Source organism: Flavobacterium agrisoli (assembly GCF_016522065.1).
Classification (GTDB): domain Bacteria; phylum Bacteroidota; class Bacteroidia; order Flavobacteriales; family Flavobacteriaceae; genus Flavobacterium; species Flavobacterium agrisoli.
This window is the reverse complement of sequence record NZ_JAEHFV010000001.1, coordinates 403,699-461,369: the sequence shown is the minus strand read 5'-3', so window position 1 is coordinate 461,369 and position 57,671 is coordinate 403,699. Positions and strand designations below refer to the sequence as shown.

The following is a 57,671-nucleotide window of genomic DNA, read 5'->3' as shown; positions in this document are numbered from 1 at the left end:
AAATACATGAAAAATAATCCTTCTTCTACTGCTGAGATTATTGGTTATGCTGATGAAATTGGTAATTCGGATTACAACCAACAATTATCTCAAAAAAGAGCAGAAGCTGTTAAAAGTGTAGTTACGCAAGCAGGAATTGATGCTTCTAGATTAACAGTTTCAGGTAATGGAGAAGATACATCAGTGAATAAAAATTCTGCTGAAGCTCGTCAAATAGTAAGAAGGGTTACCTTTAAAGTGAAAAACTAAATATATATATTCTTATATTTTGTATAAAACTGCTCCTTTTAGGGGCAGTTTTTTTATATACTAGTTTTAATTAATTGCTTTTTTTATTTTTTGGTAAAATAACATTTTTAATAACCTACCAAACTTACTTTAATCGATACATTTATATGTTATGAAGGTTAGCTATTTTACGTTAGAATTTTCTTTAATTTTATATAAAATAAAAATTTTAATTAATCAGTGTATAGTAAGTTTAAATACGTATATTTGCATTAAGTATTTTTACTTAGTTTTGAAAATACATAATCGTCATGATACAAGTTGACCAAGCATTACATATCATTCAGGAAAATAGCTTTAAAATGAGAGCTGTCAAACTTAAGGTGAATAAAGCCTTGGGTTTTGTGTTAGCTGAAACCGTTTTTTCGCCTATTAATATGCCTCCGTTTAGGCAATCGGCAATGGATGGTTATGCTTTTGTGCAAGGTGAAGATGAATATTATAAAGTAATAGGTGGTATTCAAGCGGGTAGTCACAGTGATCCACATTTGCAAGAAAACGAAGCGATACGTATTTTCACGGGTGCTTATGTACCGAATCATGCTGATACAGTGGTAATGCAGGAACATGTAAAAAGGGAAGAGGATTTAATAACAATTGAAAAAATGCCTCAAAAAGGTGCAAATATTCGTGCCAAAGGCGAGCAAGTAGAAAAAGGAGCACTTGTTTTAGAAAAAGATACCGTCTTAAGTCCAGCAGCTATTGGGTATTTGGCTTGTTTGGGAATAATAGATGTTTTAGTTTATCAGCAACCAAAAGTAGCTATTTTGGTTACAGGGAGCGAGTTAATTGAACCGGGAAAAAAACTAAAAAAAGGTAAGATTTTTGAAAGTAATTCCGTTATGTTGCAAGCCGCATTGATCAGTATTGGAATAAGAAAAACTAAAGTTTTCAGAGTAAAAGATAAATTGAAGTCAACTAAAAAAGCAATAAAAAAGCTTTTATCTAATTTTGACGTTATTTTAATTTCTGGCGGAATTTCGGTTGGTGACTATGATTTTGTTAAAGAGGCATTAGTGAAAAATGATGTCGAAGAATTGTTTTATAAAATCAATCAAAAACCTGGAAAACCTTTATTCTTCGGAAAAAAGGGAGAGAAATTAGTTTTTGCATTGCCGGGAAATCCAGCTTCTTCTTTAACTAGTTTTTACGTGTATGTTTTACCCGCCTTAAAAAAAAGAATGGGATTTGAAGAAATTCATCAAACTGAAATCCTTCGAAAGTCAAATGCTACAATTCAAAATCCTAACGGGAAAACATTATTTCTTAAAGGATTATATGATGGAACGCATGTGACTGTTTTAGAAAGTCAAAGTTCAGCCATGTTAAATACGTTTGCAATTGCAAATTGTTTAGTCGTTGTCCCTTACGATACTACTCAAATAAGAAAAAATCAGTTCGTTAGATTATTACCCTTAAATTAATACAAATGAAACCAATTACCGTATTTATATTATGTGGTGGAAAAAGCACTCGAATGCAAGCAGAAAAAGGGTTGGTATTATTTAGAGATAAACCTTTTATTGAGCATATTATAGCGGCTGTTTTGCCTATTTCTAAAAATATTGTTTTGGTGACTAATGGCACGGAATATGATTATTTACCTTATAAAAAAATTAATGATGTAGCAATAGATAAAGGGCCACTAGGGGGGATTTACACCGCTCTAAGGTTTACAGAAACCGAAAGTAATTTGATTTTAAGCTGCGATATTCCGTTGATTTCAACCGAATTATTAATGGATTTAATCCAAAAACATGATGAAGCGGCTGCAATAACAACATTGGCTTCTGAATCGAAAATGCATCCGTTAATAGGAATTTATTCTAAAAATGTAGTTTCTAAAGCGCAAGAAGCAATTAATGCCAATCAGTTAAAAGTGATGAATTTTGTGGTTTCTGTACCCCATCAAATAATTCGTTTTGATGAAAATCAAGAATATTTAGTCACAAACATTAATTCGATAGATGAATTGGAACAATTAACTAATAAATTAAGCTAATTATGAAAACAAGTAAAAAACCCGTTTTAACCGTTGTAGGAGCAGGGCCAGGTGATGTAGATTTGATAACGATTAAGGCTATAAAAGCATTAGAAAATGCGGATGTTGTTTTATATGATGCTTTAGTCAACGAAGAATTATTACAATACGCACCCCAAGCCGAAATAATTTTTGTTGGAAAACGTTTGGGTTGTCATGCCTATACCCAAGATCAAATTAATGAATTAATTGTGGTTATGGCGCAAAAATACGGACATGTGGTACGTTTAAAAGGAGGTGACCCATTTGTATTTGGAAGAGGTAGTGAAGAAATCGAATATGCTCAATCTTTTGGTTTGGAAACTGCTGTGGTTCCCGGAATTTCTTCGGCTTTAGGTGTGCCAGCCTCAAATGGAATAAGTTTAACACAACGCGGAATCTCAGAAAGTTTTTGGGTAATTACCGGAACAACATCGGCACATAAACTTTCAAAAGACGTATATTTAGCCTCTAAATCGGCAGCTACAGTGGTTATTTTGATGGGAATGCACAAACTAGAAGAAATAATTGCAATTTATCAAGAAAATAGAACTGATGATTTACCGGTAGCCATTATTCAAAACGGTACTAAAAATTCAGAACAAAAAGTAATTGGTACTGTAAATACGATTAGTAAATTAGTAGCCGAAAAAAATATAGCTTCGCCGGCAATTATTGTAATTGGAGAAGTAGTTAAACATTCTTCTAATTTCAATGCTTATTTTGAAGAAAGTTTTATAAAAGATGAATTTATCATTCAAAATTTAAATTTATAATAATGATTGAAGTTAAGTATTTTGGTGCCGTTGCTGAAAAAACAAAATGTGATAAAGAAACATTCGATTTTGAATCTATTTCTTTGTCCCAAATAGTGGCAGACTTACATCAAAAACATCAATTAGAATCTATTACATATAGTGTTGCTGTAAACCAAAAAATTGTGGCAGATTTAGAACAATATTTTTTGCAATCTAATGATACTATAGCGCTTTTACCACCTTTTGCTGGAGGTTAATCAAATAAAAATGAGTTCACGTTACAACAGACAAGTCATCTTACCACAAATTGGTACAACTGGTCAGGAAAAACTCCAAAATGCTAAAGTTCTTCTGATCGGTGCGGGTGGCTTAGGCGCAACCATTTTACCCTATTTAACTGCCGCAGGTATTGGAAAAATTGGTATTGTGGATGTCGATAAAATTGAAATTACCAATTTACAAAGACAGGTTATTTATACGACTGATGGCATTGGGAAAAGTAAAGTTCAGGAAGCGAAAAAGAGCATGAATGCGCTCAATAGCGATTGCGAAATTATTGCCTACGAAATGCTTTTTTCAGCCGAAAATGCTTTAGAATTGGTAGAAAAATATGATGTTATAATTGATGGAACCGATAATATTGCAACAAAATATTTAATTAATGATGCTTGTGTAGTGAAAAACAAACCTTTGGTCTATGGTTCCGTTTATCGATTTGAAGGGCAAGTAGCTGTTTTTAATTATCAAAATGGGCCAACTTACCGCTGTTTATATCCTAACGAAAACAGGAATTCGATGAATTGCGTTGAAGCAGGAGTATTGGGTGTTTCGGTTGGAATAATCGGTATGTTACAAGCTAATGAAGTTTTAAAAATACTTTTAGGAATTGGAGAAGTAATTACTGGTAGCGTTTTGATTTATAATTGTTTAAGTAACTTACAAGAAAAATTTTCGTTTGCAAAAAAAGAAGTATATATTCAATCTGAAGCAGAATTTAGAAACCATTTTAAAACTACAGAAGATAACAGTAGGACTATTGAAATTACTACTATAATGTCAAAAATATCTTCTAAAAACGTACTGTTTTTGGATGTCCGTAATTCGGATGAATTGCCTTTAGTTGAATTTGAAAATTGTATTCAAATTCCATTATCAGAGTTAGAAGAAAAACATAGTATTTTGGATAAATCAAAAGAAATAATTGTTTTTTGCCAATCTGGAATTCGAAGTAAAATGGCGGCAGAAATGCTTCAAAAAAGAAACTTTAAAAACATAATAAATTGTGAGTTTGGAGCACAAGCTTTGGTTACACTACTAAAAGAGAATAAAGTTAGTTCTCACTAAAAATAATAAAATGAGTAAAAATGTATTTGTTGACGGCCCAATAGCGCCAAGTTTTATAGCCGATTCGATTGCGAAACACCAAACGAAGCATACCATTGGGGCCCACAATATTTTTTTAGGTCAAGTTCGAGCAGATGTTATTCACGAAAATAGAGTGGTAGCCATTGAATATTCTGCTTACACTGACATGGCTAACGAGGCCTTGCATGCCATAAGAGAAAAGGCATTCAAAAAATTTGATCTTACTTGTATGCACATTTACCATAGCATCGGAAAAGTAAATGCGGGTGAAATTTGCTTGTTTGTTTTTGTTTCGGCTCCTCGAAGAAAACAAGTGTATGAAGCTACAGAGAACATCGTTAATTGGATAAAAACCGATGTGCCTATTTTTGGAAAAGAGCTTTTTGAAAACGATACTTTTACTTGGAAAAAAAATTCATAAATGGTTGATATAACCCACAAAATAAATACGTTAAGAAGTGCTACTGCAACTGCCACTGTAATTGTGAGTTCCCAAGACACAATAGATGCTATTCAGCAAAATTTAGTGCCAAAAGGTAATGTATTGGAAATGGCTAAAACAGCAGGTTTATTTGCGGTGAAGAATACCCATCTCGCAATTCCAGATTGCCATCCGTTGCCGATAGAGTTTACGGGTGTTGCTTATGAAATTGAAGTTTTGCATATTACCATTTTATTTACGGTAAAAACGGTTTATAAAACAGGAGTGGAGGTAGAGGCTATGCACGGTGCGTCAATAGTGGCATTAACTATGTACGATATGCTCAAACCAATTGATAAAAACATAGAAATTGGCTCGATTAAATTATTAGAAAAAAAAGGGGGTAAATCCTCTTATAAAAATAAATTTAGAAATACAATTCAAGCCGCAGTGTTTGTATGTTCAGACTCTATTTTTGCTGCTGAAAAAGAAGATCGTTCTGGCAAAATAATTGTTGAAAAATTAGAAAATTGCGAAGTTGAAACTTCCCATTACGAAGTAATACCAGATGAATTTGAGATTATTCAAGAGCGAGTTAAAACCTTTAGCAAAGAGAACCAATTGGTTATTTTTACGGGTGGAACTGGTCTTTCACCACGAGATGTCACGCCCGAAGCTCTTATTCCGCTTTTAGACGAACGTATTGCAGGAATTGAAGAAGCCATTCGCAATTATGGGCAACAGCGCATGCCTTATGCCATGTTATCTAGAACGGTTGCGGGCATAATAGGCAAAACAATTGTTTTAGGACTTCCGGGTTCAAGGAATGGAGCGAAAGAATCTATGGATGCAGTTTTTCCTCATATTCTGCATGCATTTCATATTTTAAAAGGAAAAAATCATGACAACCTCTAATACGGTTTTAACGGATAATTTTGGGCGCTTGCACAATTATTTGCGTATTTCTTTGATAGAAAAATGCAATTTAAGATGTACTTATTGCATGCCTGCCGAAGGAATTCCGTTATCGCCTAAAAAAGAGTTGATGACTGCTGATGAAATTTTTCAAATAGCACAAATTTTTGTAAATCATGGAGTTGATAAAATTAGACTAACAGGAGGTGAGCCTTTACTTAGAAAAGATTTTCCTGAAATTTGCTCCAAACTAGCCCAACTTAATACCAATTTATCTATTACCACAAACGGTATTTTAATTGATCGTTATTTTGATGTTTTGAAATCAGCTCAAATAGAGTCGGTTAATATTAGTTTGGATACTTTGATTGCTTCTAAATTTAATACCATTACGTTGAGAGATCAGTTTGATAAAGTAATGTCTAATTTACAACTTTTAATTGCTCACGATTTTAAAGTAAAAATCAATGTGGTTTTAATGCGTGGTTTTAATGAGAATGAAATAGTTGATTTTATCAAACTGACCCACCTTTTGCCGATTTCGATACGGTTTATAGAATTTATGCCTTTTGCCGGAAATCAATGGGATAAAAGTAAAATGGTTAACGAAATGGAAATTTTAGAACAAGCCACTTCTTATTTTGCTCCTGAAAAGGTTAGCAAACTTACCGATGAAAAAAACTTTACGGCACGCAAATTTCAAATAAAAGGTTTTACGGGTGATTTCGGAATTATTAGTTCGATAACCAATCCGTTTTGTGACGGATGTAATCGCATTCGATTAACGGCAAATGGGAAAATTAAAAATTGTCTTTTTTCGAATGAAGAAACGGATTTACTTACTTCTTTGAGAAATGGTGCCGATTTACCAGAATTAATTTCGAATTGTTTGCAAAAAAAATTCAAAACCCGTTCAGGCATGTCTACTTCCGAAAAAATGAATGATCCTAAATTACACTTTGACAACAGGAGTATGATTGCTATTGGCGGGTAATTTCAATGCTAATTGGTTCAATTTTTTTAAAACTGCTTTTGGGCGCTTCGCATAAAGAACAATGGTAATCGGCGGGTAAATATTCAAATTTTATACCTTTCGGAATTTCTTGACTTGGATCGCCGTATTCTGGGCTATAATGGGTTAAACATTCCGAACATTGGTACAATTCAACCGTAATTTTTTCGTTAGTTGTGGTCAATTTGGCATCTTCGTTATCCAAAGCATTTCCTAATTCTTCAAAATATTTTTTACTCAACTCAATCAAAATTGTAGGCAATTCAAGCTTATCAATATCTTGCGAGTGAATAATATAATTTCGTGTATTGGCATCAAAATTTTTTGCGTATAAAACATTAAATGTATCTCGAATTTTGATAGATTCTAAATCTTTTGGCAATAGATTTTTTTCAATTACAATGGATGTAAAATAATGACCTTCTCGGTTATAATCCGAAATTCCGAACGTCAGTCCGTATGTACTAATATCAAATTGATCTAATGTTCTAACCAAAAAAGTTTTTAAATTTAAAGCCCATTCTGTAGCAACTGGAAGGTGCCAATTTAATTCTAAAAGAGAATGACGTACATTAATTCCACGTTTCCCTAAGAATTTTTCCCACTCTAATTTTCGACTTTTCGGAATTCCTTTTACGATAAACGATTTCCAAGGAGTAATGCAAATTTTCCCAATTTTACAATCGAAACACAAATCGCACATTTCTTTCAAGAATTCCAAATCGTATAAATTATTTCTCCAATAAAGGCCTAACCAATATTGATCAATCCCAAACTTATTCATTCCTTCATAATACGGAAATGGATAAAAAGGAATTTGTAGTGTTTTTTTAATCGTTCGATTATTGGTGTCCAAATTTTCGCTTACTAAAGAAAAAAGCATATCAATACCATACGAATCTTCTTCAATAAGACGTTCAATTTCGTAATAAATAGTAGCCAAATCCCAACTATAAATAAGTGCAGGATACACTTCCATTCGTTGCCAGTTGGGTAATCGTATGTACAAATACCAATAATCTTCGTTTTCGGAAGCTATAAAATTGATATGACCTGTAAATAACGGAACTAGCTGCTGCAGCGGATCGGTTATATTGACTTTTAATTTAGGTTGTTCTTTGAATTGTTCGAGCACATACAAAAATTTGTTACCTGTAAGCCAGTTTGTATTTCTAAAAATATCAGTTGAAACATATGACGAAACAATGTTTTGACCCGAGTTTTCGTTGGGAACAATAAAATAGTTTTTTCCTAATTTTTCTTTTCCTTGCGGATTGAAATCTTTTGGAAAAATAATATCTTGTCTGGAACCAAACGAAATCGATTCTAAACCCTGTTCAGCGGCCATAGTAACTACTTCTTTTAATTCGCCTGGTGAAATGACACCTCCTTTTACAATGAGTCTTGTTAATTCCATGATGGTACAGTTTTGTATAACTTACTTTTTAAATGCACTTGGCTAATAATTCTTTTACCTCGGTTTTACAGCTTCCGCAGCCCAATCCAGCGCCTGTATTTTTGCACAAATCGGTGAAATTGGTTACGCCGCTTCGTATGGTTTCTTCAATATTTCCGCTTCCCACTTGACTGCAAGAACATACCAATTTGCCTATAACAGGTTTAGCATCAGATTTTCCTCGTAATAAACTATTTCGTTTATCGGCCAATTCGGTTTTGGTTTCAATCATGGTTTTAAACTCGGCAAATTCGTTTTTATCTCCCATCAAAATGGCACCAACCAGCAAATCATCTTTAACGATGCATTTTTTGTAATAATGTTGTTTTAAATCAGCAAAAACAATTTCTTCGTAAGAATCGTCGTTAGCCGGAATTTCGACTTGACCAATGCTACACAAGTTTATATCTTCTAATTTTAAGATGTTCATGAGTACCGAACCTTTATAAAAACTTCCGATATCTCCCGCTAAATAATTAGCCAAAATATCTGCTTGTTCTTCGGCGGCCGATGTAATTCCGAATAATTGTCCGTTAAATTCGGCAATTTCACCCAAGGCATAAATATTTGGGTTGGACGATTGCATGTATTGATTCACTTTTACACCGCGTCCGCAAACTAGTCCGGCTTCTTTGGCAATTTCAATGTTTGGAATTGTTCCAATACTGTAAACAATGGCGTTAGCGGTAAGAATACGGCCGCTTTTTAAAGCAATTTCAATTTCGTTTTGATTATCCGTTTCAAAAACAGTGCTAACTTCATTATCAAAATAAATTTGAATATCTCTAGATTGGACTTCTTCGGCTAATAACTTACTCGAAATACGATCTAATTGGCGTTCCATCAAGCGTGAAGCACGTTGTATGATGGTGATTTTTACCTTTTTATGTTTTAACGCTGCAGCCAATTCTAGCCCTAATAATCCGCCTCCAATAATAACAACATGTTGGTCTTGAGGAGCTAATTTTGTTGCATTTAAATAATTTTTTAAACGGTCGGCATCTTCTTTTTTGCGCATCGTAAATCGGCCAGGTAAATGCAATTGTGCATTTTCAGGTACAAAAGGTCGGCTTCCAGTGGCGAGTAAAAGAATGTCGTAGGTGTGCTTTTTATTGGTGCTATCCGTAATTATTTTTAGATTAGAATCTATTGCATTAATAACCACACCTGTGTGCATGGTGATGTTTAATTTATTCAACTCGGCACCATCTTTAACTTTTAAAAGTTGTTCCCAAGAAAACTCGCCCGTCATGTATTCAGGCAAAAGCACTCTGTTGTAAAAAGGATTGGTTTCGTTCGAAAAAACGATGATTTCATCCTGTGGATTCAGTTCTCTGTAATTTTGAATAAATCGAAAAGCCGCAGCTCCAGCTCCTACAATTGCAATTTTTTGTACCGGTTTTTTGTATTTTTTTACCGAAACAGAAGTGAATTTAAAATCGGGTTCTTTGGAAATCGGATCGATTAACGTATTGGTTAAATTGTTAGTTCGGTTTAAATCATTTTCGAGTTTTTTCCCCCAATGCATAGGCAAAAATACTACTTTCTCTCGAATAGCATCTGTGATTTTTGCTTTAACCCTAACATTTCCATTTTCACTGTTTACCTCTACAATATCACCATCTTGAATATTGTTTTTAAAAGCATCAATCGGATTTATTTCGAGTGTTGGAGTGGGAGTATGCGTCATTAAACGAGCTACTTTTCCCGTTTTTGTCATCGTATGCCATTGATCGCGCACCCTTCCGGTGGTTAAAATAAAAGGGAATTTATCATTGGGTTGCACCGATTTATTTTCGATGCTCGATGGCAAATTAAATATGGCTTTTTGAGAGGGTGTATAAAATTTTTTGTCGGTAAACAAACGAGGCGTTCCAGGATGTCCATAATCAGGAACAGGCCATTGAAAAGTACCTTCATTTTTTAAACGGCTATAATTTAGAAAGGAAATGTCAATATTGGTGTTTTTGGTTAGCGCGCAATGTTCGGCGTAAATTTCCTCGGCAGTATTAAAATTGAAACCATTAAAATTCATTTTTTTGGCAAAACGAATTAAAATTTCAATATCAGGTAAAGCTTCTCCAGGTGGATTTATACCTTTTGGTAAATATGAAATTCGGCGTTCGGAATTGGTCATTGTACCTTCTTTTTCTAACCATCCTGCAGCCGGAAGCAATAAATCGGCAAATTTGGCTGTATCGGCATTATGCGAAATATCTTGAACAACGACAAATTTTGCTTTTTTTAATGCATTTTCAACTTTTCTAGAATCGGGTAAACTCACTAATGGATTGGTACAAATAATCCAAACCGCTTTCATTTTTCCAGATTCTAAAGCTTCGAACATTTCGGTAGCCGTTAAACCTGGTTTTTCCGAAATAGTATCCACTCCCCAAAAATCTGCCACTTCTTGGCGGTGTTCTGGATTTGCTAGTTCTTTATGAGCTGCTAATAAACTAGCCATTCCGCCCACTTCACGTCCACCCATGGCATTTGGTTGTCCGGTTAAAGAAAAAGGGCCTGAACCCGGTTTTCCAACATGTCCTGTGAGCAACGAAATATTTAGCAACGCAGTATTTTTATCCACTCCTACAACACTTTGATTAAGTCCCATAGCCCAAAGGGTAATAAAACCTTTAGCTTTTCCAATTAAGTCAGCAGTAAGGTTAATATCTGCAATAGAAATTCCACATAATTTTGAAGCTTTTTCTAAAGAAGTGCTTAAAATTAAATCTTTATAGGCATTGAAATTTTCCGTATTATTTCGAACAAAATCATGGTCTACATATCCTTTTTCGATGATTTTTTTGGCGATGGCGTGATATAAAATCACATCCGATCCAGGAATAATTTGCAAATGTAAATCTGCCGCTGCCGCAGTATCGGTTCTGCGTGGGTCAATTACAATGACTTTTACTTTGGGATTTTTCTCTTTGTGTTGTTCTAAACGGCGATACAAAATAGGGTGACACCATGCAGGATTGGCACCTGTGATTAAAAAGGTATCCGCTAATTCAATATCTTCATAGGCAATAGGCACCGAATCTTCTCCGAAGGTTTTTTTATAACCCACTACCGCCGAACTCATACACAAACGAGAGTTAGTATCAATATTATTAGTTTTTAAAAAACCTTTAACTAACTTATTTACTAAATAATATTCTTCGGTCAAACATTGCCCTGAGATATAAAAACCAACGCTGTCTGGACCATATTTTTTTATTATGGATGAAAAAACTGCAGCAGCTCTATCCAAAGCATCATCCCAACTGACTTGTTCCAAAGGTTGGTTTTTACTCCATCGCATTTCGGGGTGCAAAATACGGTCGGAAGTATCGTTAACTACATAATGCAAATTTCTTCCTTTAGAACATAACATCCCACGATTAACGGGGTGGTCTTGGTCACCTCTAATACTTACACCATTTTGACTGTCTTTAGTTACGATAATTCCGCAACCAACACCACAATAGGAACACGTAGTTTTGATTTCAGTATTTTGCATTTGGTTAGTTTTTTAACGGTTTTTATATTCATTGTCTGAATTATCACATTCTAAAAACAAAAATACGTATTTTTTACGTATATATACTTATTTTTTGTTGTGATTTTTTAAAAAAAATACCCTCATAAAAAAGGGTATTTATAAATAAAACGACATTAATTCAATTCTAAGAAGTTGCTAGTTCTTCTTCTAGTATAATTTTTGTTGCTTTTTGCTGTTTAGGTTCTTTTTGTTTAGCCATTTTGGTAATCACGATATGCATCCAAATTAAGCAAATAACAGATAATACCAAGATTAAAATCCAAGAACTTGACCAAAAACCGGTGGCATTTAGTAAATATCCAAATAATATTGGGCCACAAAATCCCCCTAAACCACCAATCATACCCACCATTCCGCCAACAACCCCAATATCATTTGGAAAATAGTCTGGAATGTGTTTGTAGATGGCTGCTTTTCCAATTCCCCATGAAATTCCAATGCAAATAACTAAAAACAAGTAAATCCACATGTTTGCGTCAAATTGAATTTGGGTAACACCTTTTGCAATTAGTTCTTTTTTATTGATTTTTTGATTTTCTTCTACAATTACATTTTGCCAAGTTGTTTTTGATGGCAATATAGAACTGGTCTGTGTTTGTTTTTCTGGAGTGACAATCGGGTATTTTTGATCATCAATTTTGATATATGAATCAGTAATTTCGGTCACAGTTCCTTTTTGAGTTGACATTACTCCCGGGCCTGCCGTTTTTACTTCCATTTGCGGAATCATTAATAAAATACTCAATACAATAGTGGAGCCAAAAACCCAATACATTACTTTTCTTGCTCCGTATTTGTCGGATAAATAACCTCCAAATGCTCTAATAACGCCCGATGGCAAACTAAAAAGTGTAGCAAACATTCCGGCAGTAACCAAACTCGTTTGGTACACATTCATAAAATTAGGAACAAGCCATTGCGAATAGGCTACAAAAAAACCAAAAACTAAAAAATAGTAAAATCCAAATCGCCAAACACGAACACTTTTTAATGCGGAAACACGTTGGGCAATGGTTTTGGGTGTACCATCAGTTTTTTTGTTTTTTGTAAAAATAAGGAAAACGATTCCGATAAGTAATAAAGCTGATCCATAAATCACGGGGATTATTTTCCATCCATTTTGTGGATTTCCGGCAGAAAAATAATTGAGTAGAGAGGGAATTAAAAAAGTGGTAATGGCTGCTCCTGCGTTTCCCATACCGAAAATTCCCAACGCTCTTCCTTGCCATTGTTTCGGATACCAAACAGAAGTAAAACCAATTCCAACAGCAAAGCTAGTTCCTACCATTCCGAATAAAAAACTCAAGATAGCAAACATCAAAAAGCTATCGGCAAAAGGTAATAAAAACATTGGAATCGAAGAAAACAGAAGTAAAAAAGAATACACGTATTTCCCTCCATATTTATCAGTTAAAATTCCCATTGGCAAGCGCATTATGGCACCCGTTAAAACAGGAATTCCTAAAAGCCATCCTACTTGAACAACACTCCAATCGAAAATTCCATTATCAACTAAGTAGGTAACTAAAACCCCGTTTAAAGTCCAACAAGCAAAACACACTGTAAAAGCTAATGTGTTTAAAAAAAGGATGCGATGTGAAAAAGCTAAATTTTGATTCGTTTCCATAGTACTTATATTTTCATACAAAAATAAGTAGTATGACTTAGTTAAAAACTGACAAAACGCAGTTTTATGAAAAAAAAATAAGTATTAGTACTTATTTTTTTTATTTTTAAATTAAGTAGGGATTTGAAATTTAAAGAAGCGAAAACTCAGCTGCTTTATTAGAAAGCTCCATTAAGTTTTTTACTTTAAGTTTTTTCATCAAATTGAAACGGTGAACTTCTGCGGTACGTTTGCTAATTTCGAGGGTTTCAGCAATTTCTTTGTTTCCTTTTCCCGAAAGTAATAAAGCTAAAATTTCTTTTTCTCTTTTGGTAATCAACATTTCTTCTGCTAAAGCGGGTTTGTTATCGGTTGTAATAGTACTACTACTGCTGGTTAATTGCCCAACTAAAATGGAAGAAATATCACCACTAAAATACTTTCCTCCATTTGAAACTGTATGAACTGCTTTCAAAAATTCATCCTTGCTAGATCCTTTTAGTAAATACCCATCAGCTCCTGCTTTTATTGATTTTAAAACGTATTCTTCTGATTCATGCATCGAAAGCATGATAATTTTAGTAGTGTTTTGTTGAGCACGTAATTTTTCTACTACTTCAATACCTGTTAAGTATGGCATTCTGATGTCTACAATTAGCAAATCGGGTTGTAAATTAGCAACCACTTGTAAGGCTTCGGCTCCATCAATTGCTTCACCAACCACTTCAATATTGGTTTCATTTTCTAATAATGATTTAATACCATCTCTCACAAAAACATGATCATCGGCTAAAACAACTCGAATTGTAGTATTCATAATTACTTAATTTATCGGGTAAAATTACGTATATTCATCTAAAATAAAAGGCTAATATACGTATTTCTGCAATAATAAGGAATCTTAAAGATATTGAAAATTAAAAAAGAGAATTGATTTGCATTATTACAAGTAAATGCGCAATTGTAGTTAAAAATTAGCAATAAAATATGAATTTGAACCGATGTTGAACTTAAATCGGAATATTAAAGGTTACTCGAGTTCCTTCGCCTAAAATCGAATTAATATACACGCGCCCGTTAATATATTGCACTCTTTCGTTCATAAACAATAAGCCCATTCCAGATTCGCTGTTGCGCCTTTTTTCAACGGCTTTTTTATCAAAACCTTTACCGTTATCGTCTATATTGATACTTAGTATTTTTTCGCTATGTGAAAGTTGTACTATAATATGAGTAGATTCGGCGTATTTAATGGCATTATTAATGGCTTCTTGGGTCAAACGATAAATATTGATTTCGATTAAAGAATCCAATCGCTGGTCAAAATCAGTTTTATTGTAAAACAGAATTTCTTTTCCGGTAAGTTTGGATAACTCTTGTGTTAGTTTAGCTAATGACGAAACAATTCCATGATCGGTTAATTCGGGCGGCATTAAATTGAAAGTGGCCGTTCTAACTCCTTTAATAATATCGACCGAAAGTTTTTTGAGGTATTCAATTTTTTGTTCCGATTTTTCTCGATCATTTAAATTGATGCTTTCTAAACTAAATTTTAATCCTGTAAGCATTTGCCCGATACCGTCGTGAATTTCTTTGGCAATTCGGTTTTGTTCATTTTCTTGATTTTCAACAATTTTACTGGAAATAATTTTTTGCTGATTGATTTTTTCGGTACTATTTTCAAAATTCAATCGTTCTACCTCTTGTTGCGCTTTTTTACGTTCGGTAATATCAAAGCAAATAACCAATAATTCGGATTCATTTTTTCGAATTGTAACCGGAACCATTGATAAATCTAACCAAATAAAATCAGTGTCATTGATGGAAATTTTCAATTCACCTTGCCAACCGCTTCGCTGACGTTCCAATATAATTCGGTCAATTTGTTGTTGTTCTTTTTCGTTGACGGCTAGGAGCTTAGAGAATTTGATATCTTTAGTAAATGAATTGTAATTCAGTCTTTTGGCAAATTTTTCTCCAATATGAATAATGTGTCCCGAATTGGTAATGCGGCAATAGAGTAGGGTATTTTCCATTGCATAATTCAAGGATTTTAATTCTTTTACCGAATTTTCTTTTATTTCACTTAAAATCTCGGTATTGTAAGCGAGTTTTAATGCTTTTTTCTCAGAAGATAATAATTTAGAAAAAAGCTTTTCAATTTTTTCATTTGTCGGTTTAAAGATAAATTGAAATTCTAATAACAAAACCAATAAAGTAAAAACGAATAAAATAATTTCGGTTAGGCTTTGTTTGGTTACTTTTTCATGTGCTTCTTTATCATGAGTCAGTACAATTTCATTCATTTTTTGCAAAAAAACATCGCCATTTTGCATGATTTCGGCAACAAGTTTTTTGTTGTCTTTGGTCGATTTTCTTTTTTTATGTTGAATAAATTGATTGGTAGCTTCAACCATTTTTTTATAACTAGGCTGAATTTCTTGGTACAAAAGCACTAGTGTTTTGCTTTTATCTTTTGGAAACCCCAACGAATCGTTACCCATAGTTAACGCTTCTTGGTTTTTGCTCCAAAAATTAAGTGTTTTTTGTAGCGTTACAATTTCATTATCAGTCGAATCGCTTTCAACAAAATGCAGTCGTAATACTTCTTTCACGATTTTCTGACTCAGCATACGTTGTCTACCGGAAATATTGATAATTCTGGAGTCATTACGTTGTTGATTGAGATTGTATTGAATTAAAATTTGGCTTAAAAGAACGGTAATTCCGATGGTTAATAAGGCAAAAAAATACAGTCTGCGTAATCGAATAAACGTGTTTTTATCACTAGAAACTTTTGTTTTTTCTTTCATTAAAAAACGTTTTAAAGTTCAAGCGCGCTTTTAATTAATTCGAAGTTTTCGGGTGTGTAATTTATTTTTAGAGCTGCTGCATGTCCGTTTTCAGACATTTTATCCCAGGTTTTTTTAATGATGTTTTTAAGTTTTTCATCATCGTGTTTTTCCACAAAAGGTTCGAGATAAAATTCTAAAAAAACCAAACAAATTACATCTTCTAGAAGTTGTGTTTCGGCATCTTTTTTTAGGAGTTTTTTTTCAATTAAAAAACAAACACGAGCTATAAATTCGTCGTTGTATCCTGCTTTTTCTAAAATTTCGGAAGTAGTTTTGGCGTGAAATTTTTTCAATTCTTCACGCCATTTTAAGTAACCCACACGATCCATTGGATAGGAACTTCTATCAATTTTCCAACGGCAAATGTGTTGTGCTTTTGAAGCTATTTGAATTGCTTCGGAAGCTTGTGGATAAAATTGCAGTAAACGTTCGTACATTCGATTAGAATATAATAATTCTTTCGGATATTCGATTCCGTTGGCAATTTCTATATTGGGATCTTGTGCGTTTTCAGCATCAATCCATTGGCTTGCTTTTTGAAAAGAGGTTTGAGTCATAACTACAAAATATATGCTCAAAGATATTATAATTAATCTAAAAAGCCAACAAATACCTCGTTTCCTACTACTTTTACAGGGTAAGTTGCAATGCTGTAATCTTCTCCACTAAGACAACTACCGTCTACTAATGAGAAGGTCTTTTTGTGCATTGGACAAGCAATTTTTGGGGTTTCTTCAGAAGAACCTAACATTCCTCTTGATAAAAGCATTTCCATTTTATGAGGACAGGCATTTTGACAAGCATACCAAGCGTTTCTTCGGGAATAGTTAAAAACCGCAATTTGTTTATTTTTGTATTTGATGCATCCGCCACGGTTGGTTGGAAAATCTTCGATAGTTCCTGCTTTGAACCAGATTTTGGCATCTTCAGGTTGTACAGTTTTGTATTGGCTTAAGATATCTTCCATAATATTGAGTGTTGGTTTATCTGTTTCTTATCCCTCTTTGTACAATCAATTGTGAGAGTTTGATGGCGCAGTACAGAAGAGGGTAAGAGGACAGCAAAAGTTTAAAATGGTATTTTTTATTTTTTTTTTGATTATGATTTTACCAAGGTTTTGGCATTTTTTGATCTCTTAAAGGAACAAATTCGATATTATCATCTTTGTCATCGCTATTTACAAAGTGACTGAAACGTTTTAATAATCTTGGTTTTTCAAGTACTTGTTTCCACTCGCATTCGAAAGTTCCAACCAATTGTTGCATTTCGTTTTCAAGCGTTTCGCAAATTCCCAAACGATCGTCGATAATTACTTCTTTTAAATATTCAATTCCGCCTTCTAATTTTTCTAACCAAGTCGAAGTTCTGATTAATGGACCAGCTGTTCTTATATAATACATTAAAAAGCGATCCATATATTTGATTACAGTTTCCTTATCAATTTGTTCAGCCAATAAAACTGCATGTTTTGGGTTTGCACCTCCGTTACCGCAGATGTATAAATTCCAACCTCCTTCAACAGCAATTAAACCAAAATCTTTACCACGCGCTTCGGCACATTCTCTAATACAAGCCGAAACACCACCTTTAATTTTGTGCGGAGAACGAATTCCTTTGTAACGGTTTTCTAATTCGATTGCAAATCCGGCGCTATCATCCATTCCGTAACGACACCAAGCATTTCCGACACAACTTTTTACAGCTCTTAAAGATTTACCGTAAGCATGTCCGCTTTCAAAACCATTATCGATAAGAATTTTCCAAATTGCTGGTAAATCGTTCACATGGGCACCAAATAAATCAACACGTTGTGCACCTGTAATTTTGGTATAAAGATCAAATTGTTTAGCCACTTCACCGATAACGATTAATTTTTCGGCAGTGATTTCACCACCCGCAACTCTTGGTACAACAGAGTAGGTTCCGTTACGTTGAATATTAGCTAAAAATCTATCGTTAGTGTCTTGAGTAGTAGTGTGTTTATTAGCGGTATCGTTATAAATACTTGAAAAGATAGAAGCAACTACAGGTTTGCAAATTTCGCAACCATCTCCCGTTCCATGATGATCAATTACATCGTAAAAATTAGTCAGTTTATTGATTTTTACAATATCAAATAACTCTTGACGCGTAAAGGCAAAATGCTCACAAATTACATCTTTTACTTCTTTACCCATGCTAACTTGGGCAGCTTTTACCAAATCGATAACCATTGGTTTACAACCACCACAGCCTGTTGCCGCTTTTGTACATTTAATTACATCACCTAGAGACTCGCATGAGCCATCGGTAATAGAACCACAAATAGCACCTTTGGTAACATTTTCACAAGAACAAATTACAGCAGAATCGGGTAAGTCTAAAGCACTACCAAAAGACGAACTTTCTCCACCTCTTGAACCTAAAATTAAATCTTCAGGATTTTTAGGCAATGCCATTCCGTTGTTATAAATTTGGAATAAACCGTTGTAATCACTAGAATCACCTACTAAAATTCCGCCTAATAATTGTTTACCATCTTTGGTAACATTAATTCTTTTGTAAATACCACTGAATTTGTTTTCATAAACAATAGCGGTAACCTCTTCATTTTCGATAAATGGATCTCCGAAACTTGCTACTTCAACACCAATTAATTTTAATTGTGTCGACATATCAATGGTGTCTCGCATTAATTTATCGTTTTTCAAAATTTGTTCAGCAGCCACATCAGCCATTTCGTAACCTGGCGCAACCAAACCATAAATCATTTCGTTATATAAAGCTACTTCTCCAATAGCATAAATATAAGGATCTGAAGTTTGCATTTTGTTGTTTACCACAACGCCACCGCGTGTCCCTACTTGGAGTCCCGATACTCTTCCTAGTTCATCACGCGGCTTTATTCCGGCAGATATAACCAACATATCAACTTTTAACAATTCATTTTCGGCAAACATCATCCCAGTAATAGCATGATCGCCGTCAATGTATTGTGTCACTTTATTGAGATGAATCCCAATATTTAACTCTTCAATTTTTGATTGCAACATATCGCTTGCCCCTTTATCCAATTGTCTTGGCATTAGTCGAGGTGCAAATTCAACAACATGTGCATTTAAACCCAAATCACGAACGGCTTTCGCAGCTTCCAAGCCTAATAAACCTCCGCCTAATACAGCTGCTTCGGTTGCGCCATTTCGTTTTATTTTTTGGGCATACGCCATGATAGCATCTAAGTCTTCAATGGTACGGTATACAAAAACACCTTCTTTTTCTACCCCTTGAATTGGTGGCACAAAGGCACCCGAGCCCGTAGCAAGTACTAAGTAGTCGTACGTATATGTGTTTCCTAAATGCGTTACAATTATTTTTTTCTCTCTATTAATATCCGTAACGAGTTCTGAAGTATTTAATTTAATACCATTTTCATCATACCATTCCGATGTTGAAAGTGATAAATCTTCAGCCGTTTTTCCTCCAAAATACTCACTTAAGTGCACTCTGTCATAAGCGCGTCTTGGTTCTTCTCCAAATACAGTTATTTGATACTGCTCTTGTCCAGGTTTCGAAACAAATTTTTCACAAAACTTGTAACCCACCATACCGTTTCCAACTACTATAACTTTAATCATGGCTTCTTTAATTAAGTATTACTACGCAAATATAAGTAGTTTTACTTATATATAAATACTTAATTTTAATTTTTTTAAGTATTTGGACTCATTATAAATACGTATTTTTACTAAAAAAGCAGTTCATGTACAGAAAACACAAGCATTTTGCTTAATTTATTAAGAAATGTTTATCTTGTGTATTATTAAAAATTCAGAAGAGAATGTTTATTATTGTAATTTTTTTCTGTAAAATAAAAAACCCATACGTATGAAAATGAAAGGCTACTTACTAAATATACTTATTTTTAACTTGCTTTTAGTTAGTTGTAAGTCAAAAACTATTTATCGTGATACTGAGAATAACAATACTACTTATAATGAATCTGTAATGAAGGAAATTGTTAAACCTTATTTTAAAGCAGGAGGGAACGAGCCTTTTTGGAATATCGAAATTGCAAATAATCAAATTCTTTTTACTTCTTTAATTGAAGGATTTGAGAAAGTTCAGTTTGATCATGTAGATCCAATTCGTGTAATGGATGCGAATGTAAAAACGTATAGATTAAAGAATAATGATGTATCACTAAACATTACCATATCACAAAAAGAATGTTCGGATACGATGGCTGATAAAGTATCATCATATAGTGTACGAGCTGATATTAAAAAAAATACCGAAAAAGAATACCAACTTTTAAACGGCTGCGGAAATTATATTGCCGATTACCGCTTACATGATATTTGGTCTTTGGATTACTTAAAAGGAAAAAAAGTTACAAGCGAAAATTTTGCCAAACAAAAGCCTTATATCGAAATTAACAACGCCGAAAACACCTTTATGGGATATGCCGGTTGCAATACGGTAAATGGAAAAATTTTTACCGAAAACAAATTATTACGTTTTACAGATGTCATAACTACTTTAAAAATGTGTTTGCCTAACAACGAAGAAACTGCCTTTTTACAAGCTTTACAAAGTGCTACTGCGTATAAAATAGAACAAAATAGTTTGACACTTTCCAATCCATCGGGTGATTTGTTGGTTTTTAGAAAAGTGGATTAAGTTTCGTTTGTCGAAAGTAACTGCAATGTTCTGTAATTAAACATTCGTAACATTTTGGTTTTGGTCTACAAGTTTCTCTTCCTAAAAAGGAAATTGCCATACCGATTTCATCCCAAATAGAACGTTTTATTGCCGCCATTAGTAATTTTTCAGCTTTTAGTCCGTCTTTTGTTTCTGGAATAATTCCAATTCTTGGCGCTACTCGAATTACATGTAAATCGGCTATAATACCTTCGGCTGGTTTTTGGCTTTCGTGTAAAATTACATTAGCCGATTTTCTACCAATGCCTTTTAAAGCAATTAAATCTTTTAAATTCATCGGAATAGCATTGTCTTCTTTTATTTCCTGAGCTATTTCAATCAACCAATTGGCTTTTGTTGTGTAATTTCTAACCTTTGCAATATATGGTAGTAATTCCTCTACATTGCTTACAGAAAGGCTTTTCATGTTCGGAAAAACTTCGAATAGGGCAGGTGCTATTTTATTAATATTTGCATCTGAATCTTGAGCAGATAAGACAACCATTACCAAAAGTTGATATGTATTTTGGTACTCTAAAGGATGTTTTTTACGACTATATTTATTTAAAATCGGTTTTAATTTATCTTCCCAATTCTCGTTTCCCTTAAATAAATTCATTTTTATTCTTTAAAATCAATCGATAATGAATTCACGCAATAACGTTGTCCGGTTGGAGTTGGTCCATCATCAAAAACATGTCCCAAATGGCTTCCACAATTGGCGCAAAGTATTTCTACTCGTTTCATTCCGTGACTCAAATCCGTTTTATATTCCACTTTCCCTGGAATTGATTCGTCAAAAGAAGGCCAACCACAATGCGCATTGAACTTGGTATTACTTTCAAATAAGGGTTCTCCACAGGCACCACAACAATAAGTTCCTTTTTCAAAATGCAAATTGTATTTTCCCGAATGCGGATATTCAGTTCCTTTTAATCGTAGAATTTGATAACGTTCTTCTCCTAACTGTTCTTTCCACTCTTGCTCTGATTTTTCGGTTTTGTATTTCATTTTAATGTTTTTTATAAAATTATTGATTTTTTAGAACAAACTCAACACATAATCATACTTCTTTTTATTAGAAAGATTTCATACGTTTTTCAATTCATTATAAACAAATCCGATCATTTTATATTTTATTAAAGTAATTCTTTGACAGTTAGTAAAATTAAGGATGCCTTTTTTGCTGAATTTGTAGCAATACTTTACATTTTTGCTTTTTTGATAAAAATTTCAATAAGCCACTTTTGTAGTATTTTTTTCTTAATTTTAGAAAAAACAAAAGCATAACTATTACAAAAAATTAACTCAAACCTCCAAATCGTTAGCATGAAAATTGTTCATATAAGTGCCGAATGTTATCCTATGGCCAAAGTTGGTGGATTGGCCGATGTGGTGGGTGCGCTTCCCAAATACCAAGAAAAAGCGGGGCACGAATCGGCTGTGATTATGCCGGCATATCAAACTAAATTTAGAAATGAAAATCATTTTGAAATTGTTTTTGAAAATGAGGTAATCCTTGGAAAAGAAACGTACCCTTTTCAGGTTTTAAAAGAAAGATCAGGAAAATTAGGATTTAGTTTATATCTGATTTCTATAAAAGAATTCTTTGACCGTAGCGGAATTTACGGCTTTGAGGATGATATTGAACGTTTTATATCGTTTCAATTGGCGACTTTAGATTGGTTAACCTCAATAAACGAAATTCCGGATGTCATCAATTGCCACGATCATCACACAGGTTTAATTCCTTTTTTGATGCAATTGGCTTATAAATACAAAAAATTACAAAACGTAAAATCGGTTTTAACTATTCATAATGGTTTGTACCAAGGGCAATTTGGTTTTGACAAAATAGATTATTTACCCGAATTTGATAAAACTCACATACGGTTATTGGAGTGGGATAATTGTGTTAATTCTTTGGCGGTTGGTGTAAAATGTGCCCACGCTGTTACCACCGTTTCTCCTTCTTATTTACAAGAAATTTGTCATTTTGCAAATGGTTTAGAATCGTTATTTACGGCTGTTTCATATAAATCGAAAGGAATTTTAAATGGTATTGATACTGAATTTTGGAATCCGAAAACAGACACTATGATTGCTGCCAATTATGATTTGAATTTGGTTAACGAAGGCAAAAATCTGAATAAACTTTTTTTATGCGAAAAATTTAATTTGAATCCGGATCTGCCTTTGTTTGGCTTTATTGGTCGTTTATTTGAAGAAAAAGGAGGCGATTTATTGCCCGAAACGGTTGCTACAATTTTAAAAAAGGAAAAAAATGCGAATTTTTTGGTTTTAGGTTCAGGTAAGTCAGAAATTGAACAACAACTTAAAGATTTAGTAACGGTTTTCCCAGGCAATTACAATACATTTATTGGATATGACGAAACGATGGCGCATCAAGTATATGCAGGAGCCGATTTTTTATTAATGCCATCAAGGGTAGAACCGTGTGGACTAAATCAAATGTATGCCTTGCGTTACGGAACTGTTCCTATAGTAAGAAGAACAGGAGGTTTACAGGATACCATTACCGATTTTGGTGATAATGGAAACGGAATTTGCCACCAGCAAGCCTCGGTAGAAGATATTTGTTATTCGGTAAACAGAGCAATCGGCTTATACGAAGACAAAAATCTTTTGGATAAAATCATTAGTAAAGGGATGCAAACCGACCATTCTTGGGAAAGCGTTTGCCAAGATTATATAACAACTTACCAATTAATTAATATAATATGAAAAGTAAAAAGAAAGATGTTATTGCAATTATTTTAGGAGGTGGTCAAGGTTCTCGTTTAGCTCCACTAACTTCAACTCGTTCAAAACCTGCAGTCCCTATAGGAGGAAAATACCGTTTGGTTGATATTCCAATTTCAAATTGTATGAATTCAGATATTTACAAAATATTTGTACTTACTCAATTTAACTCAGCATCGTTAAATGCCCATATAAAAAACACTTTCAATTTTAGTGTATTAAGCGAATCATTCGTAGATATTTTGGCTGCAGAACAAACTCCTGATAATCCAACATGGTTTCAGGGCACAGCCGATGCCGTACGTCAATGCATGCCGTATTTTGTAAAACACGATTTTGAATATGCTTTAATTCTTTCTGGTGACCAATTGTATCAAATGGATTTTAACGAAATGTTAGAAGCCCACATTAATAGTAAAGCGGATATTTCAATTGCTACTTTGCCCGTTAATGCTAAAGATGCCCCAAGTTTTGGTATCTTAAAAAGTAATGCAGATAGTTGCATAGAAGCTTTTATCGAAAAACCAGAAACTGCTCTTTTACCGCAATGGGAATCGGCCGTGAGCGAAGAAATGTTTGCCAAAGGAAAAAAATATTTGGCCTCTATGGGAATTTATATTTTTAACCGTAAGTTGCTAGAAGATATTATGGCCGACCAAGGCACAAAAGATTTTGGTAAAGAAATCATTCCGCAAGCAGTTGAAAAATATAAAATTTTAAGTTATCAATACGAAGGATATTGGACCGATATTGGAAATATTGATTCGTTTTTTGAAGCCAATATTGGACTTACAGATGATGTGCCCGAATTTAATTTATTCGATAATGATAATAAAATATTCACTCGTCCAAGATTATTACCTCCTTCTAAATTCAAAAATTCGTTAATTAATAATTCCCTAATTTCCGAAGGTTGTATCATAAATGCAAAAGAAATTAAAAAGTCGCTGATCGGTATTCGTTCCCGAATCGGAGAAGGTACTGTTATTGAAAATTGCTATGTTATGGGCAACGATTTTTATCAGGATTTAGACCAAATCAATGACGATATCGCTAATAATAAAGCCCTTTTGGGTATTGGAGAAAATTGCTACATTAAAAATGCTATCATTGATAAAAATGTTCGTATCGGAAATGGCGTTTCTATCATTGGAGGAAACCATTTAGAAGACTCAACTGCTACGATGTATAGTATTAAAGACGGAATTATAGTTATTAAAAAAGGAGTGGTGCTTCCTGATAATTTTAAAATTGAATAAAAAACACATAATCCCAACGCTTTCCTTTAAAAAATATTTATGAATAAAGTTATTACGTATTCTCTTTTTACTGATTTTGATATTGCTTTATTCAAAGCTGGAAAACACTACCGCTTATACGAAAAAATGGGGGCACATTTTGCCGAAGTAGATGGTGTAAAAGGCGTTTATTTTGCCGTTTGGGCTCCAACTGCTCATTCGGTTTCTGTGGTAGGCGATTTTAATTATTGGACACAAGGCGAACATCTCTTGCAAGTTCGTTGGGATTCTTCGGGAATTTGGGAAGGTTTTATTCCAAATTTAGATCAAGGAACACTTTACAAATATAAAATTGAATCTAATAATAATGGACTAGTAACCGAAAAAGCAGATCCTTTTGCTTTTTATTGTGAAAAAGCACCATTAACCGCTTCGGTTGCTTGGAATTTGGATTACCAATGGAAAGATTCGAACTGGATGCAATCCCGCAAACAGCATAATGATTTAACGAAACCTTATTCGGTTTATGAAGTTCATTTGGGTTCTTGGAAAAGAAAGGGAAGTGGTAATGATTTTTTGAGTTACATAGATTTTGCCACCGATTTGGTAACGTATGTTCTCGAAATGGGTTTTACACATGTTGAATTTATGCCTGTTATGGAATATCCTTATGATCCGTCTTGGGGATATCAATTGGTAGGATATTTTGCGCCAACATCCCGTTTTGGAAAACCACAAGACTTTATGTTTTTGGTTGATAAATTACATCAAGCAGGTATTGGCGTAATTTTAGACTGGGTTCCGTCACATTTTCCAGAAGACAGTCACGGTCTCGGATTTTTTGATGGTTCACATTTATATGAACATCCAGACAGACGAAAAGGTTATCACCCTGATTGGAAGAGCTTGGTTTTTAATTATGGTCGTAACGAAGTTCGCTCATTTTTGATTAGCAATGCCTTTTTTTGGTTGCAACAGTATCATATTGATGGACTTCGAGTAGATGCTGTAGCCTCAATGTTGTATTTGGATTATTCTAGAAAAGAAGGCGAATGGGAAGCTAATATTTTTGGTGGAAATGAAAATTTAGAAACCATTAGTTTTTTACGAGAATTTAATGAAGCAGTTTACGGCAATTTTGAAGGAATTCAAACTATTGCAGAAGAAAGTACTTCTTTCCCGATGGTTTCAAAACCTACCTTTGTAGGCGGTTTGGGCTTTGGTATGAAATGGATGATGGGTTGGATGCACGATACCTTAGATTATTTTCAAAAAGATACTATTTATCGAAAATTTCATCAAAATGATTTGACTTTTTCGATGCAATATGCTTTTTCAGAAAACTTTATGCTACCGCTTTCGCATGATGAAGTTGTTTACGGAAAAAAATCAATTGCAAACCGAATGCCTGGCGATGAGTGGCAAAAATTTGCAAATCTTCGCTTATTATACGGTTATATGTTTGCGCATCCGGGTACCAAATTATTATTCATGGGAGGCGAATTTGGTCAAAGCGAAGAATGGAATTTTCAACAAAGTTTAGATTGGCATTTACTACAATACGACTATCACAAAGGAATTCAAAATGTGATAAAAGATTTGAATTTTTTATATAAAAATCAGCCTGCTTTACACGAAAAACAATTTGAATACGACGGTTTTGAATGGATCAATTATTCAGACCACGATAATGCTGTTATTTCTTTTATGCGACATGGATTACATCCTAAAAATAGTCTAATCATCGTTTGCAATTTTACGCCTGTTATTCGCCATAATTACCGTATTGGTTTGCCTAATAAAATGGAAATTAAAGAAATATTCAATAGCGATGCTTTACAATACGGTGGTAGTAATGTTCTAAATACAAATGAACTAAAAACCGAAAAACAAGCTTATGATGGCAGAGATTTTTCTGTTTCGTTAACATTACCGCCACTTGCTGTAGTTGTTTTTGAAATTAAATAAATGAAAAAAATATCAAAACTAACTTATTCTTATTTTTTCGAGCCTGATTTGTGTAATCAATAGAAAAAATTGAAAATTAATTGTTTTTTAGTATTTATAACGTTTTCGTTGTTTTTTGTTCGTTTTTTAAGAATTTAACTTGCTTTTTTGTAAGTTTGAGTGAGATAATGCTCTTATAATTTAAAATCAGTTACTATGATCACAAATACAGAATTAGAATATAAAGGCGATTTGTACCCCTCAAAAATTGTCTCTTTTGAATATGAAGTAGATTCGGTTAATTTTTATACAGATAACAAGGTAATTTTAAGAGTAACTATTTTACGCGATAGCTTGCTTCGTTTTCGATTTACTACCAAAGGCTATTTTAGCAAAGATTTTTCTTATGCAATTGATAAAAGTCATTCGCACGGTTACAATCATTTAGCGGTAAAGGAAGAAACGGAATACTACGAAATTTTAACCAGCAAAATCAAATGTCATATTAAAAAATCGGATTTGCGTATTACCATTTATGACTTGAATGACACTATCATTTTGCAAGATGAATTGGGGTTTCATTGGGAGGAAAATTATGAGTTTGGAGGTAATATCGTAAAGACAACCAAACACGCACAAGAAGGTGAATGTTATTATGGTTTAGGTGATAAAGCAACTCAAATGAATCTAAAAGGCAAACGTTTAGAAAATTTTGCTACGGATCAATATGCTTACCAAAAAGACCAAGAACCATTGTATAAATCGGTTCCTTTTTATATCGGTTTGCACAACAAACAAGCGTACGGAATTTTCTTTGATAATACCTTTCGTTCTTTTTTTGATTTTTGTCAAGAACGCCGCAATATCACTAGTTTTTGGGCTGAAGGTGGTGAAATGAATTATTATTTCATTTATGGACCAGAAGTAAAAGAAGTTATTACCACTTATACCGATTTGACCGGAAAACCCGAATTGCCGCCACTTTGGGCGTTGGGTTACCATCAATGTAAATGGAGTTATTATCCCGAAAGTAAAGTAAAAGAAATCACTTCCAAATTTAGAGAACTTAAAATTCCGTGTGATGCTATTTATTTGGATATTGATTACATGGACGGTTTTCGCTGTTTTACGTGGAATAAAGATTATTTCCCTGACCCAAAACGAATGGTGGCCGAATTAACTGAGGAAGGTTTTAAAACCGTGGTAATAATTGACCCCGGAATTAAAATCGACCCAAATTATTGGGTTTATAATGAAGCTTTAGAAAAAGATTATTTCTGCAAAAGAGCCGATGGTCCTTATATGAAAGGAAAAGTTTGGCCTGGCGAATGTAATTTTCCCGATTATACCAATCCCGAAGTACGCCAATGGTGGGCTGGGTTGTTTAAGGAATTGATTTCGGAAATTGGCGTAAAAGGAGTATGGAACGATATGAATGAACCTGCCGTAATGGAAGTTCCGAATAAAACTTTTCCGATGGATGTTAGACATAGCTACGATGGAAATTTTTGTAGCCACAGAAAAGCGCATAATATTTACGGAATGCAAATGGCAAGAGCCACTTATCATGGTGTTAAGAAATTTTCGTATCCAAAACGACCTTTTGTTATAACGCGTTCTGCTTATTCGGGCACACAACGATATACGTCTTCTTGGACAGGTGATAACGTGGCAACATGGGAACATTTATGGATTGCCAACATTCAGGTGCAACGTATGTGTATTTCGGGCATGAGCTTTACAGGTTCTGATATTGGCGGATTTGCCGAACAACCTACGGGCGAATTATACACACGCTGGATTCAGTTAGGTGTTTTTCACCCTTTTTGCCGAACCCATTCTTCTGGTGATCATGGTAATCAAGAACCATGGGCTTTTGACGAAGAAGTAATCGATATTACGCGAAAATTCATCAATTTACGATACCAATTATTACCGTATTTATACACCATGTTTTGGCAATACATCGAAGACGGAGTACCGATGCTGAAGCCATTAGTATATTTTGATCAAGATGATATTCAGACACATTACCGAAATGATGAATTTATTTTTGGAAATCAGATTTTGGTTTGCCCGATTTTGGAGCCTAATGCTGTAGGAAGAAGGATGTATGTTCCGAGAGGAAATTGGTACAATTACTGGACAAATGAATATATAGCTGGTGGTAAAGAAGTTTGGGTGGATACAAAATATGATGAAATTCCTGTTTTTGTAAAAGCGGGTGCTATAATTCCGAAATATCCCATACAACAGTATGTGGGCGAAATTGAATTTGACGAATTAACTTTAGATATTTATTATTTTGAAGGAAAGGAAAAATCGCAAGTTTATGAAGATGCACACGACGGTTACGACCACCGAAAAGGAAGGTTTAGTTATTTGTCTTTTCAAACTACCGGCCGACCTAAAGATCTTATTATTCAGCTTCATAAGGAAGGAAAATTTGAAACACCTTACACCAAATACCGCATTAATTTGATTGGTTTACCATTTAAAGTTACGGGAATTGAGATTGATAATGCGCCTACTGTTTTTGATGTTTCTACTTTCGAAAATGTATTAATTATTCCTAAAGAGTTTAATTCATTACGCATAATAGGAGAATAATTATTAAATTTGAGTATAAAAAATCTAATAATTATGAATAATACATTAAAAATTTTAACAATAGGAGTAGGGTTTGTGGTCGTTTCTTGCGCTACAAATCCATTTTCTGGAAAAAGTACTTTGGCCTTAGTTCCTGACAGTGAAATTTTTCCGTCTTCATTTCAGGAATACGATAAATTTTTGGCTGAAAATAAAGTGGTAACAGGAACTGCTGATGCAAAGAGAGTTGAAACTGTCGGCATGAAAATTAAAGCAGCTGCCGAAAAATGGCTAAATGCAAACGGTCATAAAGATTATTTGAATGGCTACCAATGGGAATATAAACTTATTGAAAGTAAAGAAGTAAATGCATGGTGTATGCCCGGAGGAAAAATTGCATTTTATACTGGAATTATTCCGGTTTGTAAAGATGATGCAGGTATGGCTACTGTTATGGGACACGAAGTTGCTCATGCTTTAGCGAATCACGGTCAACAACGTATGAGTGCTGCCCAATTACAACAAATTGGAGGATCGGTACTTGATGCTGCTACTAGTGGAAAATCGGAACAAACAAAAGCTATTTATGCACAAGCTTATGGTCTTGGAAGTCAATACGGCGTCATGATGCCATTTAGCAGAAGTAACGAAAGCGAAGCAGATAAAATTGGATTAACATTGATGGCTATTGCCGGTTATAATCCAGATGAATCGATTGCTTTTTGGGAACGTATGTCCTCGAGCAATTCAGGTGCTGCACCACCAGAATTCATGAGTACACACCCGTCTGATGCTACCCGTATTGCGAATCTTAAAAAATTAATTCCGCAAGCTAAAGCAGAAGCCGCTAAATTTGGAGTAACTTTTAAATAAAAAGTAACCCATAAAAAAAACGAATACTTGTAATGATAAGTATTCGTTTTTTTATGTTTGATTTACAATTAAATTAATAATAAATGCTTGGAAATTTAGCAGGATTAACTTCGTGCATAATAGCGTAAACGGCTTCATAAATATCTTCTGAAGAAGGTTTAGAAAAATAATCACCATCTGTTCCAAAAGCAGGTCTGTGATCTTTAGCAGTCAATGTTTGTGGTTTGCTATCCAAATATTGATACGCATTTTGGTCTTCAATAATTTGTTTTAAAATATAAGCCGAAGCTCCACCCGGAACGTCTTCGTCAATAATTAACAAACGGTTCGTTTTGGCTACACTTTTGACAATATCGTGGTGAATATCAAATGGTATTAAAGACTGAACATCAATTACTTCGCAATCAATTCCCACAGCTAAAAGTTCATGAGCTGCTTGCTCTACCAAGCGTAACGTGGATCCATAAGAAACCAATGTAATATCATTTCCTTCTTTTAATGTTTCTACAACTCCAATTGGCGTTTTAAATTCACCATAATTAACAGGTGCTTCCTCTTTTAAGCGGTAACCATTTAAACATTCTACCACTAAGGCAGGTTCGTCCGTTTCTAAAAGAGCATTATAAAACCCTGCGGCCTGAGTCATATTTCTAGGCACAAGTACGTTAATTCCTCTAATAGCATTGATAATCATACCCATAGGAGAACCGGAATGCCAAATTCCTTCCAATCGATGACCTCGCGTTCTGATAATTAATGGTGCTTTTTGTTTCCCTACGGTACGGTACTGTAACGAAGCCAAATCATCACTTAAAATTTGAATGGCATATAACATGTAATCAATGTATTGAATCTCGGCAATTGGTCGTAAACCACGTAAAGCCATTCCGATTCCTTGACCGATAATAGAAGTTTCTCGGATACCCGTATCAGCCACGCGAAGCGAACCGTACTTTTCTTGCATTCCTTCCAATCCTTGATTTACATCGCCAATATTACCGGCATCTTCCCCAAAAATTAACAATTCGGGATGTTTGGATAATAAAGCATCAAAATTATCACGAATAATAATTCGTCCGTCTACTTTATTTCCTTCCGGATCATATTCGGGAGCCACTTTGGCTACATTTGTTACTTTCCATTGCGATTCCGAATACAAATAACTGCTAAAATTACGTTGCGTTATTTTGATGTAATTGGAAATCCAGGTAGAAAGTTCTCTTTTATTACTTTCGTTAACTAATATACGATGCACTTTTCTGGCTGTCACCAACATTTCCTTTTTTAAAGGTGCTTTTATGGCAGCAAGTTTTTTTGTGTAATCTAAAATTTCTTCTTTTTTGATGCTTTTTTCGGCAATGCGATTAAGAATACCCACCAATTCTTTTTGATCCTCGATTATCGGATTAATAAAATTATTCCAAGCTTGTTTTTTAGCTTCGATAACTTCGTTTTTAATACGAGATTCAATTTCTTCCAATTCCTCTGGCGAAGCAATATTAATCGCAATCATCCACAAGCGCATTTGTCGGATACAGTCAAATTCTTTTTCCCAAGCCAATCTTTCCGATGATTTATATCGCTCGTGAGACCCCGAAGTAGAATGACCTTGTGGTTGGGTAAGTTCGGTCACGTGAATTAAAACCGGAACGTGATTTTCTCGGGCAATTTGGCCTGCTTTTGCATAAACAGAAATTAATTCGGCATAATCCCATCCTTTGGTAACAAAAATTTCGATACCATTTGTATCAGAATCTTTTTGAAAACCTTTTAAAATTTCTGATATATTTTCTTTGGTGGTTTGTTGTTTTGCATGAACCGAAATTCCGTATTCATCATCCCAAACACTCGTAACCATTGGTATTTGTAAAACACCAGCAGCATTAATAGCTTCGAAAAAAACACCTTCAGAAGTGCTTGCGTTTCCTATAGTTCCCCAAGCTACTTCATTTCCATTATTTGAAAAATTAGTATGATTTTTTACTCCAGGAACATTTCTATAAATTTTAGAAGCCTGTGCTAAACCTAATAATCGAGGCATTTGAGCTGCAGTCGGAGAAATATCGGCGCTCGAATTTTTTTGATTGGCTAAGTTTTTCCAAGAGCCGTCTTCGTTTAAACTATGGGTTACAAAATGTCCGCCCATTTGTCTTCCTCCCGACATTGGTTCTTCTTCCAAATTGGTATTGCCATACAATCCAGCAAAGAATTGCAAAGGAGTTAACTCCCCAATGGCCATCATAAAAGTTTGATCACGGTAATAACCCGAACGAAAATCACCATCTTTAAAAGCTTTGGCCATTGCCAATTGTGGGACTTCTTTACCATCACCAAAAATACCAAACTTAGCTTTTCCTGTTAAAACCTCTTTACGTCCTAACAAACTACACTCTCGACTAGTTATAGCCAAGGTATAGTCTTTCATTACTTCGGTTTTGAAATCTTCAAATGTTAAGGTATTGTTGGTATGTTCTTTTATCATAATAAAAAGGGAATCTCTTTTAAAATGCAAATTTAATTAAAAACTATCGATTTTTTAAATTTATTAGATTAAATATAATTGAATAATTTTTATGTTTTTTGCAATTTATTGAGTTTTACAAGTGTAAAATGCAGTTTATTTGGTTTTTTTTGAATTTTAATTAAAAAACGGTTGTTTTTTGTGTTTTCTAAAACCACTTTCTTGTAAAAAGATTGGTTAAGGTTTTAGGAGAAAATGTGACCACAAACCGAATTTTTTCATAATAATGTGGTTGCGAAATTTCCCAACCTAAATTGGAAGAAATCGGAAAATACAATTCAAAATAGTCCGGAACCAAGTTCAAACGAATTCCATTGTCATACATAAATTGCGTTTTTACGCTTCGGTTTTTCATCAAACCAAAATCGGTATAAAGTTCTATCCAATTCCAAATGGCGTAACTGGCATTTAATGAACTAATCCATTGATTTGCATACGGCGTATTGAGTTTTGATTTGAATCCGCCTTCTGCCATAATAAATTGTTGGCTAAAAAAGCCTGTGCTTTCCGATCGGCCATAATAACCATAATCAAACAAATAATCGGTTGGTCGGTCTACCGCAAAACTAAAATAATCGGTATCGGTATGGTTGTAAATAAACGTTCCAAAATACAATCTTAGATTAAGTTGGCGTTTGTTTTGAAATAATTTACGATATTCTATTTCGGTTGCAAATTTTCCAAAATCTTTAGAAAATTGAATTTCGGGAACAATATTCAAATGTTGGGCAATTTCGGTTTTGGTGTGGTAATAACGTGCATTAAATACCGAATAATTAGGGTTCGAATTATCCGTAACCAAAGCACTTTTTTCCCGATTGACAATAGTTTGTCGAATTAAAATGTGTTGTTTTTGATTGTCTCTAAAGTCTTTTTCTCGAATACTCAAAAATACCGAAGGATTTATTTTTAAATACGTAGCATCTTCAATATAATGAAAATAAGAACCGCTAATCCAATATTTAGCATTGTATAAACGGCTGTTACGATAGTTTGCGTTATATGTTAAATTTCCCGAACCCGAAAAAGTTTGGGCTTTTATAGAGTAGGCGGGATTAATATCGTACGTAAAAGGTTTGTTCAAAATAGTGCGGTTGTTAAAACGTAATCCAGGCGAAAAACCATCGTAATAATTGTAGCCAATGGTTGGCATGAACAAAATTTGATTGTAATTCGGATCTTCTAAATCTTTACCAAAAGTAAATTTTACAGGTTTATTGGATAGTTTAAAACCTCGTAACGATTTCCAATTGTTTCTTAAATTGTATTCAGGAACTTCGTTTTCGTAGTTTAAAACTATTTTGTTTGCGCCATTTCGTGCAAAATTATAGGTAGTGTCTATGGTAGTTACATTCGGTTCGATCCATTTCTTAAATAAAATTTCATTCTTTTTTACGCCATAAACCGGAACGGGAACATACGTATTAGTTTTGCTTTTTACTTTAAACGAAACGCTGTCTTTAGTACTATTGCGTTGTAAATCGGTAAATTTATAATCAATGATTTCTCTCGAATTGATGACCGTATCAAAAAACCAATCGATGTTTTTTGCAGAATTATTTTTAAGGATGTTTTCAAAATCATCTGCTGTTGTAAGCTGCTTTAAATTCAATTGATAAAATTGACTGATGCTATTGGCTACAATTTCTTTACCTAAATACTCATTTAAGTATTCTAAACTCAAGCCAGCTCGGTATTTACTTGCAATTTGCTCGTTAAATTTTATTAAGTTGTCTTTCGACTCGTTTAAAGGTTGGTCTAAATTTTTGCGAGCCATCAACATATAATAATAACTAAACTGCTCGTTGAATTTTAAACGCGCCAATTTGTAATTTTTTGTCAGAAAGAAATTAGAGAGTTTGCCCATCATTTTTTGATCCGGATGGTATAAATCAATATATTCCATAATCAAATAAATTTGTAAAGCATCTACAACCCAAGTGTCTTTTCGTTGGTCAATTTGTAAAGTAGTGGTGAGATAATTATTTAAAAACGTTTTTAAAAAAGTAATTTCAAAAACAAATTCATCTGTAAAAGGCCGTAAAAAAGAAGGCAATTGATTCAGTCCATAAAACGGATTTCGGTTATAATCCGTTTGCGAAACGGTTATATTTTTAAAAGGATAATTGCCCAATTTTTCTTTTGTAAATTGCATAATTTGGTCAATCAATATCGCTTTTTGAATTTCATTAACTCTTTTATTTTCAATACTTGAAAGAATATTTAATGAACTATCACTATAAGTTTGGAATTTTGTTTTTTTAGAAATAAAAAGTGTAAAACCCATACGCGATTTTCCCTCATAAATATCCGTATAATAAGTTGCTTCCGAATGTTTAGTTACAAAATCCAAATCGGTTTTGATATTGTAATGAGCGGGAACTCTAATTTCGATTTCGTAATCCGAAATGGCATTGGCACAATCGTCTAAATTCAAATTGCTATAGGTAACAAATTGGTGGTTTTCAAATCGGGCAGGAGTTAAGTACCAATTTTTCAGATTTATTTCGCCCAAATCCGAAAAACCATATCCTGTGAATTTATCATTCGGAATTTTGATATTATAACTAAGATGAATTTCTACTTTTTCACCGGGATTTAAAGGCTTATTCAAACTTAAATTAACCAAATCCGGATGTTCGAGTGGGCGAGACCAATTTAATTTTTCGCCATTTTGATCGGATAAATTGGTGATAAAAGTAGCTCCATAATCTTGGCTATTAGCATGATGAAAGGTTCTGTAAAATTCGTCCGAAAATCGCTCAGCTAAAGGCGTATTTTTGCTTGAATACGCATTGTTCCAATCGTTTAAAATGATGTTTTTTAAGGTGTCCTGAGAATTATTGTAATAAACTAATTCCTGAATTACATAAATTGATTTGGAATTTAAATCAAATGAAAGCGCCATTTTAGAGTGATGTTGCGCCCATTGTTTTGTTGAACTAACAAAACAGCATACAATGAAAAATAATTTTAGTAGTAGTTTCAAGTAAATTTTTGCTTTGCCACAAATTAAAAATAAAAAATCAGATATAACGCGTTATTGAAAGAAAATTATTCAAACTGGAACTTTTAATAAAAAAGGTGTAATCTGTTGCCAGTATACACCTTCTTCCAATTTATATTTTTTTAAATGGAGTCTTTTTAGAAATTCGGACTTAAATCGTATTTCTTGTAGAATTTATCCAAAATTTCGACAACTTCGTCCTCGTTGTCTACAATTTTGAAAATATTCAAATCTTCTAAAAGTGCATTGTGTTCTTTTTCTATAAGTACGGTTTTTATCCAATCGATTAAACCCGACCAAAATTCAGTTCCGACTAAAATAATAGGGAATTTTCCAATTTTTTTAGTTTGAATTAAGGTTATGGCTTCAAACATTTCATCTAAAGTTCCGAATCCGCCAGGCATCACTACAAATCCTTGAGAATATTTAACGAACATTACTTTTCGAACGAAAAAATAGTCAAAATTCAAATTTTTATCGTGATCGATATACGGATTGAAATGCTGTTCAAAAGGTAATTCGATGTTTAAACCTACTGATGTTCCGCCACCTAAGTGTGCCCCTTTGTTACCTGCTTCCATAATTCCCGGACCGCCACCGGTAATTACGCCGTAACCTGCTTTACTAATTTTATAGGCAATTTTTTCAGCCAATTGATAATACTTATTATCTGGTTTAGTCCGAGCCGAGCCAAAAATGGAAACACAAGGTCCGATTCGGCCCATATTATCATAACCATTTACAAATTCGGACATGATTTTAAAAATGGCCCAACTATCGTTTGTTCTAATTTCGTTCCAGGTTTTTTGTTTTAAACTGTCTTGAATGACTTTATCTTCGTCGTTATCAAAATCCTCTAATTTCATTTTCTAGGGTTTATTTTTTTAAATTTTAAAAACCTAAAGTACTACTTTTTTAAAAAAAAGGAGCATTTAAGCTCCTGATTTAGTCTACGAAAAAGATAACAATTTGAAAATTGGTCTGTTACAGAATGTTGTTATTTTTGATAAATATCTAAAATCCAGTTGTAAAAACTTTCTTTCCACATTCCGACCGAATGGCCTTCGTCATAAGCTAATCCAAAACCGTGGTCTCCTTTAGAGTAAATATGCAATTCTGATTTATCAACTTGTTCAACTACCGCTGATAAAAATGGGAGTGCGCGTGATAATTTCCATTTTTTGTCGTCTCTTGCAATTGCCATAAAAAACGGAGGTAAAGTTGATTTATCTTTAACATTTTCCAATAATTTTAATTTATCTCCAGCATAAATCAAACCAACAAAAGCAGGTTTCCAAGGCATTTTTTCGTTAACCGAGGTAAAAGTCAGCCATTCCGATATAAATCCACCTGCAGAAAAACCCATTACGCCAATTTTATCTTTGTCAAATTTTAATTTTTCTGCTAGTCCCATCATGGTCATTACACTCGCATTCACATCCTTTTTAAGTGCATCAAAATAGACGGTTTCCATCGGAATTTTAAATTTTCCTTTTTCGTCTTTTGTATTAGTTCTGTATTTTACAACCATACACGTAATACCTTGTTGCGAAAGCCAAATTGCTAAATCTGTACCTTCTTTATCAACCCAAACAGAATGAAAACCACCGCCTGGGAAAATAATCGTTGCTACATGTTTGTTATTTGATTCAGCTGCTGGAAACAACATATAGGTTGGTTCTGAAATATTGCGAAAAACGCGATCTTTATTTGATAAAGATCCTGATTTTACAAGAGAGTCTGCAAAAGTCTCTTTTTGCTCATGGGTAATTGAATTGTCTTTTATACCATTAGGAAAAAGTGGGTTTTCTTTCGGAATTTGAGCCATAACATACATTCCCGAAAATAATAGCATTAATTGAATGCCGAAATTGATTTTTTTCATTTGTTAAATATTGGTTAGTTAGTTTGATTAGTATTAATTATTTTAACGATTAATTTGTTGGTTATTTAAAAATATAACAGTAAAAGTAACTATACTAAATTTCGGGCAAATATATCAAAATAAACCAATTTCAAAATAGTAAAGAAAAAAATAATTAAGGTTAAACTATTTGTTTACAGTTTATTAAAACAAAAAAAGCGCAACCTTTTATAAAAGTTACGCTTTTGATATATTTTTAAGTTAAAAAATTTAGGCCAATTCCTTTTTCAAAAAAGGAGCTGTATGGCTTTTTTTGCTTTTCGCTACTTCTTCAGGAGTACCTTTTGCTACTAATTGTCCGCCACTTTTTCCTCCTTCGGGACCAATATCTATAATGTAATCGGCTAATTTAATTACGTCCATATTGTGTTCAATTATCAAGATGGTATTGCCTTTATCAACCAATTTATTAATCACTTCCATCAAAACCCGAATATCCTCAAAATGCAGACCCGTTGTGGGTTCATCTAAAATATAAAAAGTATTTCCTGTGTCCTTTTTAGACAATTCACCAGCCAATTTAATTCGTTGCGCTTCGCCTCCAGAAAGCGTGGTACTTTGCTGACCGAGTGTAATATAACCCAAACCAACTTCTTGAATGGTTTTGATTTTTCTGTAAATTTTAGGAATGTTTTCGAAAAAAGGAACAGCTTCATCCACGGTCATATTCAATACATCCGAAATGGATTTTCCTTTATAGCGAATTTCTAAGGTTTCGCGATTAAAACGTTTTCCTTGACAAGTTTCACATTCTACATAAACATCGGGTAAAAAGTTCATTTCGATAGTTCGAACTCCTGATCCTTCGCAGGTTTCGCAACGGCCGCCTTTTACATTAAAACTAAAACGACCTGCTTTGTAACCCCGAATCATACTTTCGGGCGTCATGGTAAATAGGTTTCGTATTTCGGTGAAAACTTCAGTATACGTAGCTGGATTAGAACGTGGAGTTCTACCAATCGGACTTTGATCGATAGCGATTACTTTATCAATATGTTCTAATCCTTCGATTTTTTTATAAGGTTTCGGTTTTTTAACCGCATTAAAAAAATGGGCATTTAAAATAGGGTAGAGCGTTTCATTTATTAAAGTCGATTTTCCACTGCCCGAAACACCTGTCACTAAAATCAATTGTCCTAAAGGCAATTCAATCGAAACATTTTTAAGATTATTCCCTGTTGCTCCTGTTAATTTTAAAAATTTGCCATTTCCTTCGCGTCTTTTTTCCGGAATTTCAATTTTCATTTCTCCATTCAAATATTGAGCTGTAGTGGTGTGTTGTTCCAAAATTTCTTTTGGAGTTCCTTTACTAATAATTTCGCCACCAAATTTTCCTGCTTTTGGTCCAATATCAATTACATAATCGGCACGTTCAATCATGTCTTTGTCGTGTTCTACCACAATAACCGAGTTGCCAATATCGCGTAATTTTTCTAAAGAATGAATCAATTTTTCGTTATCTCGCTGATGAAGTCCGATACTAGGTTCATCTAAAATATACAAAACACCCACTAATTGTGAGCCAATTTGAGTAGCCAATCGAATACGTTGCGCTTCTCCTCCGGATAGTGATTTAGAGCTGCGGCTTAAAGCCAAATAATTCAATCCCACGTTCATCAAAAATTCCAAACGATCTTTGATTTCTTTGACCACTTCCGATGCAATTTTTTTTTGTTTTTCGGATAATCTACTGTTTAAATCCTGGAACCAATCGGTTAAATCGGAAATATCCATATTCGATAATTCAGCTATATTTTTAGCGTCAATTTTAAAAAACAAAGCTTCTTTCTTTAACCGAGAACCCTCACATTCTGGACATTTAATTTCGTCCATGAACTCTTTCGCCCAACGTCTGATTGTAGTTGAAGCTTGCTCGTTAAATTGGTTTTTTATGAAATTGGAAATCCCTTCAAAATCAATTTTATAATCACGTGCCACACCCAATTCTTTCGAATTTACGGTGAATTTATCTTTTCCTCCGTACAGAATCATTTGTAAGGCTTCTGTCGGAATAGTTTCGATAGCGTCGGTTAATTTAAAACCGAATTTTTCGCCAATAATTTCGAGTTGTTTAAAAATCCAAGACGATTTGTATTCGCCTAAAGGAGCTAAACCGCCACTTTTTATAGAAATTTTTGGATTGGGAATGATTTTTTGCTCGTTAATTTCGTGCACTTTTCCTAAACCATTGCAATGACTGCAAGCTCCTTTTGGTGAGTTGAACGAAAATAAATTAGGTTCTGGATTTTGGTACGAAATTCCGGTTGATGGACACATTAAATTACGGCTAAAGTAGCGTACTTCTTGAGTATCCTGATCTAAAATCATTAAAACATTTTCACCATGATGCATGGCGGTATTGATGCTTTCTGCTAATCTTTTTTGATTGTCAGCGGTATCGTCAACCAAAATACGATCCACCACAATTTCTATATCGTGCGTTTTATAACGATCCAGTTTCATGCCTGCAACTAAATCCTGAATTTCACCATTTACACGAACTTTTAAAAAACCTTGCTTGGTAATTTGTTGAAATAATTCGGCATAATGTCCTTTTCTAGCTCGAATAACTGGAGCCAAAATATTAATTCGTTTTCCATTAAAATCGGTCTTAATAAGCTCTTTTATTTGCTCATCGGAATACGAAACCATTTTTTCGCCGGTATTGTAACTATAAGCATCGGCTGCTCTGGCAAAAAGCAAACGCAAAAAATCATAAATTTCGGTAATGGTTCCTACCGTAGATCGCGGACTTTTGCTGGTTGTTTTTTGCTCAATGGCAATAACAGGCGAAAGACCGTCGATTTTATCTACATCTGGTCGCTCTAAACCGCCTAAAAATTGTCGGGCATAGGCCGAGAAAGTTTCTACATAACGGCGTTGTCCTTCTGCATAAATCGTATCAAACGCCAAAGAGGATTTTCCTGAACCCGAAAGCCCTGTAATTACTACAAGTTTTTCTCTCGGAATTGCAATATCGATATTTTTTAGGTTGTGAACTCGTGCGCCAAGAACTTCGATGGTATTGTCTTTTTCTAACATAATTTTGAGCAAAAGGCAAAGTTACCACTTTGAATTGTTATTAGATAATATGGGCTATAAGTTTGTGTTAAAAATCAAGGATTAAGATGGTTTTAAACCATTTTTTTCAAAACTTTTTCAAATGCTTTACGCTTTCCGCCTCTAAATTCGACTTCTCCGCAATAAACGTAACCCAACTTTTCAAAAATGGCAAGCATAGCAAAATTGTCAAAATTAGTATCTACTTTAATGCTGAAAATATTCTTCTGTAAGGCAATTTCTTCGGTAAAAAGCAATATTTTTTTGGCTAATCCTTTTCCTAAATGACCTTCGGCAATGGCTAACCGATGTAATACAACAAATTCATTATTTGTTAACCATTTTCCAACTAAATCAGCATAAGCTGGTTCGTCATTAAAAACAATCGAAGCATACCCAATGATGACTTCATTTTCGGTCAAAACATATCCTGCTTCTTTTTGAATATCTTTTTTTACAACTTCTAAATTAGGATAACCATCTTGCCATTGTTGACTTCCGTCATTTTTACGGCGAATAATGGCTTGCTGTAAAATAGTCCAAATAGCTGCAGCTTCGGACAAATTTGCTTTTCTGAAATTATAATTCATGCTGATACTAAAGTCTTTTTAATGCTATTCAATGGTCATCGCTCTCAATTTGGTGCGATACGCTTCTAAAGCAATCGATTTTGAGATAAAACCGTAATATTTGCCATTTTTGACCACAGGTAAATGCGCTCTTTTACTTTTTTCGAATTTATTCATTACAATTTCCATACTATCAATAGAATAAATCGTAGCCGGAGCTGGCTTCATAATATCTCGTATAAAAGTATATTTTACTCGGTATTGATTGAAAATAATTTCGCGAATATCATTAAAATGAACCACACCAACCAATTCCTTTTCTTTATTGATAACCGCAAAAACGGTTTGATTGGAATGCGAAATTAAATCGACTAACTTTTCTAAGTTTTCGTCTGGAGTAACTGTTAAATAATCGGTCTGAATTACACTTTCAATATCCAGAGTAGTTAAAATATTCGAATCTTTATTGCTAGTAAAAACATGCCCTTTTTTAGCCAAACTTTTCACATCTAATGAATATTTTTCATATCGTTTCGAAATGGCAAAACTGATAGAGGAAACAATCATTAACGGAATCATTAGGCTGTAACCTCCCGTTATTTCCGCAATCAAGAAAATGGCCGTTAAAGGCGCATGAAATAATCCGCTCAAAATTCCCGACATTCCTACCATAGTGAAATTGGTAACAGGCAAATTTGTTAAGCCGGTAAGGTTGATTAATTTGGAGAAAAAGAATCCTAAATAAGAGCCCAAAAATAGGGCAGGAGCAAAGTTTCCTCCATTTCCACCACTTCCAATGGTTAAACCCGAAGCAAAAACTTTTACCATTGTAGTGCCTCCAACAAAAAACAGTAATATCCAAGGGTTGTTTCTAAAATCTTCAAAAAGAGTATTTTCCATAATTTTTGAAGGATTCTCTGAAAGTAATTTGATGCTTTCGTAACCTTCACCAAAAAGAGTTGGGAAAATGAAAATTAAAACCGCCAAGACAGCAGAACCGTATAAGGCTTTTTTATAAGGGTTCATTTTGAGTTTGCCAAAATAATGCTCAACTCTTTGAAAATTTCTAGAATAATACACCGCCATTCCGCCCGTAATCAAACCTAAAAGGATGTAAAAAGGGACGTTATAAAAATTAAAACTTTCTTGTTGTTTGAAGGACAATAAAATGTTTTCATCTAACGCAATGGCCGATACAATGGCACCTGTGGCGGCCGAAATCATAATAGGAATGAATGCCGTAATACTAACATCGACCAATAATACTTCGATGGCAAAAAGCACACCAGCAATGGGCGCATTAAAGGCAGCCGAAATTCCTGCTGCCACACCGCAACCAATTAATAACGTTCTATCGCGATAAGAGAGTTTGTAGTTTTGTGCATAATTAGAACCAAATGCCGCTCCGGTTACTACAATCGGACTTTCTAATCCAGCCGAACCTCCTAAACCGACTGTAAGCGAGCTTGTTACAATTTGCGCATACATTTGTTTTCTTGGAATTATACTGGCTTTTTTAGCTATAGTAAACAAAATTTGAGAAGTACCTTTCTCAATTTTTCCGTTCAAAAGGCGATGCACTACAAAAACGGTCAACAAAATTCCGGCCATAGGCAGAATACTGTTAATGAAGCTTAATTTTAAAATTCCGTTGATGTATGTGGCAAACGAGAAAACTTTGTGTGCAAATGTTTTTAGAATAATAACCGCCAATGCACAAGAAATACCCACTAAAACACTTGATAAAAAAATGAATTGCTTTGGCGTCATGATTGACTGCGACATTGCTATTATGCTTTCAAGTTTTCTAAAGTATTTTTTTAACATTTTTTAAAATAAAATTGGATGGGCTTACAAAATTAACTTTTACATATCAAAAAATCGAATGATTAGGCTTTTAATACCAATTCGGAGGCTAAATTTACGTATTTATTAACATAAGTAACTTATTATGAGCGTGAGATTTTAATTCTAAAAAAAAGGAAGTAAACTCCGATTCAAATTCATCATAATGTTGAATCAACTCGTTTGTGGCAAATTGCATTTTGGAAACATTTCGGGTTCTTCGATCCATTTGAGTTAAAATATGCTGAATTCCTTCTACACTTTGGTAACTCAACAACCAATTTTCCTGAATCATTATGGGCAATATGTTTTGCGTTTTCTCAGTTAACAACTCATAATTTTGATGTAGGGAGCAGTAAAAATTCGATACATACTGACTTAAATTTTCATTAGAATATTCCATCCAATTTTTGGCTAAAAAATGGTCGTAAAAAATATCTACAATAACTCCCGCATAATGATGGTAATTAGAATGTAATTTTTTGGTGCTTTTTTTAAAAATGTCGTGAGCATCAGTATAGGTATCAATTTCACGATGCAATAAAATTCCTTTCTGAATATCTGAAGGAAAAGCTTCAAACTGTTTTCCGCGAATTCCATCAGCCATAAAATTGCCAATTTTAATTAAATCATCATTTCCTGATAAATATATATGGGCTAAAAAGTTCATATAAATAAGGTGTTATTCACTAATAAAACGGCTAAATCGGAATTATATTTAGTAAATATACTAATAAAATATGCTTTTTTTAAGGACGGTTTTAATAAAAAACACCATTCATTTTTGGTTAAAAAACGTCAAAAATGCAATTTGCTACAAGCAACTATTTATATTTGTAACCAAATAACCAAAAATTTTAAAATGACATTAATTAAATCAATATCAGGAATACGTGGTACCATTGGTGGAAAAGTAGGAGATAACCTAACCCCCGTAGATGCAGTAAAATTCGCTTCGGCCTACGGAACTTTTTTAAAACAAAATACAGATAAAAACAAGTTAACGGTTGTGATTGGCCGTGATGCCAGAATTTCGGGTCCAATGATTCATAACCTAGTGGTAAATACCTTAATTGGTTTAGGAATTGATGTGATTGACTTAGGTTTGTCAACCACACCAACGATTGAAGTAGCGGTACCGCTTGAAAAAGCAGATGGCGGTATTATTTTGACAGCTTCCCACAATCCAAAGCAATGGAATGCCTTAAAACTGTTAAATGCTAAAGGTGAATTTTTAAGCGGAGCCGAAGGAGCGAAAATATTAGAAATTGCTGAAGCCGAAGCTTTTGATTTTTCGGATGTAGATACTCTTGGCGAAATTGTAGTTAATGATGCTTACATGGATATTCACATCGATGAAGTATTAAATTTGCCTTTGGTTGATATTGAAGCCGTTAAGGCGGCTAAATTTAAAGTGGTGGTAGATGGTGTGAATTCTTCGGGAGGTATTATTATTCCCAAATTATTAGAGCAAATGGGCGTAGAAGTAATTAAATTATACTGCGAACCTAATGGACATTTTCCTCATAATCCAGAGCCTTTAAAAGAACATTTGGGAGATATTTGCAAATTAGTTGTAGAAGAAAAAGCAGATTTCGGAATTGTAGTTGATCCTGATGTAGACCGCTTGGCTTTTATTTCGAATGATGGCGAAATGTTTGGCGAGGAATATACTTTAGTTGCCGTTGCCGATTATGTTTTAAGTAAAACACCTGGTAATACCGTTTCAAATATGTCGTCTTCGAGAGCATTGCGCGACATTACTCAAAAACACGGCGGAACTTACGAAGCAAGTGCCGTAGGTGAAGTAAACGTGGTAGAATTGATGAAAAAAAACAACGCAATTATTGGAGGTGAAGGAAATGGTGGAATCATTTATCCTGAAATTCACTACGGTAGAGATGCACTTGTGGGAGTTGCTTTATTTTTAACCTATTTAACAGGTCAAGATAAAACGGTTGCCGAATTAAGAGCTTCTTATCCGCAGTATTTTATGAGCAAAAATAAAATTGAATTAACGCCACAAATTGACGTTGATGCTATTTTGACTCAAATGACAGAGAAGTATAAAAATGAAAATATTTCAACGGTTGATGGTGTAAAAATTGATTTTGAAACCGAATGGGTTCATTTGCGTAAATCGAATACCGAGCCAATTATCCGAATTTATACAGAAGCACCTTCTCAATATGATGCCGATATTTTAGCAGAGCGAATTGTAAATGAAATTAAACAAATTGCTGGAATTTAATCTAGAATTAACCCCTACTATTAAAAATTTTAGGGGTTATTTTTTAATAAGCGCTTATGCCAACTTTAAATGATTTAAGTACTCTTTCTGAAACATTTTCGGCTACCGAAAAAATGCCGGTTTTGTTTTTAGGTCACGGAAATCCGATGAATGCAATTGAAGAGAACGAATTTGTTGCTGGTTTTAGAGCAGTAGCCAAAACCATTCCAAAACCGAATGCCATTTTATGTATTTCGGCTCATTGGTTTACTAAAGGAACGAAAGTCACAGCCATGCAAATGCCTCCAACCATTCATGATTTTGGCGGTTTTCCGAAAGCATTATATGAGGTACAATATCCAGCAAAGGGTAGTCCCGAATTGGCTATAGAAACACAAAAATTACTGGAGCCAACACCTATAGAACTCGATTTTGATTGGGGCTTGGATCACGGCGCTTGGAGCGTTATAAAACATCTGTATCCTGAGGCCAACATTCCTGTAATTCAAATGAGTATCGATTACACCAAACCTGGAGCGTATCATTTTGAATTAGCCAGCAAATTGCAAAAATTACGAAACAAAGGTATTTTAATTATAGGCAGCGGAAACATCGTGCACAATTTAAGAATGGTTGATTTTGCTAACATCAACCGGGTAGATTACGGTTATGATTGGGCAATTGAAGCGCGAGAAACCATTAATAATCATTTAAAAAATGGTAATTTTGAACCGTTAATTCATTTTGAAAAAGCAGGAAAAGCCATTCAATTGGCCATCCCAACACCCGACCATTATTTGCCTTTGGTCTATACATTAGGACTTAAAAACAATTCCGAAGAGCTGCATTTATTTAATGATAAATTGTTGGCAGGTTCTTTAAGTATGACTTCGGTTAAAATACAATAAGTTGTTACAATACAAATAATTAAATTATATTATGAAAATTATTGCTGTCATTCCAGCGCGTTATGCTTCAACTCGTTTTCCGGCAAAATTATTACAAGATTTAGGCGGAAAATCGGTAATTCTAAGAACTTATGAAGCGACCTTAAATACCCAATTATTTGACGATGTTTTTGTAGTAACCGACTCCGATTTAATTTTTAAAGAAATTACAACAAATGGGGGCAAAGCTATTATGAGCATAAAAGAACACGAATCGGGGAGTGACCGCATTGCCGAAGCCGTTGCTAATATGGATGTAGATGTCGTGATAAATGTACAAGGTGATGAACCCTTTACGGCAGCAGAACCTTTAAAAGAATTGATTTCGGTTTTTAAAACTGATGCTGACAAAAAAGTAGATTTGGCTTCGTTAATGCGCGAAATAACAAATTCCGATCAAATCAATAATCCAAACAATGTGAAGGTAGTGGTCGATCAATCGCAATTTGCTTTGTATTTTTCGCGTTCGGTAATTCCTTATCCAAGAGAGCAAAATGTAGGTGTGCGTTATTTTCAACACATTGGCATTTATGCTTTTAGAAAACAAGCGCTACTAGATTTTTACAACTTGCCGATGAAAAGCTTGGAAGCCTCAGAAAAACTAGAGCAATTGCGTTATTTGGAATTTGGAAAACGAATTAAAATGGTTGAAACAGCTCACGTTGGAATTGGAATTGACACACCCGAAGATTTAGAACGAGCCCGTTTGCTTTTATAATTTTAAAACTGTCCGTTGCGACAGTTTTTTTATTTCATTGCTGAAGGTAAAAATTACTTTCCTGATAAATGTCGTGTTTTCTCCTAAATACAACACGTAATTTTGACTATAATTGAATTCCTAAAGAAAGAACTCAATTTTGTTTAAAAGCTAATTTTGATAAGCGTTTCTAAGAAAATTCCAATTTTTTTTTTGTAATATTACTTTGTAATTCATTCGTAAATGAGAAAAATTAAATTCCGAAAAGTCCGCAAAACACAACCTAATAAATTAGAATACACCGGAAAACACAAAGCCATTTCTTCCGAAATGCAATTGTTTGTTTACAACGACAGTTCGATACAAGAATTTCAAGATTTAAAAAGCAATCAAATCAATTCTAAAATTGATTTAACTAAAAACAATTGGCTCAACGTACACGGATTGAATGATTTGGAGTTGATAAAAAAGTTGGGGGAATGTTTTGCTGTAGATGATTTTATTTTAACCGATATTTTAAACATTCACAAAAGAACCCGCTTTCAAGAAAACCCCGAAAATTTATTTTTTATCATAAAATCCATTTTACCCAGTCCAAATTTAGACGATATTAAAGTAGAGCAAATTAGTTTTTTAATCAAAGAGGGCTTGTTGATTTCTTTTCAAGAAAAAAGAAGTGATTTTTTCACACACATTCGAGAGCGATTACGTACCCACACCGGTATGGTTCGGTCTAAAAAGATAGGCTATTTGTTGTATTTGTTACTCGATGCCGTAATGGAAAATTTTTACATTACCATTGAAAATGAAGAAGATAAAATAGAAAAGCTGATTGTCTTAACTAAAACCGATTCCAACCCATTGCTTTTGGAAAAAATTGAAAAACACCGCGATAATTTTCATTTTTTAAAAAGAGCCATTATTCCGTTACGAGATTCTTTATTCGAAATTAAAAGCATTAAATCCGACCATATTTTTAATGTTTTAGAAAAAGAAAGTTATGTTTTTTTCTCGCGTTTGCATCAAAAATCGATCGAATTATTAGAGCAAATTGACTCGGATATGAATTTATTAGAAAGTGCTTCTAATTTTTATTTTTCGGCTCAAAATCATAAAATGAACGAAATAATGAAAACCTTAACCATTGTTTCGGCCATTTTTATTCCGCTCACGTTCATCGCCGGAATTTACGGCATGAATTTCACCAACATGCCCGAACTTCATTATCACTATGGCTATTACACCGTTTTAGGCGTGATGTTGCTGTTGGTTGTGGCGTTAATTCTGTATTTCAAAAGCCGAAAATGGTTTTAATTATAAAATTTATCCAAAATGAATAAAGCAATTTATATAGCAACAAGCGAACAACATAGCGGAAAATCGATTGTAACACTCGGTTTAATGAGTATGCTGATGGGGAAAATGGCCAAAGTAGGCTATTTTAGACCCGTTATCGAAGATTTTGTAGAAGATGAATACGACAATCATATCGATACGGTTTTGAAGCATTTTAAGCTGGATATGACTTTTGATGATGCGTATGCAATAACCAAAAGCAAGTTGATTAAACGAAAAAACAAAGGAAAAATAGGAGAGGTACTCGATTTGATTATTGAAAAGTATAAAAAATTAGAGGAGAAATTTGATTTTGTTTTAGTAGAAGGTACCAGTTTTACAGGAGAGGGAACTTCTATCGAGTTGGATACCAATGTATTAATTGCAAAAAATTTAGGAATTCCGGTATTGATTTTAGGCTCGGGAGTAGGTAAAAATTTAGAAGATTTTTTAGACAGCATTTATCTTACATATGATTCGTTTCGTTTGAAAGAAGTAGAAGTTTTAGCGGTTATTGCGAATAAAATTCAAATGGAAAATGTGGTGTTGGTAAATGAAAACCTCGAAAGAACGCTTCCTGATTCTATCTTAGTAAGCGCCATTCCGATGATAGACAGTTTAAATCACCCGACTATTCAGGAAATCGTAAACGAATTGGATGCCGAAGTGCTTTTTGGCGAAAACTATCTTAACAATCAAACAGGACATTTTAGTGTGGGAGCCATGCAATTGCATAATTATTTGGTGCATTTGGGCGATAATGCTTTGGTTATTACCCCAGGTGATCGCTCTGATATTATAATGGGGGCATTACAAGCAAACGAATCGGCTAATTACCCTTCGGTTTCCGGAATTGTTTTAACGGGAAATATTGTTCCAGAAGAAAGTATTTTAAAGCTAATTGATGGTTTAGCAACCGTTGTACCAATTATTGCAGTAAATGACGGTACTTACAGTGTAACCAATAAGATAGGAAAAATTAATTCGCAAATTTACGCTAGTAATATTCCTAAAATTGAAACTTCCATTACTACTTTCGAAAAGTATGTTAATGTAGACAAACTGGCTCAAAAGTTAGCTACTTATGAAGCAGAAGGAATGACACCCAGAATGTTTCAATATAGTTTGGTAAAAAGAGCCCGTTTGCACCGAAAACACATTGTATTACCCGAAGGAAATGACGAAAGAATCATTATTGCTGTGTCACGTTTGCAGGCTATGGATGTGGTTGATTTGACCGTAATTGGCGACCGTAAAAGTATTGAAAGTAAAGTTTCGGACTTGGGAATTCATATTGATTTTAGCAAAGTAAACATCATCAATCCGTTAGATTCGGCATTATACAACAACTATTCAGAAACGTATTACGAACTGCGTAAAAATAAAAACGTGACTATTGGTATGGCTCGCGATTTAATGGAGGACGTTTCTTATTTTGGCACCATGATGGTGTACAAAGGCGATGCTGACGGAATGGTTTCGGGAGCGGCACATACCACCCAACATACCATTCGCCCTGCGTTGCAATTTATCAAAACCAAACCCAATTCTTCGGTAGTTTCGTCTATCTTTTTTATGTGCTTAGAAGATCGTGTTTCGGTTTTTGGAGATTGCGCCATCAATCCCAATCCAACAGCGCAACAATTAGCCGAAATTGCTATTTCTTCCGCCGATTCAAGTGCAGCATTCGGAATAGAACCTAAAATAGCAATGCTTTCGTATTCGTCGGGAACTTCGGGTAAAGGAGATGAAGTCGAAAAAGTACGCGAAGCCACTGAAATTGTCAAACAAAAAAGACCCGATTTAAAAATTGAAGGGCCAATCCAATACGATGCCGCAGTCGACCGTAATGTGGGGAAAAGCAAAATGCCCGAATCGGAAGTCGCCGGACAAGCAAGTGTGTTGGTTTTCCCGGATTTGAATACAGGAAATAACACCTACAAAGCCGTTCAAAGAGAAACAGGCGCTTTGGCAATTGGCCCCATGTTACAAGGTTTAAACAAACCTGTAAACGATTTGAGTCGAGGTTGTACCGTAGATGATATCATTAACACCGTTGTAATTACAGCAATTCAAGCACAAGGATTATAAAAAAATAACTATGAAAATTTTAATTATAAATTCAGGAAGTTCTTCCATTAAATACCAATTAATGGCCATGCCCGAAAACGAAGTCATTTGTACCGGAATGATTGATCGTATTGGTCTCGAAACCTCCAACATAACTTATAAAACCAATAACGTTTCGTTTGAAGATGTAACGCCTGTTCCCACTCATAAAATTGGTTTGCAAAAAATTGCCAATTTGTTAATGAACGAAATTAACGGAGTCATTAAATCCACTTCCGAAATAGAAGTTGTGGGACATCGTGTGGTGCACGGTGGCAGTACACTTACCAAAACCGTAAAAATAGATGATTCCGTAAAGAATAAAATCAGACAAATTTTTAGTTTAGCACCGTTACACAATCCAGCTCATTTAGAAGGAATTAATGTGTCGGAAGAAATTTTTAAATCGGCGCACCAAGTGGCTGTTTTTGATACTGCTTTTCACCAAACGATTCCCGTGGTGGCCTATAAATACGCCTTACCAAACAAATTATTAACCGAAAATAAAATCCGATTATACGGGTTTCACGGAACCAGTCACAAATACGTTTCGGAGGCCGCTATTGCGTATTTAAAAGAAAACAATTGTAATCACGAAAACATCATTACCATTCATTTGGGTAACGGTTGCAGCATGACGGCTATTAAAAACGGCAAAAGCATCGATCATTCGTTCGGTTTCAGTCCTACAAACGGTTTAATTATGGGTACGCGTTGTGGCGATATTGACCAATCCATCATTTTTTACCTTAAAAACACCTTGGGTTATTCGTTAGAAGACATCAACACGCTGTTACAAAAACAAAGCGGAATGTTAGGATTAACAGGTTATAGCGACTTACGAGATATTGAAAGCGAGGCCGCAAAAGGAAATTTAGCCTGTCAGTTGGCTTTGGATATGAATGCCTACCGCATAAAAAAATTCATAGGTACCTACACTGCGGTATTAAATGGTTTAGATGCCATTGTGTTTACGGCCGGAATTGGCGAAAATTCATCGTACATCCGAAATTTGGTTTGTACCGACATGGACTTTTTTGGAATTGATTTAGATGCCGAAAAAAACGCCATACGCTCAAAATCGCTTAGAGAAATCAACACAACCGAGTCCAAAACCAAAATTTTAGTTATTCCAACCGACGAAGAATTTGAAATTGCAAATCAGGCTTATCAGTTGGTTAGTAACCATACTTAGTGCAATCTAAAAGTATTAAACAATATGCAGGACAAAGTATCTGTTTTACGACAAAAAGAAATTGAAATGGAAGTTTCTGGAGACACAAAAAAGTACTTAGAAAATTGTTTGAGCCATTATTCTGAGTATGTTTCAGTTGCTAAAATAATCTTTCCCGACGCTTATAAGAAAATGATACAATACGACCAAAAATACAAAATACAAAACTATTTATCTGAATATGATGATGCAACTAAAGTAAATGATATTGATTTACAAATTTCCATTTTAAAACAAGGAATTAAACAAGGGATTTACGCACCAATGATCTATGAAAGACTTTCAAAAGCCTATGAAAAAAAGAAAAACATTGAATCAGCATATATTACATGCATTGCATGGTTTGAAACTGATTTTTGGAAATTGCCGAATACTGCAAATGGAAGTTTGCGAATTTTAAAAAGACTGAAACGATTAGAAAAAAAATACCACGTTTAACTGCGTTACGTGAAAGCTGGTCATTTATGAAAATTTGAAGATGGCATTTCAAAATATTTTGCTAACAAAAACTATGGGCTTTCTAAAGCTAAGTCGGTGGATAACCTGAGAATTTTTAAAGTAGTTTTATCAGAAAATCGTAAAAAATGAAGAAAATATTTAAAACATTTTTATTTTTTAAAGTTGTTCATATTTAAAACAAAACCAAAATCTTTGTATTAATAAAATTTTATATATAGAATAAAAACCAACAATTCTTCTCCCACCATCCCAAATATCCTTTTAGTAATGAGGTAAATTTTGTTTCTTTACAAAATTGTTATTCAACAAAAATAATAACCCCAAAAACAATAATTTTAAGATGAAAAAGAGTATTCTTTTTGCATTTCTTCTACTAAAAGGAATTTCAGGAATTGCACAAACTGTCGACGAAAAAACATTCAGTTAATTTACAAAAAAGCACTTACCGAAGCCAAATGTTATACTTGGTTGGAGTATTTGTCGAATGATATTGGTAGTCGCTTATCGGGAACAGAAAATGCTGCTAAAGCGGTGGAATATACCAAAAATCAACTCTCAAGCTTAGGGTTAGACAAAGTGTATTTACAAGAAGTTATGGTACCGCATTGGGTACGAGGCGAAAAAGAAACGGCCTATATTTTAGACAATAAAACCAAAACCGTTGTGCCCATTTGTGCCTTAGGTGGTTCGGTTGCTACGCCAAAAACCGGTCTTTCGGCTACAGTTATAGAAGTAAAAAGTATTGAAGAATTAAACACTTTAGGAGAAAAAGTAAAAGGCAAAATCGTCTTTTTTAACCGCCCAATGGATCCTTTGAATATCGAAACTTTTAAATCGTATGGCGGTTGCGTCGACCAACGTTATTCGGGCGCTAAAGAAGCAGCTAAATTTGGAGCGCTAGGCACTATTGTACGCTCCATGAATTTGCGTTTAGATGATTTTCCGCATACCGGAACGCAAAGTTATGGCGATTTACCAAAAGAAAAATACATTCCGACTGCGGCCATTAGTACCAATGGTGCCGAATTATTAAGCAAATCACTGTCTGTAAACCCTAATTTGACTTTTTATTTTAAGCAATCTTGCGAAACCTTACCCGATGTTTTGTCGCACAATGTAGTGGGCGAAATTAAAGGAACCGAGCATCCAGAAAATATTATGGTGGTTGGCGGTCACTTGGATTCATGGGATTTGGCCGATGGTTCGCACGATGATGGAGCAGGAGTGGTGCAAAGTATGGAGGCGGTTCGTATTTTGAAAAACTTAAATTACAAACCCAAAAATACCATCCGGGTTGTTTTGTTTATGAACGAAGAAAATGGCGGTAAAGGTGGTGCCAAATACGAAGAATTGGCTCAACAAAATAAAGAAAATCACATTTTTGCCTTAGAGAGCGATTCGGGTGGTTTTACACCAAGAGGTTTTTCTTTTGAATGTGACGACACAACTTTTGCTAAAATCAATTCGTGGAAACCGTTTTTTGAGCCATATTTAATTCACAGTTTTGTAAAAGGCCACGGTGGTTCGGATATTGGTCATTTAACCGCTAAAAACATTGTAAAAGCAGGTTTAAAACCAGATTCACAACGCTATTTTGACTACCATCACGCTGCAAATGATACGTTTGATGCCATCAACAAAAGAGAATTGGAATTGGGAGCCGCAACAATGGCCACTTTACTGTATTTGGTTGATCAAAAAGGATTTAATTAATTTTTTTTTAAAATAAGTAACAAAAATGGGGTTTTATAACTCCATTTTTTTTGCAGTGGTTTTAAATTTTCAAGGAAAAGAAAAAGTGATTTAAAATATTCAAATTTTCTTCAAAATTCATTTGTAAATTGCCGCATGAAGATTTTAATTGTAGAAGACGAGCGCGCAATTGCCGAAAGTATCATAAATTACTTTAAAACCAATAATATTCAATGCGAAACCGCTGAAAACTTTACTATAGCGCTTTCTAAAATTGAGAGCCATGATTACGATTGTATTTTACTAGATTTAATGCTTCCGGATGGCGATGGATTTGCTATTTTAAAAGAACTCAAAAGAAAAAATAAAACAGATGGTGTTATTATTATTTCGGCTAAAGAGAATTTAGAAACCCGCTTGGAAGGATTTAATTTGGGTGCCGATGATTTCTTAACCAAACCCTTTCATCTTTCGGAGTTATTGGTTCGAATGCAGGCTTTGATAAGACGAAAAAATTTCAAAGGAAATAATCGAGTGGTTTTTAATGAAATTACGGTCGACATTTTCTCCAAAACTGTTTCAGTTCACGATGTAAAATTAGAAGTCACCAAAAAAGAATTTGATTTACTCTTATTTTTAATTGGCAATGAAAATAAAGTATTATCAAAAGGGGCAATTGCCGAACATCTTTCGGGTGATATGGCCGATATGTTAGATAATCACGATTTTATTTACGCACACATCAAAAATCTCAAAAAGAAATTAACTCATGCCGGAAGTGGTGATTATATCAAAACGGTCTACGGTTTAGGATACAAGTGGGAAAATGAACAATAAAAAACTTCTTCGCAAAACAACCAATAGTTTTTTAACGTATGCGGTTATCATTTTGTTAATCGCGGCTCCTGTATTTTATTATATTTCGCAATGGCTGTATGTGTATGAAACGGACGAAGTTTTGCTTTTTCATAAAGGTGCCTTTGTAAATGAAATTCACAGTCATTACACGGCACAAGACATCGCTGCTTGGAACAAATACAATCAAAATGTAACCATTGTTCCCGACATGGGCGTAACGAAAGATTCGATTATTGGTGAAATGTTATTTGAAGCGGTTGCCAATGAAAAAGAACCATTTCGGATATTGTATGCTCCTGTTGATATTAACGGAAAAAGGTATACTTATATCGAAAAACGAAACCTGGTTGAAATGGAAGGAATGGTTTTTAGTATTGCCATTATGTTTCTGTGTATTATCATCATTTTATTAACGGGCATTATCTGGATTTCTAAAAAATCGGCTGCACAAATTTGGAAACCCTTTTACAATACCTTACATCAAATACAAAATTTTGAAATTGATAAAAACAATCCGCCTCAGTTTATTGCTACGGACATCGACGAATTTCAACGACTAAATAAAAGCCTAGAACGTTTAATTGAAAAAAATACGGCAATTTATAAAAGTCAGCGTGAATTTGTTGAAAATGCCGCGCATGAACTGCAAACGCCTTTGGCATTGTTTCAAACTAAAATTGATACGCTGCAACAATTGGACTTAACACGGGAACAATCAAAATTAATTGGAGCGTTAAATAAAGACGTTTCCAGACTCAATCGACTGAATAAAAACTTGTTATTGCTTTCGAAAATGGATAATGAAATTTATCTGGAGCAAGAAAACATTGTATTGAATAATTTTATCGAAAAACACCTCGATTTTTTTACAGAACAAGCCCAGACAAAAAACATCCAAATTAACACCTTTTTTAAAAATGAACTTAGCTTAGTAGCAAATGCCGCTTTAGTCGAAGTTTTATTGAATAATTTATTTCTAAATGCCATTCGGCACAATGAAAAAAATGGTTCAATTTCCATTTGTATAGAAGATAATATCCTGCAATTTCGCAATACAGGGTCAGATGTTACAATACTGAAAGAGGACGTATTTAATCGGTTTTCGAAAGCAAATCCTTCTTCAAAAGGGAGCGGTTTGGGCTTGGCTATTATTAAGAAAATTTGCGAAATAAATAAATGGCAAATCCAGTATCGTTTTATGGATAAGGAGCATATTTTTGAAGTTAGTTTTTAAAAAATTCAAACTTTCTTCTAAATCATTATCCAGATTTGTACTATTCTTTTTAAAATAGTATCAAATGAAATCAAAAACATTCCTACTTTTTTCTTTTTTATTCCTAACGGTTTTTAAATTAGTTGCTCAACAAAAAACAATCACACTATCCGGAATACTAAAAGATAGCCATTCAAAAATTGCTGTTCCTTTTGCAAATGTTACACTGTCTTCTGAAAAGGACACTAAAATTTTCTTTGGAACCGTGACTAACGAAGAGGGTCGTTTTCTGTTTTCTGGTATAACCCCTGGAAAATACATTTTAAAAGCAAATATGATTGGTTTTAAAGAAAAACAGCAAGAAATATTTATAGGTATTCTTTCTGATTATTTAGACTTGGGAACCTTGCTAATTGATGAAGATGTAACTGCTTTATCAGAAGTTATGGTGAGTACCAAAAACCAGCAAAATCCGGTTTCAATGGACAAAAAAGTATTTGCTATGGCCGATAATATTACCCAAACGGGTGGTTCTCTTTTACAATCTATGCAGAATTTACCGGGTGTTACCGTTCAAGACGGAAAAGTGCAATTAAGAGGAAATGATAAAGTCATGATTCTGATTGATGGCAAACAAACTGCGCTAACCGGTTTTGGAAATCAGTCGGGTTTAGATAATATTCCGGCTTCGGCTATCGAAAAAATTGAAATTATCAACAATCCTTCCTCCAAATACGATGCCAACGGAAACGCAGGAATTATCAATATTATCTATAAAAAAACCAAGCAAGAAGGTATAAACGGTAAAATCGGAATTAGTTCGGGTTATGGTGCTTTATGGGAACGCAAAGAGAACCTTCCAAGCATTAGACCACAATATCAAATGACTCCGAAAATAAATCCTAGTTTTTCTTTAAATTATCGAAAAAATAAAATAAATACCTATTTACAAGCCGATTACCTGTATACCGAAACCCTTAACAAAAACGAATTTGTTACACGAACCTATCAAGATGGTACGATAATTAACCAGCAAACCAAACGAAATCGCGATACTCATTTTACCACTCTTAAAACCGGTATAGATTGGAACTTTAATGAACAAAATTCTTTTTCTTTTTCGGGACTTTTTGGTAGTGAAAAGATACTAGATAATGGTGATGAACCTTTTTTTAATGCAGATTTTTCACAGCGATTGCGTCTGTGGCAATTTTTAGAAGATGAACTCAAAACAACATTTATGGCAAGTGCTTCTTTTCAGCATAAATTCAGCCAAATTGGAAGAAAATTGAATGCCGGAATTAATTATACTTATCACAGAGAAGATGAAAAATACTTTTTTAAAAATACTATTGCAGAATCTTTTGGGGAAGATGCTTTTAAATTATTATCAGACGAAAAAGTAGTCGATTTGAATATGGATTATGTACAACCTTTACAATACGGCCGTTTTGAAACTGGAATTAAGTTTAGAAACCGTCAAATTCCGACAAACATGCAGTTTTTCCCAGGAGAAAATTCGCCAATTGATGCCAATGCAGGAGGTTGGGCAACATATAAAGAAATTATCCCAGCAGTGTATGGAAGTTACATTTATGAAACGGAAAAAATAGAAGCCGAAATTGGTCTTCGTTATGA

At 34.0% G+C, this 57,671-nt stretch carries 43 protein-coding genes and 1 pseudogene (2 of these 44 only partly in view); 26 read left to right on the top strand and 18 right to left on the bottom strand.

Annotated elements, in window-relative coordinates; translation table 11 throughout:
* The 9 genes from I5M07_RS01855 to moaA form a co-directional block, all read left to right on the top strand.
* Window positions 1–249, top strand: the 3' end of a protein-coding gene (locus tag I5M07_RS01855) for an OmpA family protein (RefSeq protein ID WP_200104490.1). Its footprint begins 1,002 nt before the window's first position; 249 of the gene's 1,251 nt are visible here — the last part of the coding sequence; its start codon lies beyond the left edge, outside the window; its stop codon occupies window positions 247–249.
* Window positions 250–539: 290 nt separating this feature from the next.
* Window positions 540–1,712, top strand: coding sequence for a molybdopterin molybdotransferase MoeA (locus tag I5M07_RS01850; protein ID WP_200104489.1), 1,173 nt, complete (start codon window positions 540–542; stop codon window positions 1,710–1,712).
* 5 nt (window positions 1,713–1,717) lie between these two features.
* The gene (locus tag I5M07_RS01845; RefSeq protein WP_200104488.1) at window positions 1,718–2,290 is read left to right on the top strand and encodes a molybdenum cofactor guanylyltransferase; all 573 of its coding nucleotides are present in this window, start codon (window positions 1,718–1,720) and stop codon (window positions 2,288–2,290) included.
* A 2-nt stretch (window positions 2,291–2,292) separates the two neighbouring features.
* Window positions 2,293–3,084, top strand: coding sequence for a uroporphyrinogen-III C-methyltransferase (cobA, locus tag I5M07_RS01840; protein ID WP_200104487.1), 792 nt, complete (start codon window positions 2,293–2,295; stop codon window positions 3,082–3,084).
* Window positions 3,085–3,086: 2 nt separating this feature from the next.
* Window positions 3,087–3,323: a MoaD/ThiS family protein gene (locus tag I5M07_RS01835; protein WP_200104486.1), complete on the top strand. Its 237-nt coding sequence runs from the start codon at window positions 3,087–3,089 to the stop codon at window positions 3,321–3,323.
* Between the two features lie 10 nt (window positions 3,324–3,333).
* Window positions 3,334–4,410 (top strand): HesA/MoeB/ThiF family protein, encoded by a 1,077-nt coding sequence (gene moeB / locus I5M07_RS01830; protein ID WP_233621908.1) that lies wholly within the window; start codon window positions 3,334–3,336, stop codon window positions 4,408–4,410.
* Window positions 4,411–4,420: 10 nt separating this feature from the next.
* Window positions 4,421–4,852, top strand: coding sequence for a molybdenum cofactor biosynthesis protein MoaE (locus I5M07_RS01825; protein WP_200104485.1), 432 nt, complete (start codon window positions 4,421–4,423; stop codon window positions 4,850–4,852).
* Window positions 4,853–5,767: a bifunctional molybdenum cofactor biosynthesis protein MoaC/MoaB gene (moaCB, locus tag I5M07_RS01820; RefSeq protein WP_200104484.1), complete on the top strand. Its 915-nt coding sequence runs from the start codon at window positions 4,853–4,855 to the stop codon at window positions 5,765–5,767.
* Window positions 5,754–6,761 carry a GTP 3',8-cyclase MoaA gene (moaA, locus tag I5M07_RS01815; protein ID WP_200104483.1) on the top strand — a complete coding sequence of 336 codons (1,008 nt, stop codon included), beginning with the start codon at window positions 5,754–5,756 and terminating at the stop codon, window positions 6,759–6,761. The genes moaCB and moaA overlap by 14 nt, the downstream gene beginning before the upstream one ends.
* Here moaA and I5M07_RS01810 read toward each other — a convergent pair.
* The 8 genes from I5M07_RS01810 to nirB form a co-directional block, all read right to left on the bottom strand.
* Window positions 6,748–8,196, bottom strand: coding sequence for a rubredoxin (locus I5M07_RS01810; RefSeq protein ID WP_200104482.1), 1,449 nt, complete (start codon window positions 8,194–8,196; stop codon window positions 6,748–6,750). The genes moaA and I5M07_RS01810 overlap by 14 nt on opposite strands.
* Before the next feature lie 28 nt (window positions 8,197–8,224).
* Complete coding sequence (locus I5M07_RS01805) at window positions 8,225–11,740, bottom strand: nitrate reductase (RefSeq protein WP_200104481.1); 3,516 nt, start codon at window positions 11,738–11,740, stop codon at window positions 8,225–8,227.
* Window positions 11,741–11,906: 166 nt separating this feature from the next.
* Window positions 11,907–13,409 (bottom strand): MFS transporter, encoded by a 1,503-nt coding sequence (locus I5M07_RS01800; RefSeq protein WP_200104480.1) that lies wholly within the window; start codon window positions 13,407–13,409, stop codon window positions 11,907–11,909.
* Window positions 13,410–13,539: 130 nt separating this feature from the next.
* A complete protein-coding gene (locus tag I5M07_RS01795) occupies window positions 13,540–14,205 on the bottom strand; it encodes a response regulator transcription factor (RefSeq protein WP_200104479.1) in 666 nt (221 codons plus the stop codon).
* 193 nt (window positions 14,206–14,398) lie between these two features.
* Window positions 14,399–16,201 carry a sensor histidine kinase gene (locus I5M07_RS01790; RefSeq protein ID WP_200104478.1) on the bottom strand — a complete coding sequence of 601 codons (1,803 nt, stop codon included), beginning with the start codon at window positions 16,199–16,201 and terminating at the stop codon, window positions 14,399–14,401.
* Between the two features lie 11 nt (window positions 16,202–16,212).
* The gene (locus I5M07_RS01785; protein WP_200104477.1) at window positions 16,213–16,800 is read right to left on the bottom strand and encodes a DUF4202 domain-containing protein; all 588 of its coding nucleotides are present in this window, start codon (window positions 16,798–16,800) and stop codon (window positions 16,213–16,215) included.
* 32 nt (window positions 16,801–16,832) lie between these two features.
* Window positions 16,833–17,210, bottom strand: a complete 378-nt coding sequence (gene nirD / locus I5M07_RS01780) for a nitrite reductase small subunit NirD (protein ID WP_200104476.1) — start codon at window positions 17,208–17,210, stop codon at window positions 16,833–16,835.
* Between the two features lie 139 nt (window positions 17,211–17,349).
* Window positions 17,350–19,857 (bottom strand): nitrite reductase large subunit NirB, encoded by a 2,508-nt coding sequence (gene nirB / locus I5M07_RS01775; protein ID WP_200104475.1) that lies wholly within the window; start codon window positions 19,855–19,857, stop codon window positions 17,350–17,352.
* Window positions 19,858–20,227: 370 nt separating this feature from the next.
* On the opposite strand from nirB, the gene I5M07_RS01770 reads away from it, so the two are divergent.
* A complete protein-coding gene (locus I5M07_RS01770) occupies window positions 20,228–20,902 on the top strand; it encodes an META domain-containing protein (protein WP_233621907.1) in 675 nt (224 codons plus the stop codon).
* Here the strand turns inward: I5M07_RS01770 and I5M07_RS01765 are convergent.
* Together I5M07_RS01765 and msrB are read right to left on the bottom strand one after the other, a co-directional pair.
* Window positions 20,886–21,542: an endonuclease III domain-containing protein gene (locus I5M07_RS01765; RefSeq protein ID WP_200104474.1), complete on the bottom strand. Its 657-nt coding sequence runs from the start codon at window positions 21,540–21,542 to the stop codon at window positions 20,886–20,888. The genes I5M07_RS01770 and I5M07_RS01765 overlap by 17 nt on opposite strands.
* 2 nt (window positions 21,543–21,544) lie before the next feature.
* Window positions 21,545–21,934: a peptide-methionine (R)-S-oxide reductase MsrB gene (gene msrB, locus I5M07_RS01760; protein WP_200104473.1), complete on the bottom strand. Its 390-nt coding sequence runs from the start codon at window positions 21,932–21,934 to the stop codon at window positions 21,545–21,547.
* 318 nt (window positions 21,935–22,252) lie between these two features.
* On the opposite strand from msrB, the gene I5M07_RS01755 reads away from it, so the two are divergent.
* The 5 genes from I5M07_RS01755 to I5M07_RS01735 all read left to right on the top strand — a co-directional run bounded on the left by I5M07_RS01755 (window position 22,253) and on the right by I5M07_RS01735 (window position 30,333).
* On the top strand, window positions 22,253–23,668 hold the full coding sequence (locus I5M07_RS01755) for a glycogen synthase (RefSeq protein ID WP_200104472.1): 1,416 nt from the start codon (window positions 22,253–22,255) through the stop codon (window positions 23,666–23,668).
* The gene (locus tag I5M07_RS01750; RefSeq protein ID WP_200104471.1) at window positions 23,665–24,945 is read left to right on the top strand and encodes a glucose-1-phosphate adenylyltransferase; all 1,281 of its coding nucleotides are present in this window, start codon (window positions 23,665–23,667) and stop codon (window positions 24,943–24,945) included. Before I5M07_RS01755 ends, I5M07_RS01750 begins: the two co-directional genes overlap by 4 nt.
* Before the next feature lie 39 nt (window positions 24,946–24,984).
* Window positions 24,985–26,892 (top strand): 1,4-alpha-glucan branching protein GlgB, encoded by a 1,908-nt coding sequence (gene glgB / locus I5M07_RS01745; protein ID WP_200104470.1) that lies wholly within the window; start codon window positions 24,985–24,987, stop codon window positions 26,890–26,892.
* A gap of 195 nt (window positions 26,893–27,087) precedes the next feature.
* A complete protein-coding gene (locus tag I5M07_RS01740) occupies window positions 27,088–29,481 on the top strand; it encodes a glycoside hydrolase family 31 protein (RefSeq protein ID WP_200104469.1) in 2,394 nt (797 codons plus the stop codon).
* A 33-nt stretch (window positions 29,482–29,514) separates the two neighbouring features.
* Window positions 29,515–30,333 (top strand): M48 family metallopeptidase, encoded by an 819-nt coding sequence (locus I5M07_RS01735; RefSeq protein ID WP_200104468.1) that lies wholly within the window; start codon window positions 29,515–29,517, stop codon window positions 30,331–30,333.
* A 73-nt stretch (window positions 30,334–30,406) separates the two neighbouring features.
* Here the strand turns inward: I5M07_RS01735 and I5M07_RS01730 are convergent, their stop codons facing one another.
* From I5M07_RS01730 to I5M07_RS01695, 8 genes are all read right to left on the bottom strand, one after another.
* Window positions 30,407–32,815, bottom strand: coding sequence for an alpha-ketoacid dehydrogenase subunit alpha/beta (locus I5M07_RS01730; protein WP_200104467.1), 2,409 nt, complete (start codon window positions 32,813–32,815; stop codon window positions 30,407–30,409).
* Between the two features lie 187 nt (window positions 32,816–33,002).
* On the bottom strand, window positions 33,003–35,762 hold the full coding sequence (locus I5M07_RS01725) for a gluzincin family metallopeptidase (RefSeq protein WP_200104466.1): 2,760 nt from the start codon (window positions 35,760–35,762) through the stop codon (window positions 33,003–33,005).
* A 236-nt stretch (window positions 35,763–35,998) separates the two neighbouring features.
* The gene (locus I5M07_RS01720) at window positions 35,999–36,727 is read right to left on the bottom strand and encodes an LOG family protein (RefSeq protein ID WP_200104465.1); all 729 of its coding nucleotides are present in this window, start codon (window positions 36,725–36,727) and stop codon (window positions 35,999–36,001) included.
* A 131-nt stretch (window positions 36,728–36,858) separates the two neighbouring features.
* On the bottom strand, window positions 36,859–37,746 hold the full coding sequence (locus I5M07_RS01715) for an alpha/beta hydrolase (RefSeq protein WP_200104464.1): 888 nt from the start codon (window positions 37,744–37,746) through the stop codon (window positions 36,859–36,861).
* Window positions 37,747–37,995: 249 nt separating this feature from the next.
* Window positions 37,996–40,827: an excinuclease ABC subunit UvrA gene (uvrA, locus tag I5M07_RS01710; RefSeq protein ID WP_200104463.1), complete on the bottom strand. Its 2,832-nt coding sequence runs from the start codon at window positions 40,825–40,827 to the stop codon at window positions 37,996–37,998.
* Window positions 40,828–40,919: 92 nt separating this feature from the next.
* Entirely contained in the window at window positions 40,920–41,435 is a 516-nt protein-coding gene (locus I5M07_RS01705; protein WP_200104462.1) for a GNAT family N-acetyltransferase, read from the bottom strand.
* Between the two features lie 24 nt (window positions 41,436–41,459).
* Window positions 41,460–43,241 carry a chloride channel protein gene (locus I5M07_RS01700; RefSeq protein WP_200104461.1) on the bottom strand — a complete coding sequence of 594 codons (1,782 nt, stop codon included), beginning with the start codon at window positions 43,239–43,241 and terminating at the stop codon, window positions 41,460–41,462.
* A 94-nt stretch (window positions 43,242–43,335) separates the two neighbouring features.
* On the bottom strand, window positions 43,336–43,929 hold the full coding sequence (locus I5M07_RS01695) for an acyl carrier protein phosphodiesterase (protein WP_200104460.1): 594 nt from the start codon (window positions 43,927–43,929) through the stop codon (window positions 43,336–43,338).
* 192 nt (window positions 43,930–44,121) lie between these two features.
* Between I5M07_RS01695 and glmM the strand changes: the two genes are divergently transcribed.
* The 11 genes and pseudogenes from glmM to I5M07_RS01640 all read left to right on the top strand — a co-directional run.
* Entirely contained in the window at window positions 44,122–45,510 is a 1,389-nt protein-coding gene (gene glmM / locus I5M07_RS01690; RefSeq protein ID WP_200104459.1) for a phosphoglucosamine mutase, read from the top strand.
* 56 nt (window positions 45,511–45,566) lie between these two features.
* A complete protein-coding gene (ygiD, locus tag I5M07_RS01685) occupies window positions 45,567–46,397 on the top strand; it encodes a 4,5-DOPA-extradiol-dioxygenase (protein WP_200104458.1) in 831 nt (276 codons plus the stop codon).
* A 31-nt stretch (window positions 46,398–46,428) separates the two neighbouring features.
* A complete protein-coding gene (gene kdsB, locus I5M07_RS01680) occupies window positions 46,429–47,154 on the top strand; it encodes a 3-deoxy-manno-octulosonate cytidylyltransferase (protein ID WP_200104457.1) in 726 nt (241 codons plus the stop codon).
* Window positions 47,155–47,376: 222 nt separating this feature from the next.
* Window positions 47,377–48,447, top strand: a complete 1,071-nt coding sequence (gene corA / locus I5M07_RS01675) for a magnesium/cobalt transporter CorA (protein ID WP_200104456.1) — start codon at window positions 47,377–47,379, stop codon at window positions 48,445–48,447.
* 18 nt (window positions 48,448–48,465) lie between these two features.
* A complete protein-coding gene (pta, locus tag I5M07_RS01670; protein ID WP_200104455.1) occupies window positions 48,466–50,559 on the top strand; it encodes a phosphate acetyltransferase in 2,094 nt (697 codons plus the stop codon).
* 10 nt (window positions 50,560–50,569) lie between these two features.
* Window positions 50,570–51,772, top strand: coding sequence for an acetate/propionate family kinase (locus I5M07_RS01665; protein WP_200104454.1), 1,203 nt, complete (start codon window positions 50,570–50,572; stop codon window positions 51,770–51,772).
* Window positions 51,773–51,838: 66 nt separating this feature from the next.
* Window positions 51,839–52,249, top strand: a complete 411-nt coding sequence (locus tag I5M07_RS01660) for a hypothetical protein (RefSeq protein ID WP_200104453.1) — start codon at window positions 51,839–51,841, stop codon at window positions 52,247–52,249.
* A gap of 361 nt (window positions 52,250–52,610) precedes the next feature.
* Window positions 52,611–53,983, top strand: a pseudogene (locus I5M07_RS01655) (M20/M25/M40 family metallo-hydrolase).
* A gap of 135 nt (window positions 53,984–54,118) precedes the next feature.
* A complete protein-coding gene (locus tag I5M07_RS01650) occupies window positions 54,119–54,799 on the top strand; it encodes a response regulator transcription factor (RefSeq protein WP_200104452.1) in 681 nt (226 codons plus the stop codon).
* Window positions 54,789–56,054 carry a sensor histidine kinase gene (locus I5M07_RS01645; protein ID WP_200104451.1) on the top strand — a complete coding sequence of 422 codons (1,266 nt, stop codon included), beginning with the start codon at window positions 54,789–54,791 and terminating at the stop codon, window positions 56,052–56,054. The genes I5M07_RS01650 and I5M07_RS01645 overlap by 11 nt, the downstream gene beginning before the upstream one ends.
* A 64-nt stretch (window positions 56,055–56,118) precedes the next feature.
* On the top strand, window positions 56,119–57,671 hold the 5' portion of the coding sequence (locus I5M07_RS01640; RefSeq protein WP_200104450.1) for an outer membrane beta-barrel family protein. The gene runs 859 nt beyond the window's last position; only the first 1,553 of its 2,412 coding nucleotides appear in the window; it begins with the start codon at window positions 56,119–56,121; the stop codon falls past the right edge of the window.

Coding starts and splice junctions, on each gene's coding strand:
- I5M07_RS01705 (WP_200104462.1), bottom strand. CDS start 41,435: ATGAATTATAATTTCAGAAAAGCAAATTTGTCCGAAGCTGCAGCTATT.
- glmM (WP_200104459.1), top strand. CDS start 44,122: ATGACATTAATTAAATCAATATCAGGAATACGTGGTACCATTGGTGGA.
- uvrA (WP_200104463.1), bottom strand. CDS start 40,827: ATGTTAGAAAAAGACAATACCATCGAAGTTCTTGGCGCACGAGTTCAC.
- moaA (WP_200104483.1), top strand. CDS start 5,754: ATGACAACCTCTAATACGGTTTTAACGGATAATTTTGGGCGCTTGCAC.
- I5M07_RS01785 (WP_200104477.1), bottom strand. CDS start 16,800: ATGACTCAAACCTCTTTTCAAAAAGCAAGCCAATGGATTGATGCTGAA.
- msrB (WP_200104473.1), bottom strand. CDS start 21,934: ATGAAATACAAAACCGAAAAATCAGAGCAAGAGTGGAAAGAACAGTTA.
- I5M07_RS01720 (WP_200104465.1), bottom strand. CDS start 36,727: ATGAAATTAGAGGATTTTGATAACGACGAAGATAAAGTCATTCAAGAC.
- I5M07_RS01700 (WP_200104461.1), bottom strand. CDS start 43,241: ATGTTAAAAAAATACTTTAGAAAACTTGAAAGCATAATAGCAATGTCG.
- pta (WP_200104455.1), top strand. CDS start 48,466: ATGAATAAAGCAATTTATATAGCAACAAGCGAACAACATAGCGGAAAA.
- I5M07_RS01770 (WP_233621907.1), top strand. CDS start 20,228: ATGAAGGAAATTGTTAAACCTTATTTTAAAGCAGGAGGGAACGAGCCT.
- I5M07_RS01740 (WP_200104469.1), top strand. CDS start 27,088: ATGATCACAAATACAGAATTAGAATATAAAGGCGATTTGTACCCCTCA.
- corA (WP_200104456.1), top strand. CDS start 47,377: ATGAGAAAAATTAAATTCCGAAAAGTCCGCAAAACACAACCTAATAAA.
- I5M07_RS01790 (WP_200104478.1), bottom strand. CDS start 16,201: ATGAAAGAAAAAACAAAAGTTTCTAGTGATAAAAACACGTTTATTCGA.
- I5M07_RS01805 (WP_200104481.1), bottom strand. CDS start 11,740: ATGCAAAATACTGAAATCAAAACTACGTGTTCCTATTGTGGTGTTGGT.
- I5M07_RS01665 (WP_200104454.1), top strand. CDS start 50,570: ATGAAAATTTTAATTATAAATTCAGGAAGTTCTTCCATTAAATACCAA.
- glgB (WP_200104470.1), top strand. CDS start 24,985: ATGAATAAAGTTATTACGTATTCTCTTTTTACTGATTTTGATATTGCT.
- nirB (WP_200104475.1), bottom strand. CDS start 19,857: ATGATTAAAGTTATAGTAGTTGGAAACGGTATGGTGGGTTACAAGTTT.
- I5M07_RS01845 (WP_200104488.1), top strand. CDS start 1,718: ATGAAACCAATTACCGTATTTATATTATGTGGTGGAAAAAGCACTCGA.
- I5M07_RS01735 (WP_200104468.1), top strand. CDS start 29,515: ATGAATAATACATTAAAAATTTTAACAATAGGAGTAGGGTTTGTGGTC.
- I5M07_RS01725 (WP_200104466.1), bottom strand. CDS start 35,762: ATGGCGCTTTCATTTGATTTAAATTCCAAATCAATTTATGTAATTCAG.
- I5M07_RS01765 (WP_200104474.1), bottom strand. CDS start 21,542: ATGAATTTATTTAAGGGAAACGAGAATTGGGAAGATAAATTAAAACCG.
- moaCB (WP_200104484.1), top strand. CDS start 4,853: ATGGTTGATATAACCCACAAAATAAATACGTTAAGAAGTGCTACTGCA.
- I5M07_RS01660 (WP_200104453.1), top strand. CDS start 51,839: ATGGAAGTTTCTGGAGACACAAAAAAGTACTTAGAAAATTGTTTGAGC.
- I5M07_RS01645 (WP_200104451.1), top strand. CDS start 54,789: ATGAACAATAAAAAACTTCTTCGCAAAACAACCAATAGTTTTTTAACG.
- cobA (WP_200104487.1), top strand. CDS start 2,293: ATGAAAACAAGTAAAAAACCCGTTTTAACCGTTGTAGGAGCAGGGCCA.
- I5M07_RS01695 (WP_200104460.1), bottom strand. CDS start 43,929: ATGAACTTTTTAGCCCATATATATTTATCAGGAAATGATGATTTAATT.
- I5M07_RS01850 (WP_200104489.1), top strand. CDS start 540: ATGATACAAGTTGACCAAGCATTACATATCATTCAGGAAAATAGCTTT.
- I5M07_RS01810 (WP_200104482.1), bottom strand. CDS start 8,196: ATGGAATTAACAAGACTCATTGTAAAAGGAGGTGTCATTTCACCAGGC.
- I5M07_RS01650 (WP_200104452.1), top strand. CDS start 54,119: ATGAAGATTTTAATTGTAGAAGACGAGCGCGCAATTGCCGAAAGTATC.
- kdsB (WP_200104457.1), top strand. CDS start 46,429: ATGAAAATTATTGCTGTCATTCCAGCGCGTTATGCTTCAACTCGTTTT.
- I5M07_RS01825 (WP_200104485.1), top strand. CDS start 4,421: ATGAGTAAAAATGTATTTGTTGACGGCCCAATAGCGCCAAGTTTTATA.
- I5M07_RS01835 (WP_200104486.1), top strand. CDS start 3,087: ATGATTGAAGTTAAGTATTTTGGTGCCGTTGCTGAAAAAACAAAATGT.
- ygiD (WP_200104458.1), top strand. CDS start 45,567: ATGCCAACTTTAAATGATTTAAGTACTCTTTCTGAAACATTTTCGGCT.
- I5M07_RS01755 (WP_200104472.1), top strand. CDS start 22,253: ATGAAAATTGTTCATATAAGTGCCGAATGTTATCCTATGGCCAAAGTT.
- I5M07_RS01795 (WP_200104479.1), bottom strand. CDS start 14,205: ATGAATACTACAATTCGAGTTGTTTTAGCCGATGATCATGTTTTTGTG.
- I5M07_RS01715 (WP_200104464.1), bottom strand. CDS start 37,746: ATGAAAAAAATCAATTTCGGCATTCAATTAATGCTATTATTTTCGGGA.
- nirD (WP_200104476.1), bottom strand. CDS start 17,210: ATGGAAGATATCTTAAGCCAATACAAAACTGTACAACCTGAAGATGCC.
- I5M07_RS01800 (WP_200104480.1), bottom strand. CDS start 13,409: ATGGAAACGAATCAAAATTTAGCTTTTTCACATCGCATCCTTTTTTTA.
- I5M07_RS01730 (WP_200104467.1), bottom strand. CDS start 32,815: ATGATAAAAGAACATACCAACAATACCTTAACATTTGAAGATTTCAAA.
- I5M07_RS01750 (WP_200104471.1), top strand. CDS start 23,665: ATGAAAAGTAAAAAGAAAGATGTTATTGCAATTATTTTAGGAGGTGGT.
- moeB (WP_233621908.1), top strand. CDS start 3,334: ATGAGTTCACGTTACAACAGACAAGTCATCTTACCACAAATTGGTACA.